Source organism: Pseudomonas yamanorum, from assembly GCF_900105735.1.
In the GTDB taxonomy this organism is placed as follows: Bacteria; Pseudomonadota; Gammaproteobacteria; order Pseudomonadales; family Pseudomonadaceae; genus Aquipseudomonas; species Aquipseudomonas yamanorum.
In genome coordinates this window covers 3348633-3403525 of the sequence record NZ_LT629793.1, presented here as the reverse complement: position 1 = coordinate 3403525, position 54893 = coordinate 3348633, and the positions used below count along the sequence as shown (strand labels likewise).

General features: G+C 61.0%; 58 protein-coding genes and 1 pseudogene (2 of these 59 cut by a window edge). 36 read left to right on the top strand and 23 right to left on the bottom strand.

Translation table 11 applies throughout. The annotated features are described in order from the left end of the window. Nucleotides 1–1934, bottom strand: partial view of a glycine--tRNA ligase subunit beta gene (glyS, locus tag BLU46_RS16005; protein ID WP_093203397.1) — the 5' portion only. Its footprint begins 121 nt before the window's first position; the window shows 1934 of its 2055 coding nt (coding positions 1–1934); its start codon is at nucleotides 1932–1934; the stop codon falls past the left edge of the window. Then, nucleotides 1931–2884, bottom strand: coding sequence for a glycine--tRNA ligase subunit alpha (gene glyQ, locus BLU46_RS16000; protein WP_003213601.1), 954 nt, complete (start codon nucleotides 2882–2884; stop codon nucleotides 1931–1933). Before glyQ ends, glyS begins: the two co-directional genes overlap by 4 nt. A gap of 81 nt (nucleotides 2885–2965) precedes the next feature. Here glyQ and BLU46_RS15995 point away from each other — a divergent pair, with 81 nt between their 5' ends. After that, nucleotides 2966–3523 (top strand): DNA-3-methyladenine glycosylase I, encoded by a 558-nt coding sequence (locus BLU46_RS15995; RefSeq protein ID WP_093203392.1) that lies wholly within the window; start codon nucleotides 2966–2968, stop codon nucleotides 3521–3523. Between the two features lie 40 nt (nucleotides 3524–3563). Further along, nucleotides 3564–4451, top strand: coding sequence for a lysophospholipid acyltransferase (locus BLU46_RS15990; protein ID WP_003213605.1), 888 nt, complete (start codon nucleotides 3564–3566; stop codon nucleotides 4449–4451). Between the two features lie 129 nt (nucleotides 4452–4580). Here BLU46_RS15990 and BLU46_RS15985 read toward each other — a convergent pair whose 3' ends face one another. From BLU46_RS15985 to def, 5 genes are read right to left on the bottom strand one after another with little or no spacing between them, the layout of a single operon-like run. Further along, entirely contained in the window at nucleotides 4581–4892 is a 312-nt protein-coding gene (locus tag BLU46_RS15985) for a tetratricopeptide repeat protein (RefSeq protein ID WP_063033739.1), read from the bottom strand. An 18-nt stretch (nucleotides 4893–4910) separates the two neighbouring features. After that, nucleotides 4911–6284 carry a Trk system potassium transporter TrkA gene (gene trkA / locus BLU46_RS15980; protein WP_003213611.1) on the bottom strand — a complete coding sequence of 458 codons (1374 nt, stop codon included), beginning with the start codon at nucleotides 6282–6284 and terminating at the stop codon, nucleotides 4911–4913. Between the two features lie 22 nt (nucleotides 6285–6306). Further along, nucleotides 6307–7617 carry a 16S rRNA (cytosine(967)-C(5))-methyltransferase RsmB gene (gene rsmB, locus BLU46_RS15975; protein ID WP_063033738.1) on the bottom strand — a complete coding sequence of 437 codons (1311 nt, stop codon included), beginning with the start codon at nucleotides 7615–7617 and terminating at the stop codon, nucleotides 6307–6309. Then, entirely contained in the window at nucleotides 7614–8594 is a 981-nt protein-coding gene (fmt, locus tag BLU46_RS15970; RefSeq protein WP_093203387.1) for a methionyl-tRNA formyltransferase, read from the bottom strand. Before fmt ends, rsmB begins: the two co-directional genes overlap by 4 nt. 57 nt (nucleotides 8595–8651) lie before the next feature. Continuing rightward, on the bottom strand, nucleotides 8652–9158 hold the full coding sequence (def, locus tag BLU46_RS15965) for a peptide deformylase (RefSeq protein WP_003213617.1): 507 nt from the start codon (nucleotides 9156–9158) through the stop codon (nucleotides 8652–8654). A 150-nt stretch (nucleotides 9159–9308) separates the two neighbouring features. Here def and BLU46_RS15960 point away from each other — a divergent pair, with 150 nt between their 5' ends. The 3 genes from BLU46_RS15960 to BLU46_RS15950 all read left to right on the top strand — a co-directional run bounded on the left by BLU46_RS15960 (nucleotide 9309) and on the right by BLU46_RS15950 (nucleotide 11867). Further along, nucleotides 9309–10097 carry a peptidoglycan-binding protein gene (locus BLU46_RS15960; RefSeq protein WP_093203382.1) on the top strand — a complete coding sequence of 263 codons (789 nt, stop codon included), beginning with the start codon at nucleotides 9309–9311 and terminating at the stop codon, nucleotides 10095–10097. Nucleotides 10098–10160: 63 nt separating this feature from the next. Beyond that, on the top strand, nucleotides 10161–11255 hold the full coding sequence (dprA, locus tag BLU46_RS15955; protein WP_063033735.1) for a DNA-processing protein DprA: 1095 nt from the start codon (nucleotides 10161–10163) through the stop codon (nucleotides 11253–11255). 54 nt (nucleotides 11256–11309) lie between these two features. Next, nucleotides 11310–11867 (top strand): L-threonylcarbamoyladenylate synthase, encoded by a 558-nt coding sequence (locus BLU46_RS15950; RefSeq protein ID WP_003213622.1) that lies wholly within the window; start codon nucleotides 11310–11312, stop codon nucleotides 11865–11867. 140 nt (nucleotides 11868–12007) lie between these two features. Here the strand turns inward: BLU46_RS15950 and BLU46_RS15945 are convergent, their stop codons facing one another. After that, nucleotides 12008–12985 (bottom strand): NADPH:quinone reductase, encoded by a 978-nt coding sequence (locus BLU46_RS15945; RefSeq protein ID WP_076013283.1) that lies wholly within the window; start codon nucleotides 12983–12985, stop codon nucleotides 12008–12010. Between the two features lie 158 nt (nucleotides 12986–13143). On the opposite strand from BLU46_RS15945, the gene hemF reads away from it, so the two are divergent. Together hemF and aroE are read left to right on the top strand one after the other, a co-directional pair. Next, a complete protein-coding gene (hemF, locus tag BLU46_RS15940) occupies nucleotides 13144–14073 on the top strand; it encodes an oxygen-dependent coproporphyrinogen oxidase (protein ID WP_093203377.1) in 930 nt (309 codons plus the stop codon). Continuing rightward, on the top strand, nucleotides 14073–14891 hold the full coding sequence (gene aroE / locus BLU46_RS15935) for a shikimate dehydrogenase (protein WP_093203372.1): 819 nt from the start codon (nucleotides 14073–14075) through the stop codon (nucleotides 14889–14891). Before hemF ends, aroE begins: the two co-directional genes overlap by 1 nt. Nucleotides 14892–15004: 113 nt before the next feature. On the opposite strand, the gene BLU46_RS15930 is transcribed toward aroE, so the two are convergent. The 3 genes from BLU46_RS15930 to betC form a co-directional block, all read right to left on the bottom strand. Further along, entirely contained in the window at nucleotides 15005–16573 is a 1569-nt protein-coding gene (locus BLU46_RS15930) for a SulP family inorganic anion transporter (protein WP_093203367.1), read from the bottom strand. Nucleotides 16574–16737: 164 nt separating this feature from the next. Continuing rightward, nucleotides 16738–17658 (bottom strand): choline ABC transporter substrate-binding protein, encoded by a 921-nt coding sequence (gene choX, locus BLU46_RS15925; protein ID WP_093203363.1) that lies wholly within the window; start codon nucleotides 17656–17658, stop codon nucleotides 16738–16740. Between the two features lie 16 nt (nucleotides 17659–17674). Then, nucleotides 17675–19189 carry a choline-sulfatase gene (gene betC / locus BLU46_RS15920; RefSeq protein WP_093203359.1) on the bottom strand — a complete coding sequence of 505 codons (1515 nt, stop codon included), beginning with the start codon at nucleotides 19187–19189 and terminating at the stop codon, nucleotides 17675–17677. A gap of 103 nt (nucleotides 19190–19292) precedes the next feature. Here betC and BLU46_RS15915 point away from each other — a divergent pair, with 103 nt between their 5' ends. From BLU46_RS15915 to BLU46_RS15890, 6 genes are all read left to right on the top strand, one after another. Continuing rightward, nucleotides 19293–20243, top strand: a complete 951-nt coding sequence (locus BLU46_RS15915) for a choline sulfate utilization transcriptional regulator (RefSeq protein ID WP_093203354.1) — start codon at nucleotides 19293–19295, stop codon at nucleotides 20241–20243. 31 nt (nucleotides 20244–20274) lie between these two features. Further along, the gene (locus BLU46_RS15910; RefSeq protein WP_093203349.1) at nucleotides 20275–20601 is read left to right on the top strand and encodes a DOPA 4,5-dioxygenase family protein; all 327 of its coding nucleotides are present in this window, start codon (nucleotides 20275–20277) and stop codon (nucleotides 20599–20601) included. Between the two features lie 102 nt (nucleotides 20602–20703). Next, complete coding sequence (locus BLU46_RS15905; protein ID WP_093203344.1) at nucleotides 20704–21672, top strand: 2-dehydro-3-deoxygalactonokinase; 969 nt, start codon at nucleotides 20704–20706, stop codon at nucleotides 21670–21672. A gap of 13 nt (nucleotides 21673–21685) precedes the next feature. After that, nucleotides 21686–22306, top strand: coding sequence for a 2-dehydro-3-deoxy-6-phosphogalactonate aldolase (locus tag BLU46_RS15900; protein WP_003213643.1), 621 nt, complete (start codon nucleotides 21686–21688; stop codon nucleotides 22304–22306). A 33-nt stretch (nucleotides 22307–22339) separates the two neighbouring features. Beyond that, nucleotides 22340–23488: a galactonate dehydratase gene (gene dgoD / locus BLU46_RS15895; RefSeq protein ID WP_003213645.1), complete on the top strand. Its 1149-nt coding sequence runs from the start codon at nucleotides 22340–22342 to the stop codon at nucleotides 23486–23488. 172 nt (nucleotides 23489–23660) lie between these two features. Then, nucleotides 23661–24965 carry an MFS transporter gene (locus BLU46_RS15890; protein WP_063033727.1) on the top strand — a complete coding sequence of 435 codons (1305 nt, stop codon included), beginning with the start codon at nucleotides 23661–23663 and terminating at the stop codon, nucleotides 24963–24965. On the opposite strand, the pseudogene BLU46_RS33210 reads toward BLU46_RS15890, so the two are convergent. The 4 genes and pseudogenes from BLU46_RS33210 to trpB all read right to left on the bottom strand — a co-directional run. Beyond that, nucleotides 24958–25048: pseudogene (locus BLU46_RS33210) on the bottom strand (outer membrane lipoprotein carrier protein LolA); the annotation flags it as partial. The gene BLU46_RS15890 and the pseudogene BLU46_RS33210 overlap by 8 nt on opposite strands. Before the next feature lie 21 nt (nucleotides 25049–25069). Then, nucleotides 25070–25516, bottom strand: a complete 447-nt coding sequence (locus BLU46_RS15885) for an anti-virulence regulator CigR family protein (RefSeq protein ID WP_063033726.1) — start codon at nucleotides 25514–25516, stop codon at nucleotides 25070–25072. A 139-nt stretch (nucleotides 25517–25655) separates the two neighbouring features. Next, a complete protein-coding gene (gene trpA / locus BLU46_RS15880; protein WP_008439583.1) occupies nucleotides 25656–26465 on the bottom strand; it encodes a tryptophan synthase subunit alpha in 810 nt (269 codons plus the stop codon). Continuing rightward, nucleotides 26465–27706 (bottom strand): tryptophan synthase subunit beta, encoded by a 1242-nt coding sequence (gene trpB / locus BLU46_RS15875; protein WP_063033725.1) that lies wholly within the window; start codon nucleotides 27704–27706, stop codon nucleotides 26465–26467. Before trpB ends, trpA begins: the two co-directional genes overlap by 1 nt. A 109-nt stretch (nucleotides 27707–27815) precedes the next feature. Here trpB and BLU46_RS15870 point away from each other — a divergent pair, with 109 nt between their 5' ends. After that, nucleotides 27816–28712 (top strand): LysR family transcriptional regulator, encoded by an 897-nt coding sequence (locus BLU46_RS15870; RefSeq protein ID WP_093203339.1) that lies wholly within the window; start codon nucleotides 27816–27818, stop codon nucleotides 28710–28712. Here the strand turns inward: BLU46_RS15870 and BLU46_RS15865 are convergent. Further along, complete coding sequence (locus BLU46_RS15865; RefSeq protein ID WP_003170746.1) at nucleotides 28709–29035, bottom strand: DUF883 family protein; 327 nt, start codon at nucleotides 29033–29035, stop codon at nucleotides 28709–28711. The genes BLU46_RS15870 and BLU46_RS15865 overlap by 4 nt on opposite strands. A gap of 156 nt (nucleotides 29036–29191) precedes the next feature. Between BLU46_RS15865 and BLU46_RS15860 the strand changes: the two genes are divergently transcribed. Continuing rightward, nucleotides 29192–29407 carry a dodecin gene (locus tag BLU46_RS15860; RefSeq protein ID WP_093203334.1) on the top strand — a complete coding sequence of 72 codons (216 nt, stop codon included), beginning with the start codon at nucleotides 29192–29194 and terminating at the stop codon, nucleotides 29405–29407. Nucleotides 29408–29524: 117 nt separating this feature from the next. Next, entirely contained in the window at nucleotides 29525–29752 is a 228-nt protein-coding gene (locus BLU46_RS15855) for a DUF1161 domain-containing protein (protein WP_003214893.1), read from the top strand. Nucleotides 29753–29811: 59 nt separating this feature from the next. On the opposite strand, the gene BLU46_RS15850 is transcribed toward BLU46_RS15855, so the two are convergent. Then, the gene (locus BLU46_RS15850; protein ID WP_093203330.1) at nucleotides 29812–30813 is read right to left on the bottom strand and encodes an LLM class flavin-dependent oxidoreductase; all 1002 of its coding nucleotides are present in this window, start codon (nucleotides 30811–30813) and stop codon (nucleotides 29812–29814) included. Nucleotides 30814–31029: 216 nt separating this feature from the next. Here BLU46_RS15850 and BLU46_RS15845 point away from each other — a divergent pair, with 216 nt between their 5' ends. Both BLU46_RS15845 and BLU46_RS15840 read left to right on the top strand, forming a co-directional pair. Continuing rightward, a complete protein-coding gene (locus BLU46_RS15845) occupies nucleotides 31030–31461 on the top strand; it encodes an OsmC family protein (protein WP_017477943.1) in 432 nt (143 codons plus the stop codon). 112 nt (nucleotides 31462–31573) lie between these two features. Continuing rightward, entirely contained in the window at nucleotides 31574–31813 is a 240-nt protein-coding gene (locus BLU46_RS15840; RefSeq protein ID WP_063033723.1) for a DUF1161 domain-containing protein, read from the top strand. Here BLU46_RS15840 and BLU46_RS15835 read toward each other — a convergent pair whose 3' ends face one another. Beyond that, the gene (locus tag BLU46_RS15835; protein WP_063033722.1) at nucleotides 31814–32236 is read right to left on the bottom strand and encodes a PA0061/PA0062 family lipoprotein; all 423 of its coding nucleotides are present in this window, start codon (nucleotides 32234–32236) and stop codon (nucleotides 31814–31816) included. A gap of 141 nt (nucleotides 32237–32377) precedes the next feature. Here BLU46_RS15835 and BLU46_RS15830 point away from each other — a divergent pair, with 141 nt between their 5' ends. Continuing rightward, on the top strand, nucleotides 32378–33433 hold the full coding sequence (locus BLU46_RS15830; RefSeq protein ID WP_093203325.1) for an aminopeptidase: 1056 nt from the start codon (nucleotides 32378–32380) through the stop codon (nucleotides 33431–33433). Nucleotides 33434–33529: 96 nt separating this feature from the next. Here the strand turns inward: BLU46_RS15830 and BLU46_RS15825 are convergent, their stop codons facing one another. Then, complete coding sequence (locus BLU46_RS15825; protein WP_093203321.1) at nucleotides 33530–34183, bottom strand: HAD family hydrolase; 654 nt, start codon at nucleotides 34181–34183, stop codon at nucleotides 33530–33532. Between the two features lie 11 nt (nucleotides 34184–34194). Then, nucleotides 34195–34737, bottom strand: a complete 543-nt coding sequence (locus BLU46_RS15820) for a gamma carbonic anhydrase family protein (RefSeq protein ID WP_063033719.1) — start codon at nucleotides 34735–34737, stop codon at nucleotides 34195–34197. Between the two features lie 102 nt (nucleotides 34738–34839). Here BLU46_RS15820 and prlC point away from each other — a divergent pair, with 102 nt between their 5' ends. Then, nucleotides 34840–36891: an oligopeptidase A gene (prlC, locus tag BLU46_RS15815; protein WP_093203316.1), complete on the top strand. Its 2052-nt coding sequence runs from the start codon at nucleotides 34840–34842 to the stop codon at nucleotides 36889–36891. Continuing rightward, nucleotides 36888–37160, top strand: a complete 273-nt coding sequence (locus BLU46_RS15810; RefSeq protein ID WP_003214872.1) for a YheV family putative zinc ribbon protein — start codon at nucleotides 36888–36890, stop codon at nucleotides 37158–37160. The genes prlC and BLU46_RS15810 overlap by 4 nt, the downstream gene beginning before the upstream one ends. 27 nt (nucleotides 37161–37187) lie before the next feature. Here the strand turns inward: BLU46_RS15810 and BLU46_RS15805 are convergent, their stop codons facing one another. Continuing rightward, entirely contained in the window at nucleotides 37188–37874 is a 687-nt protein-coding gene (locus tag BLU46_RS15805) for a dual specificity protein phosphatase family protein (protein ID WP_093203311.1), read from the bottom strand. 275 nt (nucleotides 37875–38149) lie between these two features. On the opposite strand from BLU46_RS15805, the gene BLU46_RS15800 reads away from it, so the two are divergent. The 6 genes from BLU46_RS15800 to BLU46_RS15775 all read left to right on the top strand — a co-directional run bounded on the left by BLU46_RS15800 (nucleotide 38150) and on the right by BLU46_RS15775 (nucleotide 45690). Continuing rightward, nucleotides 38150–38890, top strand: a complete 741-nt coding sequence (locus tag BLU46_RS15800) for a gluconate 2-dehydrogenase subunit 3 family protein (protein ID WP_093203306.1) — start codon at nucleotides 38150–38152, stop codon at nucleotides 38888–38890. 2 nt (nucleotides 38891–38892) lie between these two features. Beyond that, nucleotides 38893–40677: a GMC family oxidoreductase gene (locus BLU46_RS15795; protein ID WP_093203302.1), complete on the top strand. Its 1785-nt coding sequence runs from the start codon at nucleotides 38893–38895 to the stop codon at nucleotides 40675–40677. A 12-nt stretch (nucleotides 40678–40689) separates the two neighbouring features. Then, entirely contained in the window at nucleotides 40690–41988 is a 1299-nt protein-coding gene (locus BLU46_RS15790) for a cytochrome c (protein WP_093203297.1), read from the top strand. Between the two features lie 81 nt (nucleotides 41989–42069). After that, nucleotides 42070–43128: a PA0069 family radical SAM protein gene (locus BLU46_RS15785; protein WP_093203293.1), complete on the top strand. Its 1059-nt coding sequence runs from the start codon at nucleotides 42070–42072 to the stop codon at nucleotides 43126–43128. A gap of 197 nt (nucleotides 43129–43325) precedes the next feature. Beyond that, entirely contained in the window at nucleotides 43326–44057 is a 732-nt protein-coding gene (locus BLU46_RS15780) for a carbonic anhydrase (RefSeq protein WP_017477955.1), read from the top strand. Nucleotides 44058–44142: 85 nt separating this feature from the next. Beyond that, a complete protein-coding gene (locus tag BLU46_RS15775; protein WP_017477956.1) occupies nucleotides 44143–45690 on the top strand; it encodes a SulP family inorganic anion transporter in 1548 nt (515 codons plus the stop codon). A 129-nt stretch (nucleotides 45691–45819) separates the two neighbouring features. On the opposite strand, the gene BLU46_RS15770 is transcribed toward BLU46_RS15775, so the two are convergent. Beyond that, the gene (locus BLU46_RS15770) at nucleotides 45820–46467 is read right to left on the bottom strand and encodes a hypothetical protein (RefSeq protein ID WP_063033714.1); all 648 of its coding nucleotides are present in this window, start codon (nucleotides 46465–46467) and stop codon (nucleotides 45820–45822) included. A 368-nt stretch (nucleotides 46468–46835) separates the two neighbouring features. Between BLU46_RS15770 and coxB the strand changes: the two genes are divergently transcribed. The 4 genes from coxB (at nucleotide 46836) to BLU46_RS15750 (ending at nucleotide 51227) form a co-directional block, all read left to right on the top strand. Further along, nucleotides 46836–47963: a cytochrome c oxidase subunit II gene (gene coxB, locus BLU46_RS15765; protein ID WP_063033713.1), complete on the top strand. Its 1128-nt coding sequence runs from the start codon at nucleotides 46836–46838 to the stop codon at nucleotides 47961–47963. 58 nt (nucleotides 47964–48021) lie between these two features. Further along, nucleotides 48022–49611, top strand: coding sequence for a cytochrome c oxidase subunit I (ctaD, locus tag BLU46_RS15760; protein WP_063033712.1), 1590 nt, complete (start codon nucleotides 48022–48024; stop codon nucleotides 49609–49611). Between the two features lie 141 nt (nucleotides 49612–49752). Next, nucleotides 49753–50304, top strand: coding sequence for a cytochrome c oxidase assembly protein (locus BLU46_RS15755; RefSeq protein ID WP_008439615.1), 552 nt, complete (start codon nucleotides 49753–49755; stop codon nucleotides 50302–50304). Between the two features lie 35 nt (nucleotides 50305–50339). Continuing rightward, on the top strand, nucleotides 50340–51227 hold the full coding sequence (locus BLU46_RS15750; RefSeq protein ID WP_093203288.1) for a cytochrome c oxidase subunit 3: 888 nt from the start codon (nucleotides 50340–50342) through the stop codon (nucleotides 51225–51227). Between the two features lie 6 nt (nucleotides 51228–51233). Here the strand turns inward: BLU46_RS15750 and BLU46_RS15745 are convergent, their stop codons facing one another. Further along, nucleotides 51234–51437 (bottom strand): twin transmembrane helix small protein, encoded by a 204-nt coding sequence (locus BLU46_RS15745; protein WP_010168612.1) that lies wholly within the window; start codon nucleotides 51435–51437, stop codon nucleotides 51234–51236. An 84-nt stretch (nucleotides 51438–51521) separates the two neighbouring features. Here BLU46_RS15745 and BLU46_RS15740 point away from each other — a divergent pair, with 84 nt between their 5' ends. The 5 genes in view from BLU46_RS15740 to BLU46_RS15720 are tightly spaced (at most 10 nt apart) and all read left to right on the top strand, a layout consistent with a single transcriptional unit that may run on beyond the window. After that, nucleotides 51522–52262, top strand: a complete 741-nt coding sequence (locus BLU46_RS15740) for an SURF1 family protein (RefSeq protein WP_093210161.1) — start codon at nucleotides 51522–51524, stop codon at nucleotides 52260–52262. After that, nucleotides 52228–52827, top strand: a complete 600-nt coding sequence (locus BLU46_RS15735; protein ID WP_093203283.1) for a hypothetical protein — start codon at nucleotides 52228–52230, stop codon at nucleotides 52825–52827. Before BLU46_RS15740 ends, BLU46_RS15735 begins: the two co-directional genes overlap by 35 nt. Before the next feature lie 10 nt (nucleotides 52828–52837). After that, complete coding sequence (locus tag BLU46_RS15730) at nucleotides 52838–53917, top strand: COX15/CtaA family protein (RefSeq protein ID WP_093203278.1); 1080 nt, start codon at nucleotides 52838–52840, stop codon at nucleotides 53915–53917. Next, nucleotides 53905–54804, top strand: coding sequence for a heme o synthase (gene cyoE, locus BLU46_RS15725; RefSeq protein WP_063033709.1), 900 nt, complete (start codon nucleotides 53905–53907; stop codon nucleotides 54802–54804). The genes BLU46_RS15730 and cyoE overlap by 13 nt, the downstream gene beginning before the upstream one ends. Further along, on the top strand, nucleotides 54801–54893 hold the beginning of the coding sequence (locus BLU46_RS15720) for an SCO family protein (RefSeq protein ID WP_003214837.1). It continues 543 nt past the right edge of the window; the window shows 93 of its 636 coding nt (coding positions 1–93); the start codon lies at nucleotides 54801–54803; the stop codon falls past the right edge of the window. The genes cyoE and BLU46_RS15720 overlap by 4 nt, the downstream gene beginning before the upstream one ends.

Here is a 54893-nt window from a genome sequence, read left to right as displayed (position 1 = left end):
GCATCCACCGGCTCACGCAAGGTGGCCAGGCGCGCCAGTGCTTCGGCGTAGTTACGTTCGGCGATCAGCGGCTTCACTGCGTTTTCTGCCTTGGCGATGGCCGAGTTCAGCGAGAACTCCTTGGCATCGGCAAACAGGCCTGGGTCGACTTCGGCATTGCCGAGGTTGTCGGCCTTGCTCAGCAGGTTCGACACGCGCTTGTTCACCGCGGCCAGGGCACCGGCTTCCGGCAGCTTGCGGAAGGCCTGAACGGCTTGTACGCGCTGGTCGAAGTCCAGCGCCGAACCCGGTTGCAGGGCACGTACCGACAGGTACACCGAAACGTCCACGCCTTCGTCTTCGTAACGCGCACGCAGGCGGTCGAACACGAACTCCAGCACTTGCTCGGCCAGGCCCGCTTGCTTGACCTTGGCACCGAACTGGCCGACAGCGAACACCACGGCCTGGGTCAGGTCGAGGTCGAGCTTCTTGTCGATCAGGATCCGCAGCACACCCAGGGCCGCACGGCGCAGGGCATACGGGTCTTTGCTGCCGGTAGGCAACATGCCGATACCGAAGATACCAACGAGGGTATCCAGCTTGTCAGCGATGGCCACGGCCGCACCGGTGAGGGTGGTCGGCAGCTCGGCGCCAGCACCGCGCGGCATGTACTGCTCGTTCAGCGCCAGGGCGACGTCTTCCGGCTCGCCGTCATTCAGGGCGTAGTAGTAACCGGCAACACCTTGCATCTCCGGGAACTCGCCGACCATCTCGGTGGCCAGGTCGCACTTGGACAGCAGGCCGGCACGCGCAGCCCAGGCAGCATCGCCACCAATGCGTGGCGCGATGTAGGCGGCCAGCTTGGAAACGCGCACGGCCTTGTCGTAGACGCTGCCGAGTTTTTCCTGGAACACCACGTTTTGCAGGCGCAGGTTGAAGTCTTCGAGCTTCTGCTTTTTGTCTTGCTTGAAGAAGAACTCGGCGTCAGTCAGGCGCGGGCGAACGACTTTCTCGTTACCGGCGATGATCTGCTGCGGGTCCTTGCTTTCGATGTTGGCCACGGTGATGAACCGAGGCAGCAACTTGCCGTCGACGTCCAGCAGGCAGAAGTACTTCTGGTTGTCCTGCATGGTGGTGATCAGTGCTTCCTGCGGCACGTCGAGGAAACGTTCTTCGAACGAGCACACCAGCGGCACTGGCCATTCAACCAAAGCGGTCACTTCGTCCAGGAGACTTGGCGGAACGATGGCGGTGCCTTCCTGCTGGCGGGCCAGCTCTTCGGTGCGCTTGCTGATCAGCTCGCGACGCTCATCGGCATCGGCCAGCACGTACGCGGCACGCAGGTCAGCGGCGTAGTTGGCCGGCGAGGTGATGCGCACGGCTTCAGGATGGTGGAAGCGGTGACCACGGGAATCACGGCCGGCCTTCTGGGCGAGGATGGTGCAGTCGATGACTTGGTCACCGAGCAGCATCACCAGCCATTGGGTTGGGCGCACGAACTCTTCCTTGCGCGCACCCCAGCGCATGCGCTTCGGGATAGGCAGGTCGTTCAGGGAATCTTCAACGATGGTCGGCAACAGGCTGGCAGTTGGCTTACCGGTGATGACCTGGCTGAAGCGCAGTTTCGGGCCGCTCTGGTCGATCTCGCTCAGCTCGACGCCACATTTCTTGGCAAAACCAAGGGCGGCTTGAGTCGGGTTGCCTTCAGCATCGAAAGCGGCCTGGCGTGGCGGGCCGTCGAGGTTGATGCTGCGGTCCGGCTGCTGGGTTTCCAGCGCGGTGAGCAACACCGCCAGGCGACGCGGTGCGGCGTAGACCTTCTTCGCTGCGAACTTCAGGCCAGCGGTTTGCAGGCCTTTTTCGATACCGGCCAGAAACGCGTCGGCCAGGGTGTTCAGTGCCTTGGGTGGCAGCTCTTCGGTGCCCAGTTCAACCAGGAAATCTTGAGCACTCATTGTGCAGCCTCCAGCTTAGCCAACACTTCATCACGCAGATCCGGGGTTGCCATCGGGAAGCCCAGCTTGGCGCGAGCCAGCAGGTAGGCTTGGGCGACGGAACGCGCCAGGGTGCGTACACGCAGGATGTATTGCTGGCGCGCGGTGACCGAGATGGCACGGCGAGCATCCAGCAGGTTGAAGGTGTGGGATGCCTTCAGAACCATTTCATAGCTTGGCAACGGCAACGGCTGATCCAGTTCGATCAGGCGCTTGGCTTCGCTTTCGTAGAAGTCGAACAGCTCGAACAGTTTCTCGACGTTGGCGTGTTCGAAGTTGTAGGTCGACTGCTCCACTTCGTTCTGGTGGAACACATCGCCATAGGTCACCTTGCCGAACGGGCCGTCAGCCCACACCAGGTCGTAGACCGAATCCACGCCTTGCAGGTACATGGCCAGGCGCTCGAGACCGTAGGTGATCTCGCCGGTCACCGGGTAGCACTCGATGCCACCGGCTTGCTGGAAGTAAGTGAATTGCGTCACTTCCATGCCATTGAGCCAGACTTCCCAGCCCAGGCCCCAGGCGCCCAGGGTTGGCGATTCCCAGTTGTCTTCGACGAAACGGATGTCGTGGACCAGCGGGTCCAGGCCGACATGTTTCAGCGAACCCAGGTACAGCTCCTGGAAGTTGTCCGGGTTCGGCTTCAGTACCACCTGGAACTGGTAGTAGTGCTGAAGGCGGTTCGGGTTTTCGCCGTAGCGGCCGTCAGTCGGGCGACGACTGGGCTGCACATAAGCGGCGTTCCAGGTTTCCGGGCCAATGGCCCGCAGGAAGGTAGCGGTGTGGAAAGTGCCGGCGCCTACTTCCATATCGTAGGGCTGAAGTACCACACAACCTTGCTCGGCCCAGTATTGCTGGAGGGCGAGGATCAAGTCTTGGAAGGTACGCACGGCTGGCGTAGGCTGGCTCACGAAATTCACCTGTTACTTGGGCTGCGATTTAAAGAGCGGGAGTATACCCGATTCGGCCGCGCCACCATCCCCTGGAGCCTTATGCCACGCTGCTTTTGGTGTTCTGAAGATCCGCTGTACATGGCTTATCACGATCAGGAGTGGGGAACGCCGCTGCGCGATGCGCAGGGACTGTTCGAGTTGCTTTTGCTCGAAGGGTTCCAGGCGGGCCTGTCCTGGATCACCGTTTTACGCAAACGCGAGCACTATCGAAAGGTCTTGTTTGGATTTGATGCACAGCGTTTGGCCCAACTGAGCGATGCCGAGATTGAAGCGCTGATGCTCGATCCGGGCATCGTGCGTAACCGCCTGAAACTCAATGCCACCCGGCGCAATGCCGCCGCCTGGCTGGCGCTGGAGGATCCTGTGGGGTGGCTCTGGTCGTTTGTCGGCGGCGTGCCCAAGGTCAATCATTTCAAGGATCGCAGCCAGGTTCCGGCGATTACGCCTGAAGCGGAAGCGATGAGCAAAGCCCTGAAAAAAGCCGGCTTTACGTTCGTCGGACCCACCATCTGCTACGCGTTCATGCAGGCCTCGGGCATGGTCATGGACCACACTCAGGACTGCGACCGTTACGCGGACCTGGCCAACGCCGGTTAGAATGGCGGTTTTGCGCACCACACACGATCAGGAGTGACCTGTGGAAAAGTTTAAAGGCGCCTTGCTGGTAGGCGCTCTTCGGTTGTTTGCCCTGCTGCCTTGGCGCGCGGTGCAAGCGGTCGGTTCGGCGATTGGCTGGATCATGTGGAAAACCCCCAACCGCTCCCGCGAAACGGTGCGGATCAACCTGTCCAAATGCTTCCCCGACATGGACCCGGCCGAGCGCGAGCGCCTGGTGGGACGCAGCCTGATGGACATCGGCAAGTCCCTGACCGAAAGCGCCTGCGCCTGGATCTGGCCGGCCCAGCGTTCCATTGACCTGGTGCGTGAAGTCGAAGGCCTGGAAGTGCTGCACGAAGCCCTGGCCTCGGGTAAAGGCGTGGTTGGCATCACCAGCCACCTTGGCAACTGGGAAGTGTTGAACCACTTCTATTGCAGCCAGTGCAAACCGATCATTTTCTACCGCCCGCCGAAGCTCAAGGCGGTGGATGACTTGCTGCGCAAACAGCGGGTGCAACTGGGTAACCGCGTGGCGGCGTCCACCAAGGAAGGCATCCTCAGTGTCATCAAGGAAGTGCGCAAAGGCGGCCAGGTGGGGATTCCTGCGGATCCGGAGCCGGCAGAGTCCGCCGGGATCTTCGTGCCGTTCTTCGCCACCCAGGCGCTGACCAGCAAGTTCGTGCCGAACATGTTGGCGGGGCACAAGGCGGTCGGAGTGTTCCTGCATGCCCTGCGGCTGCCGGATGGCTCGGGCTACAAAGTGATCCTGGAAGCGGCGCCGGAAGATATGTACAGCACCGACACAGCCACTTCATGTGCGGCGATGAGCAAGGTGGTTGAGCGGTATGTGGGGGCTTACCCAAGCCAGTACATGTGGAGCATGAAGCGCTTCAAGAAACGCCCGCCGGGTGAGGCGCGGTGGTACTGATGCACGTCGATCTGTAGACCCCTGCAGATCCAGTGTGGGAGCTGGCTTGCCTGCGATGGCATCACCTCGGTGTAACTGATGGACCGAGTTGCCTGCATCGCAGGCAAGCCAGCTCCCACAGGAATCTCTTCAGGCTTGGCGGTCGAGTTTCTTCAGGAATACGGTCATTTCTTTTTCGGCCTGCTTGTCGCCATGGGCCTGGGCCGCTGTAATCCCCTGCTCCCACGCCAACCGCGCCGCAGCACTATCACCCTGCCCCAACTGCGCCTTGCCCAACAGCTTCCACGCCGCCGAATACTTCGGATCAAACTCGACGCACTTCTGCAAATGCTCCGCCGCCTTCGCGTTGTCCTTCAGATCCAGATAACCCTTGCCCAAACCAAACCGCAGCAGTGAGTTATCCACACCCTTGGCGAGCATTTTTTCCAGGGATTCGAGCATGTCGGTCACTCCGTTTGATCAGAAAAAGCTCAGGCCCACGTGGAACAGTTTCTCCACATCGCGGATATGTTTTTTATCCACAAGGAACAGAATCACATGGTCGCCGGTGGCGATCACCGTGTCGTCGTGGGCGATGATCACTTCTTCATCGCGAATGATTGCGCCAATGGTTGTACCCGGTGGCAGGCCGATATCGCGGATCGCCTTGCCAATCACCTTGCTCGACTTCGAGTCGCCGTGGGCAATCGCCTCGATGGCTTCCGCCGCGCCTCGGCGCAACGAGTGCACACTGACGATATCGCCGCGCCGCACGTGGGCCAGCAAGGTGCCGATGGTTGCCAGTTGCGGGCTGATGGCGATGTCGATATCGCCGCCCTGGATCAGGTCGACATAGGCCGGGTTGTTGATGATGGTCATCACCTTCTTCGCCCCCAGCCGCTTGGCCAGCAACGACGACATGATGTTGGCTTCGTCATCGTTGGTCAGCGCCAGGAAGATGTCGGCGTCGGCGATGTTTTCTTCCAGCAGCAGGTCACGGTCCGAGGCACTGCCTTGCAGGACCACGGTGCTGTCGAGGGTGTCGGACAAATACCGGCAGCGTGCCGGATTCATCTCGATAATCTTCACCTGATAGCGGCTTTCGATGGCCTCGGCCAAGCGCTCGCCGATCTGCCCGCCACCCGCGATGACGATGCGTTTGTAGGTCTCATCCAGACGGCGCATTTCACTCATCACCGCGCGAATATTCGCCTTGGCGGCGATGAAAAATACTTCGTCGTCGGCTTCGATCACCGTATCGCCCTGAGGCAGGATCGGCCGGTCGCGACGGAAGATCGCCGCCACCCGTGTCTCGACGTTGGGCATGTGCTCGCGCAACTGGCGCAGTTGCTGGCCCACCAACGGCCCGCCGTAGTAGGCCTTGACCGCCACCAGTTGCGCCTTGCCTTCGGCAAAGTCGATCACCTGCAAGGCGCCTGGGTGTTCGATCAGGCGCTTGATGTAGTGGGTCACCACCTGTTCCGGACTGATGAGCACGTCCACCGGGATCGCGTCGTTGTCGAACAGCCCGGCGCGGGTCAGGTAGGCCGCCTCACGTACCCGGGCGATTTTGGTCGGGGTGTGGAACAGGGTGTGGGCGACCTGGCAGGCGACCATGTTGGTCTCGTCACTGTTGGTGACCGCCACCAGCATGTCGGCATCGTCGGCACCGGCCTGGCGCAGCACCGTAGGAAACGAGGCACGGCCTTGTACGGTTCGGATATCCAGGCGGTCGCCCAAATCCCGCAGGCGCTCCGCGTCGGTGTCGACCACGGTGATGTCGTTGGCTTCGCTGGCCAAATGCTCGGCCAGCGTACCGCCGACCTGCCCTGCGCCGAGGATGATGATTTTCATCCGGTCACTCCCTTAAAACCATTCAGCCGCGAGCGGCGGCAATCTTGATCAGCTTGGCGTAATAGAACCCGTCGTGGCCGCCTTCCTGGGCCAGCAACTGGCGGCCATGAGGCTGCTTGATCCCGGCCTGGATGTCGAGGTCCAGTTCTCGTGCACCGCTGGTGCGGGCCAGGAAGGCTTCGATGACTTCGGTGTTTTCGGTGGGCAGCGTCGAGCAGGTGGCGTACAGCAGGATGCCGCCGACTTCGAGGGTCGGCCACAACGCGTCCAGCAATTCACCTTGCAGCACGGCCAGGGCGGCGATGTCGTCGGGTTGGCGGGTCAGCTTGATGTCCGGGTGGCGGCGGATCACGCCGGTGGCGGAGCACGGCGCGTCCAGCAGGATGCGCTGGAAGGGCTTGCCGTCCCACCAGGTGGCGGTGTCGCGGCCATCGGCGGCGATCAGCTCGGCGCTGAGGCCCAGGCGGGCGAGGTTTTCCCGCACACGCACCAGGCGCTTGGCTTCCAGGTCGACGGCGACGACACCGGCCAGGTCTGCTTGTACTTCCATGATGTGGCAGGTCTTGCCGCCGGGGGCGCAACAGGCGTCCAGTACGCGTTGATCCGGGGCCAGGTCCAGCAGGTCGGCGGCCAGTTGCGCGGCTTCGTCCTGCACGCTGATCCAGCCTTCGGCGAACCCGGGCAGATTACGGACATCGCCCGGTTCTGTAAGAACGATGCCGTCCTGGCTGTAGACACAGGCCGTAGCTGCTACGCCGGCTTCGCCAAGCAGCGCGAGATACGCATCGCGAGTGTGATGACGGCGGTTCACCCGCAGGATCATCGGCGGGTGCGCGTTGTTGGCGGCGCAGATGGCTTCCCATTGCTCGGGCCAGAATGCCTTCAGGGATTTTTGCAGCCAGCGCGGGTGGGCGGTGCGCACCACGGGGTCATGTTCGAGCTCGGCCAGCAGCGCTTCGCTTTCACGCTGGGCGCGGCGCAGCACGGCGTTGAGCAAGGCCTTAGCCCAGGGCTTTTTCAGCTTGTCGGCGCAACCGACGGTTTCGCCGATGGCGGCATGCGCCGGCACGCGGGTGTAGAGCAGTTGATAGAGACCCACCAGCAGCAGCGCCTCGACATCGGCATCTGCGGCCTTGAACGGCTTTTGCAGCAGCTTGGCCGCCAGCGCCGACAAACGTGGCTGCCAGCGGGCGGTGCCGAAAGCCAGGTCCTGGGTGAAGCCGCGATCGCGGTCTTCGACTTTATCCAGCTGGGTCGGCAACGAACTGTTGAGAGAAGCCTTGCCGTTGAGTACAGCGGCCAGGGCCTTGGCGGCGGCCAGACGTGGGTTCATTGAGCGTCCACCGCTTGGCCGAGGACGATGCCGACGGCAAATTTCTCACGACGGCTGTTGAACAAATCGCTGAAGTTCAGCGCCTTGCCGCCGGGCAGTTGCAGACGGGTCAGGCACAGGTGTCCGCTGCCACACGCGACAACAAGGCCTTCTTTGCTGACGTGAGTAATGGCGCCGTTTACGTAGATCATGGACTCTGAGTAAGAAACCTCATGATCAAGTTTGACTTCTAGCACCTTTAGAGTTTCACCGTGAAGGGTACTGTGGCAGATCGGCCATGGATTAAATGCTCGTATTTGGCGTTCCAGCTCCACAGCCGGGCGGCTCCAGTCGATGCGGGCTTCATCCTTGTTCAGTTTGTGGGCGTAGGTGGCGAGGCTGTCGTCCTGTACTTCGCCTTCCAAGGTGCCGGCGGCCAGGCCGGCGATGGCTTGGATTACAGCCGGCGGGCCCATTTCGGCGAGGCGGTCGTGCAGGCTGCCGCCGGTGTCTTGACCGGTGATCGGGGTGGTGACTTTCAACAGCATCGGGCCCGTGTCCAGGCCCGCTTCCATGCGCATCACGGTCACACCACTTTCGGCGTCACCGGCTTCAACGGCGCGCTGGATCGGTGCCGCGCCGCGCCAGCGAGGCAGCAGCGAGGCGTGGCTGTTGATGCAGCCCAGGCGCGGGATATCCAGCACGGCCTGGGGCAGGATCAAACCATAAGCCACCACCACCAGCAGGTCGGGCTTCAGCGCAGCCAGTTCGGCCTGGGCGTCCGCGTTGCGCAGGGTTGGCGGCTGCAGCACGACAATGTTGTTCTCAAGTGCAAGCTGCTTGACCGGGCTGGGCATCAGCTTTTGCCCACGACCGGCCGGGCGATCGGGCTGGGTGTAGACCGCCACGATTTCATACGGGCTGGCGAGCAGGGCCTTGAGGTGTTCGGCGGCGAATTCGGGGGTGCCGGCAAAAACGATGCGCAGTGGCTCGGTCATGGGAAACGTCTCACAAAAGAAAAAGGCTTGCCGGAGCAAGCCTTTGAAAGAAGGGAATCAAGCTTGCTGGCGATGCTTCTTTTCCAGCTTCTTCTTGATCCGGTCGCGTTTAAGCGTGGACAGGTAATCGACAAACAGCTTGCCGTTGAGGTGGTCGCATTCGTGTTGGATGCACACCGCCAGCAGGCCTTCGGCAATCATCTCGAACGGCTTGCCGTCACGGTCCAGGGCCTTGATCTTGACGCGCTGGGGACGGTCGACGTTCTCATAGAAGTCAGGTACCGACAGGCAGCCTTCCTGATACTGGCCCATCTCGTCGGTCAGGGTTTCGAACTCAGGGTTGATAAACACCAGAGGCTCGCTGCGGTCTTCGGACAGGTCCATGACCACGACGCGCTGATGCACGTCGACCTGGGTCGCGGCGAGGCCGATACCCGGGGCTTCATACATTGTTTCAAACATGTCATCGACCAACTGACGAACCTTGGCGTCCACTACGGCCACTGGCTTGGCAATGGTGCGCAGGCGTGAGTCCGGAAATTCGAGGATGTTCAAAATAGCCATAAGCGTAATTGCTGCACATGTGAGGTAAAGGCAAGTCGGCGCCGGGGATGGACCCTTGATGTGCCGGAATAAGTGCCGTGGGAAAACGTCCGAAAGCCACGAAGGCCAAGGCGTTTCACGCGAATGCACATAATAAAGGAGATTCACCCCATGAGGAAATCGCTACTCGTCTTGCTGCTGTGGGCCCAGGCCGTTGTTGGCCAGGTTCCCGCGAGCTTTCCACAGGCGGGTCAACCGCTGCCGCGTCATACGCAACAAGCCATTCAGCGCTTTTTACTGCACAACCGCATTCTCGATACGCCCCAGGAACTGGACCACGCTCCCTATATTGTTGCAGCAGATGCCGGCCGAGTATTGGGCGCCAATGGCGAACGTGTTTATGCGCGTGGGGCCTTGGACCCTGCCGTGCAAAGCTACGGGATCTTCCGCCCGGGCAAGGCTTATACCGACCCCGATAGCCAGGAATGGCTGGGCATCAACGCTGATGACATAGGCACCGCACGTTTTGTGACAGCGGGCGACGTCAGCACATTGGGTGTGCAGCGGGTGACCCAGGAGGTGCGTCCCGGGGACCGGTTGCTCAGCCAGCAAGCACCCACGGACCTGGCCAGCCTGGTGATTCAGTGGCCTGCCCGCGCCATTGCCGGGCAAATCATCGACGTGCCCCGGGGCGTGACGCAGATCGGCGTGCTGGATGCCGTGACGTTGAACACGGGCCGCCGTGACGGGCTGATGGAAGGTCATTTGCTGGCCGTGGTGAAAGCCGGTGAAACCGTTCGGGACAGAGTGACCGGCGTTCCGATGAAGATGCCTGATGAGCCTGCCGGGACGCTGGTGGTGTTCCGCACCTACGAAAAGCTCAGCTACGGCCTGGTGCTCGGCGCATCGCGTTCGCTGGCGGTAATGGACCGTTTTGAGGCGCCTGATCAAAGGCAATAATTAGGTTGCTAAATAAGTTACCAACAGAGTTATCCACAGCTTGTTCCGATCAAGGACGATCAAATGTTACCGACGAATGACCGTGAAATTTCCCCAGCAGAACTGGAAGCCCGACTACGCTTGCACAGGCTGCCGGAACTGGGTCCCAAGGGCTTTAAAAAACTTATCGAGGCCTTTGGTTCTGCGTCAAAAGCCATCAGCGCACCGGCCAGTGCCTGGCGTTCTCTAGGCCTCAAGGTGGCCAGCGCCGATGCCAGGCGTTGCGAGGAAGTACGTGATGGCGCCAGTGCGGCATTGGCCTGGCTGGAGCGTCCGGCCCAGCATTTGCTGATGTGGGACCAACCCGACTACCCGGCATTGCTCGCAGAACTGGATGACGCGCCCCCGCTATTATTCGTCGCTGGCAACCCGGCGATTCTGGAAAAACCGCAATTGGCGATGGTCGGCAGCCGTCGTGCCTCCAGGCCAGGAATGGACACCGCCGCCGCGTTTTCCCGCAGCCTGGCCAGTGCCGGTTTTGTCATCACCAGCGGCCTCGCCCTGGGTATCGATGGCGCTGCTCACCAGGCGGCGTTGGATGTTGGTGGACATACAATCGGCGTGCTGGGCACCGGGCTCGAAAACTTTTATCCACAGCGCCACCGACGCTTGGCCGAAGCGATGATTGCCCAAGGCAGCGCCGTGGTTTCCGAGTTTCCGTTGGACGCCCCGCCCCAGGCCGGCAATTTCCCACGCCGCAACCGTATTATCAGTGGCCTGTCCCTTGGGGTGCTGGTGGTGGAGGCCAGCATGGCCAGCGGTTCGCTGATCACCGCACGCCTGGCGGCGGAGCAAGGCCGCGAGGTATACGCCATCCCCGGGTCGATCCATCACCCTGGAGCCAAAGGCTGCCATCAATTGATTCGAGATGGTGCGGTGCTGGTGGAAACCATTGAACACATCCTCGAAAACCTGCGCGGCTGGCAGGCACTGTCCCGCCCGGCACCGATTGCGGTCACTCACCCACTGGTGGCGCTGTTGCACGCGGCGCCCCACACCAGTGAAGCCCTGGCGATTGCCAGCGGAAGGGCCTTGTCCGAGGTGCTGGCCAGCCTGACGGAACTCGAGCTGGAAGGCCGGGTAATCTGCGAAAGCGGGCGCTGGCTTGCGCGCGGCTAGGTTTTGTAACGAAGATCGGTAAACTGCGCAGAGCTTTAGTCCGGAGAGTGAGCAATGGTCAACAGGTGGCGTGTGCGAGAAGCCGCACGAGAAATTCGCGCAGGCGCGGTGATTGCCTATCCAACCGAGGCGGTCTGGGGCCTGGGCTGTGACCCTTGGAACGAAGAGGCCGTGGATCGGTTGCTGGCGATCAAGGGCCGGTCTGTGGATAAGGGGCTGATCCTGATTGCCGACAATATCCGTCAGTTCGATTTTCTCTTCGAAGACTTTCCTGATGAGTGGATGGACCGCATGGCCAGTACCTGGCCTGGCCCGAATACGTGGCTGGTGCCCCATCAGGACTTGTTGCCCGAGTGGATTACCGGGGTGCATGACACGGTGGCGTTGCGGGTGACTGATCATCCGCAAGTGCGGGATCTGTGCTCGCTGGTCGGGCCATTGATTTCCACCTCGGCCAACCCACAGGGCCGCCCGGCGGCGCGCACGCGGATTCGTGTGGAGCAGTACTTCCGCGGGCAGGTGGATCTGGTGTTGGGCGGGAATCTGGGGGGGCGGAAGAATCCGAGTCTGATTCGGGATCTGGCAACGGGTGAGGTTGTGCGGCCGTCTTAAGACCGAGTCGCGGCCATCGCGGGCAAGCCCGGCTCCCACACTGATCTGCAGCGAACACAAAATTTATGTTCACCGCAGACTCCAGTGGGAGCCGGGCTTGCCCGCGATGAGGCCCTTACAGGCCCCAGAGACCTAAAGCCCTAAGGCAGCAGAATGGTCGACCCGGTAGTGCGCCGCGCCGACAACTCAATCTGCGCCTTCGCCGCATCCCCCAGCGAAAACCGCTGATTAATATCAATCTGCAACTTGCCACTGATGATCATCGAAAACAGATCATCCGCCATCGCCTGCAGGTTTTCCGGGTTGTTGGCATAGGTCGCCAAAGTCGGCCGGGTGACATACAGCGAGCCCTTGGCCGCCAGAATCCCCAGGTTAACCCCATCCACAGCGCCCGAAGCATTCCCAAAACTCACCACCAACCCGCGTGGCGCCACGCTGTCCAGCGAGGTGAGCCAGGTGTCCTTGCCTACGCCGTCGTACACCACTGGGCACTTCTTGCCGTCAGTCAGTTCCAGCACGCGTTGTGCGACATTTTCCTTGCTGTAGTCGATGGTTTCCCAGGCACCGAGAGATTTGGCCAGCGCCGCTTTTTCCGGCGAGCTGACGGTACCGATCAACTTCACGCCCAGGGCCTTGGCCCATTGGCACGCCAGCGAGCCCACGCCACCGGCAGCGGCGTGGAACAGAATGGTTTCGCCGCCCTTCAACTCATAGGTCTGGCGCAGCAGGTACTGCACGGTCAGGCCCTTGAGCATCGCCCCGGCAGCCTGTTCGAAGCTGATGTCGTCCGGCAGGTGCACCAGGTTGGCAGCCGGCAGCACATGCAATTCGCTGTAGGCACCCAGCGGGCCGCTGCCATAAGCCACGCGATCACCGACCTTGAATTGAGTGACTTCGCTACCCACCGCATCAACCACGCCAGCGCCTTCAGCGCCCAGACCCGACGGCAAGGCCGGTGGTGCGTACAGGCCGCTGCGGAAATACGTGTCGATGAAGTTCAGGCCAATGGCCTTGTTCTGCACGCGAACCTGCTGCGGGCCGGGTTCTGCGGGGGTGTAGTCCACATACTCAAGTACTTCGGGGCCGCCATGGGCACGGAACTGGATACGTTTGGCCATCTGCACTCTCCTTAAGTCATTTCGCGTAGCCCCCTATCGGACTCCTAAGCTTGATCTTCGTCAACTGTGGCAGTAGTGGGTGCAGTGGTATCCTGTGCGCCCATTTGCCGCCGACGCCCAATGGCCTCGCGTAGCTTTGCCCGATTCAAGGTGATGTCATGACTACCCGCACCGAGGCTGTCAAAGCCTACCTGCTCGACCTGCAAGACCGCATTTGCAGCGCCCTGGAAACCTTTGAGACGGACACTCGCTTTATCGAAGACGCCTGGACCCGGCCTGCCGGCGGCGGTGGTCGTACCCGTGTGATCGAAAACGGTTCGGTAATCGAAAAAGGCGGCGTTAATTTTTCCCACGTGTTTGGCAGCGGCCTCCCACCGTCCGCCAGCGCGCATCGCCCGGAATTGGCCGGTCGCGGTTTTGAAGCCCTAGGCGTGTCGCTGGTCATCCACCCGCACAACCCGCATGTGCCGACTTCCCACGCCAACGTACGTTTTTTCATCGCTGAAAAAGAAGGCGAAGAGCCGGTATGGTGGTTCGGTGGCGGCTTCGACCTGACGCCCTACTACGGCAACGAAGAAGACTGCATCCACTGGCACCGCGTCGCCGAGCAGGCCTGCGCGCCGTTTGGCCCGGACGTTTATTCGCGCTACAAGGCCTGGTGCGACACCTACTTCCACATCAAGCACCGCAACGAACCCCGGGGCATCGGCGGTTTGTTCTTCGATGATTTGAACGAGTGGGACTTCGACACCAGCTTCGCCTTCATGCGCGCCATCGGCGATGCCTACATCGATGGCTACCTGCCAATCGTCCAGCGCCGCAAGGCCATGGCCTATACCGAGCAGCAGCGTGAGTTCCAGGAATTCCGCCGTGGCCGCTACGTCGAGTTCAACCTGGTCTACGACCGTGGCACTTTGTTTGGCCTGCAATCGGGCGGACGCACCGAGTCGATCCTGATGTCGCTGCCGCCGCAAGTGCGCTGGAGCTATGACTGGAAAGCTGCGCCTGACAGTGAAGAAGCGCGCCTTACCGACTACTTCCTGCAAGATCGCGACTGGCTGGGCGTGCTGCCCAAGGCGGCGGTGTGATGGATCGTTATGTCGTCTTCGGCAACCCCATTGGCCACAGCAAGTCGCCTCTGATTCACCGTCTGTTCGCTGAACAAACGGGTGAGCAACTGGACTACAGCACCTTGCTCGCACCACTGGATGATTTCACCGGCTGTGCGAAAGCATTTTTCGCACAAGGCCGCGGTGCCAACGTCACCGTCCCGTTCAAGGAAGAGGCCTATCGACTGGCCAGCACCCTGACCGAACGCGCCCAACGGGCCGGCGCGGTGAATACCCTGAGCAAGCTTGCCGATGGCAGCCTGTTGGGAGACAACACCGACGGCGCCGGCCTGGTGCGGGATTTGACGGTGAATGCCGGGATCGGCCTGCAAGGCAAACGCATCCTGCTGCTGGGCGCCGGTGGTGCGGTGCGCGGTGCGTTGGAGCCGTTGCTGGCTGAGCAGCCGGCTTCGCTGATCATCGCCAACCGCACTGTGGAAAAGGCCGAAATGCTCGCCGAACTGTTCGACGACCTCGGCCCGGTGTCCGCCAGCGGTTTCGACTGGCTGCGTGAGCCGGTGGACCTGATCATAAACGCCACCTCCGCCAGCCTGTCAGGCGATGTACCGCCGATTGCGGGCAGCCTGATCGAACCCGGAAAGACTTTTTGCTACGACATGATGTACGGCAAAGAGCCTACGGCTTTCTGCCGCTGGGCCAGTGAACAAGGCGCCGCGGTGGCGATGGATGGCCTGGGGATGCTGGTGGAACAGGCCGCGGAAGCGTTCTTCCTGTGGCGCGGCGTTCGACCGGACTCCGCGCCGGTATTAGCTGAGCTGCGCAGGCAACTGGCCTGACGCAAATCCAAATGTGGGAGCTGGCTTGCCTGCGATAGCGGTGGGTCAGCTACACACCTGGCACTGATACACCGCTATCGCAGGCAAGCCAGCTCCCACATTTTCAACCGTGTTCAGTCTTCGAAATGGATGGGGCATTTATCGCCCCCTTCCAGTTTCTTCAATTCCTCCACCACCTGTTGCCGGGCCTTGCGCAAAGCCAGGCTGCGCCCCAATCCGTTCAATCGGCGCGCTTCCTGGTGCAGCATCTCCACTCCGGAATAGTCGATAAAGTTGATCTGCTGTGCCTCGATCACCACCCGCTGACCGTGCAGGCTTTGCAGCCGTACTTGCAGGTAATGGCTGGCGCCGAAAAAGATCGACCCGCCGACCCGCAGCACATCGTCCTCACCGTCACGCCATTGCTGGACTCGCGGTTGCGAGGTGCGCTTGAGGTAGAAAAACAGCGACGCCAGCACCCCGGCGTAAATCGCCGTCTGCAACTCCAGCAACAGCGTGGCAATGCAGGTCAGGCTCATCACCGCAAACTCTGCGCGGCTGACCCGGAACAGCGCCCGAATGCCGCGATGGTCCACCAACCCCCAGCAAATCAGCAGGATGCTGGCGGCCATGCTCGGGATCGGGATATGCGCGATCAATGCCGCGCCGAACAACGCAAACAGCGCCACCCACAGTGCGGAAAACACCCCCGCCAGCGGCGAACAGGCGCCTGCCTCATAACTCAGACCCGACCGGGTGAAGGAGCCCGCCGACAAGTACCCGGAAAAAAATCCGCCGACGATGTTGGATAAACCCTGGGCGCGCACTTCCTGATTTGCATCGAGCAATTGCTGGGAGCGGGCCGACAGTGAGCGCGCAATCGACAGGCTGGTCACCAGCCCCAGCATGCCCACCGCCACGGCACTCGGCAGCAGGCGCAGGACCAAGTCCAAGTCCATCGGCAGCGGGCTGAACGGCGGCAGTTTGCCAACAAATGAACTGACCAACGCCACCTGCCCGAACATCGCCGGCCATAGCCATGGGGTGAGGCTACCCAAGGCCAGCGCGATCAACAGTGTGGGCCAGCGCGGCACCCACAATTTCAGCAGCACCCCCACCAGCAAGGTGCCGAGCCCGAGCACCAGTGAAGGATGATTCCATTCCCCGGCATGGTTGATCAGCGCCAGCAGGCTGTTGATCGCCGTGGCCTGGCTGGGCAGGTCCAGCCCCAGCAGATTGGGCAGTTGCCCCAGGGCGATTACCACCGCAGCGCCGAGGGTGAAGCCGAGCACCACTGAATGTGAAACGAAGTTCACCAGGGCACCGAAGCGCAGCATCCCCAGCAGCCATTGGAAGACGCCGGCCAGGAAGGTCAGCAACAGGATGAGCGTGATGTAGTCCTGGGACCCGGGCACGGCCAGCGGGCTGACACTGGCGTAGAGCACGATGGAAATCGCGGCGGTAGGACCGCAGATCAGGTGCCAGGAAGAGCCCCACAAGCAGGCGATCAATACCGGGATGATCGCGGCGTACAGGCCGTACTCCGGTGGGAGACCGGCGATCAGCGCGTAGGCAATGGATTGCGGTAATGCCAGGACTGCACCGCTCAGCCCAACGATTGCATCTCGCCCGACGCTGGCGCGGGTTTGGCGCGGGAGCCAGCTGAGGAAGGGGAAGAGTTTGTGGCGGTTGGGCCAGGGCATTGAGGGCTCGGATTGATAGGTTTGGATCAGGGTATCAGGACAAACGCCGCACTGTGGGAGTCCGCTTACTGTGGGAGCCGGGCTTGCCCGCGATCCAGGCGCCGCAGTCTCACAGAGACACCGCGGTGATGCCATCGCAGGCAAGCCAGCTCCCACATGAAGCGTTAGAGTTTGGCTTTTACGGCGGCCAGCGCATCTTGGCCGTCGACGGTTTTAACCCCGTCCAGCCACTTGTCCAGCACCGCCGGATTCGCCTTGATCCAGGCCTTCGCCGCATCAGCGTTGCTCACCTTGTTGTTCACCACCTCAGCCATGATGGCGTTCTCCATCTCCTGGGTGAAACTCAGGTTGGTCAGCAATTTCCCGACATTCGGGCAGGCTTGCGCATACCCCTTGCGGGTCAAGGTATACACGCTGCCGGTGTCACCAAAGTACTTTTCCCCACCCTTGAGGTAATGCATCTTCAACTGCACGTTCATCGGGTGCGGGGTCCAGCCGAGGAACGTCACGAACTTCTGCTTCTTCACCGCCCGGGACACTTCGGCCAGCATCGCTTGTTCACTGGACTCGATCAGCTTCCACTGGCCCAGGTCGAAGTCGTTTTTCTTGATGATTTCCTGCAACGAGATATTCGCCGGCGCACCCGAACCGATGCCGTAGATCTTCTTGTCGAACTTGTCGGCAAACGTGTTCAGGTCGGCAAAATCATGCACCCCGGCGTCCCACACGTAGTCCGGCACGGCGAGGGTGAACTCGGTGCCTTCGAGGTTTTTCGCCAGTTGCACCACATCGCCATTGGCCACGAACTTGTCGTAGAAGCCCTGCTGCGCCGGCATCCAGTTACCCATGAACACATCCACCTGGCCGTCCTTGAGCCCGCCAAAGGTGATCGGCACCGCAAGGGTGTCGACCTTGGCCTTGTAGCCCATGCCGTTCAACAGGAAACCGGTAATGGCATTGGTGGCGGCGATATCGCTCCAGCCCGGATCGGCCATCTTCACGGTGTCGCAGCTTGAGTCCGCGTAGGCGCCGGCACTGCTCAATGCCAACAGCGCAACGCTCAACACGGTGGATAACTTTCGCATGGCCTTCCCCTCAGTTTTATTGGTTTTGGCAGGGTTGTGGAAAACGTGCCTTGCGCTCCAGATCGTCGAGGTCGATATGGTTGCGCATGTATTGCTGACTGGCGTCTACCAGTGGCTGGTGGTCCCAACTCTTCAGCTTGCCTTGGGTCAGCGCCTCGAACACCAGGCGGCGACGGCGTTGGCTGGCGAGCACCTGCTGGTGGATCGCCGGGATGTCCCACTTGGCCCGCGCCTCACTCAAAAACGCCTCGAACAGCGGCCGGTGTTCCGGTGACTGGCTGAGTTCTTCCCGCTCGTGCGGGTCGTTGTGCACATCGAACAATAGGCAAGGATCGTCCTCGCTGTAGATGAACTTGTAGGCGCCACGGCGAATCATCATCAGCGGGCCGATGGTGCCTTCGGCCATGTATTCGCCGAACACTTCGTCGTGCCCGCCCTGCCCTTGCAAGTGCGAGACCAGCGAGCGGCCGTCCAGTGGCAGGTTGGCGTCGAGTTGGCCGCCGGCCAGTTCCACCAGGGTCGGCAGCAGGTCGGCGGTGGACACGGCAGCCGTCACCCGGCCCGCCGCGAACTGCCCTGGCGCGCTGATCAGCAGCGGCACCCGGGCGGCCATTTCAAACCAGTGCATTTTGTACCAGAGCCCGCGTTCGCCAAGCATGTCGCCGTGGTCACCGGAGAAGATGATGATGGTGTCGTCGGCCAGGCCCGTGTCTTCCAGGGTTTGCAGCAGCTTGCCGACGTTGCTGTCGATGTAGCTGCACGCACCGAAGTAGGCGCGGCGCGCATCGCGGATCTTGTTCACCGGCAGCGGCTTGTCCCACAGGTCATAGACCTTGAGCAGGCGTTGGGAGTGAGGGTCGAGATCTGCTTGTGGCGGTGTTGTGGGCAATGGGATGTCGTTGTCGTCGTACAGGTCCCAGAACGGTTTGGGAATGGTGTACGGGTCGTGTGGGTGGGTCATCGACACGGTCAGGCAGAACGGCTGGTCGCCATCCTCGCGGATATGGTCGAACAGGTACTGCTGGGCCTTGAACACCACCTCTTCGTCGAAATCCAGCTGGTTGGTGCGCACGCAGGGCCCGGCTTGCAGCACCGACGCCATGTTGTGGTACCAGGTAGGGCGCACGTCCGGCTCATCCCAGTTCACCGCCCAGCCATAGTCGGCGGGGTAGATGTCACTGGTCAGGCGTTCTTCATAACCGTGGAGCTGGTCGGGGCCGCAAAAATGCATCTTGCCCGACAGCGCGGTGCGGTAGCCGAGGCGGCGTAGGTAGTGGGCATAAGTCGGCACGTCGGCGGGGAAATCGGCAGCGTTGTCGTAGGCGCCGATCTTGCTCGGCAACTGCCCACTCACTAGGGTAAAGCGTGATGGTGCACACAGCGGGCTGTTGCAGTAAGCGGCGTCGAACACCACGCCCTCAGCGGCGAGGCGGCTCAAGTTCGGCAGTTTGATAGGCGAAGGACCGTAGAACGGAAGCATCGGCGCGGCCATTTGATCGGCCATGATAAAAAGAATGTTCTTGCGCTTCATGGTTTCGCGGCATTCCATAGTCAACGTTTATGCGAATGAGCATGCAGGCCATGGAAATCGTGGTAAAGCCCATGAGAAGCAATGTCTAGGATAAGCACAGCTTATGTATGAATCCCTCGGTCACCTGTCACTCGACCTGCTGCGCGCGTTTGAAGCGGCGGCTCGCCAACGCAGCTTTACGGCAGCGGCGATGGAGTTGGGCACTACCCAGCCGGCCATCAGCCAACAGATCAAGCGCCTGGAAGAACAGCTGAAGGTGCGCCTGTTTGATCGCATTTACCGGGGTATCGAACTGACCGACGCGGGCGCCCTGTTGTTCGAGCAGGTGCAGGCCGGTTTGCAGAGCATCAACCAGGGCCTGAGCGCGATTGCCGAGCAGGACCAGCACGAAGTCCTGCAGGTGGCGACCGACTTTGCGTTCGCCGCTTATTGGCTGATGCCGCGCCTGCATCGTTTCCATGAAGCGAACCCGCAGGTGGACGTGAGTCTGGTCACCAGCGAGCGCAATCACGCCGCGTTGCGCAGCGATATCGATGTGGCGGTGTTGTTCGGCGACGGCCGTTTCAAACAGGGCGACAGCCTCTGGCTGTTCAACGAGGAAGTGTTCCCGGTGTGCAGCCCGCAGTTGCTCCAGGACCGCAGCGCGCCGCTGCCGGTGCAGAGCCTGCTGGAGTTTCCCTTGCTGCACCTGCGCCAGCAAAACAACAACCAGTGGTTCGACTGGAGCGGCGTGTTTCGTGAGCTGGGCATCACCACGTCGCCCACCCCGGGCCAACTGCGTTTCGACAATTACACGCTGTTGATCCAGGCCGCGATCGCCGGCCAGGGCGTGGCCATCGGCTGGCGCCACCTTGTGGATAACTTGCTCGAGCAAAAGTGGCTGTGCCGGCCGATTGGCGACACCGTGATCTCACGCTTCGGCTATTACGTGGTGCTGCCCCAGCGCAAACGTCGCAGCCAGTTGATCGAACGTTTCGTCGGCTGGCTGATGGCCGAACAAGCCAGCAGCGCACAATCACTGACCGGCCTGGCCCTGCCGTCCATTGCGGTCTAGGATTTGCCGATCATTGAGCCCGGAGCCTGTCATGCAACGTATCAAGGGCTACCACGCCCACATCTACTTCGACGCCAACACCATCGACCAGGCGCGCAAGCTCTGCGAGGACGCCGCGCAAATGTTCCCGCTGCGCATGGGCCGCGTGCATGAACGCCCGGTGGGCCCGCACCCGGACTGGAGCTGCCAGCTGGCGTTCGACCCGGAATATATAGGCGTCGTACTGCCGTGGCTTGCGCTCAACCGCAACGGCCTGGTGGTGTTCCTGCACCCGACCACCGGCGATGACCTCAAGGACCACACCGACCACGCGATCTGGATGGGGGCGATGCGCACGTTGGACCTGTCGATATTCTAAGCTCGTAAATTCCCTATATATGGGACTCATATTTATATATTGAGACTTTGCCGGTCTTGGGTTTATATTTGCCTCATCCGCTCAGAACACTCAGGTGAAGCGATGCAGGCGCAATTGATCGCGCTCGATTGGGGAACCAGTTCCCTTCGTGCTTACAAGCTCGGCCCGGCAGGCGTCGTCATCGAACGACGCGCCCTGGCGTCGGGGATCATGCACTTGCCCACCGAACCCCGGGACATTGCCGGGGTTCGCAGCAGCAACGGGTTCGAGCTGGCATTCGACGCAGCCTGCGGTGACTGGCTCGACACCCAGCCCGACCTTCCCGTTATCGCCTGCGGCATGGTCGGCAGCGCCCAGGGCTGGAGCGAAGCGGCTTACCGCGACACCCCGGCCGACGTCTCTACCCTCGGCCAGGCGCTGCATGTGGTGCGCAGCCTGCGGGGCGCAGCGGTGCACATCGTTCCCGGCGTGATTCAACGCGGCGCCTTGCCCAATGTGATGCGCGGTGAAGAAACCCAGGTGCTTGGCGTGCTGCAAAGCCTGTCTGCCCATACCGGGCGCGACGTATTGATCGGCCTGCCGGGCAGCCATTCCAAGTGGGTGGAGGTGGTGGAAGGCTGCATCACCCACTTTGACACCTTCATGACCGGCGAGCTGTTTGCCGTGCTCAGCCAACACAGCATTTTGGGGCGCACCCAGCGCCCTTCCGAAGCGTTCCAGGCGGCCGCTTTTGATCGCGGCGTGCAGGTGGCGCTGTCGGTGGACGGTCAGGCCGGGCTGTTGTCGAACTTGTTCAGCACCCGCACCCTGGGATTGACCGGCGAGCTGGCGCCCGAGGAGCAGCCCGACTATTTGTCCGGCTTGATGATCGGCCACGAACTCATGGGCCTGCGCACCCGCCAGCCTGCCCAGCAACGCGACATCGTTCTGGTGGGCACCACCCAACTCTGCACCCGCTACCAGCGTGCACTCCAACTTTGTGGCTTCCCCCACGTGACCCTGGCACAGGAGGCTACCGAGCGTGGCCTTTGGCAGCTGGCCATGGCGGCGGGGCTGCTGCCTGCAACCTGACGAGAGGCCCGACATGCTCAAGCAAGCACTCACACACAACGGTTTGATCGCGATCCTGCGCGGCCTGCGACCGGAGGAGGCGTTGGCGATCGGCGAGGTGTTGTACACCGCAGGCTTCAGGGTCATCGAAGTGCCGCTCAATTCACCGGACCCTTATTCCAGCATCCGCATCCTGCGGGACAGCCTGCCCGCCGATTGCCTGATCGGCGCCGGCACCGTGCTGACCCCGGAACAGGTTGATCAAGTCAAAGCCGCCGGCGGCCAGGTGATCGTCATGCCCCACAGCGATGCCAAGGTGCTGCGTGCCGCCAAGGCCGCGGGTCTGTACCTCTCGCCGGGTGTGGCCACGCCCACCGAAGCTTTTGCCGCGCTGGCCGAAGGCGCCGACGTGCTGAAGCTTTTCCCCGCCGAGCAAATGGGCCCGGCGGTGGTCAAGGCCTGGCTCGCGGTACTGCCTGCGGGCACGGTGCTGCTGCCGGTGGGCGGCATCACTCCGGACAACATGCAGGTATTTTTCGACGCGGGCGTCAAAGGCTTCGGCCTGGGCTCCGGGTTATTCAAGCCGGGCATGAGCGTCGCCCAAGTGGCGAGCAACGCCCAGGCCTACGTCGCGGCCTGGCACGCCTTGGGCTGATCAGCGTTCTCCATCTACAAGAGAGATAAGAAGATGAAAATCACCAAACTGACCACCTTCATCGTCCCGCCCCGCTGGTGCTTCCTCAAGGTTGAAACCGACCAGGGCGTGACCGGTTGGGGCGAACCTGTGGTCGAGGGCCGCGCCCACACCGTAGCCGCCGCCGTCGAAGAACTGTCCGACTACTTGATCGGCAAAGACCCACGCAATATCGAAGACATCTGGACGGTGCTCTACCGCGGCGGTTTCTACCGTGGCGGCGCGATCCATATGAGCGCCCTCGCCGGCATCGACCAGGCGCTGTGGGACATCAAGGGCAAGGCTCTCGGTGTGTCGGTCAGCGACCTGCTGGGTGGCCAGGTGCGCGACAAAATCCGCGTGTATTCATGGATTGGTGGCGACCGCCCGGCCGACACTGCCCGCGCCGCCAAGGAAGCCGTGGCCCGTGGTTTTACTGCGGTGAAAATGAACGGCACCGAAGAGCTGCAATTTCTCGACAGCTTCGAAAAAGTCGACCAGGCCCTGGCCAACGTCGCCGCCGTGCGTGATGCGGTAGGCCCCAACGTCGGCATCGGCGTCGACTTCCATGGCCGGGTGCACAAGCCCATGGCCAAGGTGCTGATGAAGGAGCTCGATCCCTACAAACTGATGTTCATCGAAGAGCCGGTGCTCAGCGAAAACTACGAAGCGCTGAAAGAGCTGGCGCCGCTCACCAGCACCCCGATTGCCCTTGGCGAGCGGCTGTTCTCGCGCTGGGACTTCAAGCGCGTGCTCAGCGAAGGCTATGTCGACATCATCCAGCCGGATGCCTCCCACGCCGGCGGTATCACCGAAACCCGCAAGATCGCCAACATGGCCGAAGCCTACGACGTGGCCCTCGCCCTGCACTGCCCGCTCGGCCCGATTGCCCTGGCGGCGTGCCTGCAACTGGATGCGGTTTGCTACAACGCGTTCATCCAGGAACAGAGCCTGGGCATTCACTACAACGAGAGCAATGACCTGCTGGATTACGTACGTGATCCGGGCGTTTTCGACTACGACCAGGGCTTTGTGAAAATCCCCAATGGGCCAGGCCTGGGCATCGAGATCAACGAGGAATACGTGATCGAGCGCGCGGCCATCGGGCATCGCTGGCGCAACCCGATCTGGCGTCATGCCGATGGCAGTTTTGCGGAGTGGTGATTTCCTCCTGAAGAAACACCGTCAGTGTGGGAGCTGGCTTGCCTGCGATAGCGGTGAGTCAGCTTGCATCTGCGGCACTGACACTCCGCTATCGCAGGCAAGCCAGCTCCCACAGGGATCGCGTTTCTTCAGTAAGACCTGTCCTCAATAACCATAAGAAGAGGCAACCCCCATGCAATCCGAGTCCTTCACCGGGCAGGCTTCTTTAGTCACGCCCAGCCGAAAGCGTTTCTTCATCATGGTGCTGCTGTTCATCACCGTGGTGATCAATTACCTGGACCGCAGCAACCTGTCGATTGCCGCCCCGGCCCTGACGAGCGAGTTGGGGATCGACCCGGTGCATGTCGGGCTGATTTTCTCCGCGTTCGGCTGGACCTACGCGGCCATGCAAATCCCCGGCGGCTGGCTGGTGGACCGGGTACCGCCGCGCATTCTCTACAGTGTCGCCCTGCTGCTGTGGTCGATCGCCACCGTGATGCTCGGCTTTGCCGCCAGCTTCATCGCGCTGTTCGTATTGCGCATGGCGGTCGGTGCCCTGGAAGCCCCGGCTTACCCGATCAACAGCCGCGTGGTGACCACCTGGTTCCCTGAGCGTGAGCGGGCCACGGCGATTGGTGTTTATACGTCCGGGCAGTTTGTCGGACTGGCGTTTCTCACGCCGGTATTGGCCTGGCTGCAACACACCTTTGGCTGGCACATGGTGTTTGTCGCCACCGGTGGCGTGGGCATTGTGTGGGCGCTGATCTGGTACGCCGTGTACCGCGAGCCACGTGATTTCAAAGGTGCCAATGCGGCGGAAATCGAGCTGATCCGCGAAGGTGGCGGGTTGGTGGACATCCAGGCGCAGGCGGCCAAGGCGCCATTCAGTTGGGTCGACCTCGGCATCGTGCTGAGCAAGCGCAAGCTGTGGGGTATCTACCTGGGGCAGTTCTGCCTGAACTCCACGCTGTGGTTTTTCCTGACGTGGTTCCCGACCTACCTGGTGAAATATCGCGGCATGGACTTCATCAAGTCCGGCCTGCTGGCGTCGCTGCCGTTTCTGGCGGCGTTTGTCGGGGTGCTGTGTTCGGGGCTGTTTTCCGACTGGCTGATTCGCCGGGGAGCGTCGGTGGGGTTTGCGCGCAAGTTGCCGATCATTGGCGGGCTGTTGATTTCCACGGCAATCATCGGCGCCAACTTTGTTGACTCCACGGCGTGGGTGATTGCGTTTCTGGCGGTGGCGTTTTTCGGCAACGGCCTGGCGTCCATTACCTGGTCGCTGGTGTCGACCCTGGCGCCGGCAAGATTGCTGGGGCTGACGGGTGGGGTGTTTAACTTCATCGGCAATCTGTCGGCGATTACCACGCCGATTGTGATTGGCTTTCTGGCGACAGGGGATTCGTTTGCACCGGCGATTACCTATATCGCGGTGCTGGCGTTGCTGGGGGCGTTGTCCTACATCTTGCTGGTCGGCAAGGTCGAGCGTATAGAACTGTAGGAGCGAGCTTGCTCGCGAAAAACCTGAGAGCGCCGCGGGGTGTCAGATGCCCCCGCGTTATCGTTAACGTTTTTCGCGAGCAAGCTCGCTCCTACAGGGAGTTACTAGTACAGCGCGCCATCCAGAATCTGGTAGACGATGCTGGTGCCAATCGCGATCAGCACGATGTCCCCGCCCGAGCGGCGCCATTCGTAGCCAGGATATTGCGGCAGATGCGACAGAGCCCGAGGGTCCAGACGCTCGCCGTAGTAGTTCGGCGGCAGGCGCTGGCCGCGCACCAGGTGGATGCCGGGAGGCGGCGGAGCACCACGGCGGAAGTCGCCATGGTTATCGCGGATCACTTGCCGAACAGGGCCGAAGTCCTGAGGAGGCCCGCCACGGTGATTGTCCTGGGGCCCGCGGCGGTCATCGCCACGGTGATCGTTCTGTTGGCCTTGAGGGCCGCCACGGTCAGGTCCGCCACCTTGGTCGTACGGTGCGGCTTGCACCAGGGCGCTGGCGCCGAGCAACAGCACACCCAGACCGGCTATCACACGTTTAGGCATCTTCATCAGGGGTTTCCTCAACTGCACAAACAACAAAAAGGGATTTCGAACCGGGTCCGAAATCCCTTGGTCTTGTCAGTTTAGGTGCTGATTTGCCAGCATGATTCCTCTGTATCAGGAACTTTACCTACCGCTTACGAGCCGCTTACTTACGGGCGTTGCGCACACCTTCCGAAAGCGCCGAGCACAGGGTCAATACACCGTCGATGGCCTGCTGATCATTGCTGGCGTTGGCGATGTGATCGATCAGTGCCGAACCCACCACCACACCGTCTGCCAGGCGGGCAATTGCAGCGGCCTGCTCCGGGGTGCGGATACCAAAACCGATGCTGATCGGCAGGTCGGTATGCCGACGCAGGCGGGTCACGGCTTCTTCGACGTGTTCCAGGGTCGCGGCGCCGGCACCGGTCACACCGGCCACCGAGACGTAGTACACAAACCCGGAGCTGCCGTTGAGCACGGTCGGCAGGCGCACGTCGTCGGTGGTCGGGGTGGTCAGGCGGATAAAGTCGATACCGGCAGCCTGGGCCGGGTCGCACAGCTCGCCGTTATGTTCCGGAGGCATGTCGACCACGATCAGGCCGTCGACGCCGGCTTCTTTCGCATCGCTGATGAAGCGTGGCACGCCGTACATGTGGATCGGGTTGAAGTAGCCCATCAGCACCAGCGGCGTGTCGCTGTTGCCCTCGCGGAACTCGCGAACCATTTGCAGGGTTTTCGTGAGGTTCTGCTTGGCGGTCAGCGCCCGGATGTTGGCCAGTTGAATCGCCGGGCCGTCGGCCATCGGGTCGGTGAACGGCATGCCCAGCTCGATCACGTCGGCGCCGGCCGCAGGCAAGCCCTTGAGAATCGCCAGCGAGGTGTCATAACCCGGGTCGCCGGCGGTGACGAAGGTCACCAGGGCGGCGCGGTTTTGTTCTTTCAGTTGCGCAAAACGTGTTTGCAGGCGGCTCATCAGTGTTTCTCCTGCTGGGATGGCTCTTGTGAAGAGTGTTCCATGTGGTGCATCACGGTTTGCATGTCTTTGTCGCCACGGCCGGACAGGTTGACCACCATCAGGTGATCCTTCGGCAAGGTCGGTGCGCGTTTGAACACTTCAGCCAGGGCGTGGGCGCTTTCCAGTGCAGGAATAATCCCTTCCAGGCGGCAGCATTTGTGAAAGGCGTCGAGGGCTTCGTCGTCGGTCACCGAGGTGTACTGGACGCGCCCGATGTCGTGCAACCAGGCGTGTTCAGGGCCGATGCCCGGGTAGTCCAGGCCGGCGGAAATCGAGTGGGCGTCGATGATCTGGCCATCGTCGTCCTGCAACAGGAAGGTGCGGTTGCCGTGGAGCACACCCGGTACGCCGCCGTTGAGGCTGGCCGCGTGTTTGCCGGTTTCGATGCCGTAGCCGGCCGCTTCAACGCCGATGATTTCGACGCTGGTGTCATCCAGGAACGGGTGGAACAGGCCCATGGCGTTGGAACCGCCGCCGATGCACGCCACCAGGCTGTCGGGCAGACGGCCTTCCTGGGCCTGCAGTTGGGTACGGGTTTCCTTGCCGATCACGGCCTGGAAGTCGCGAACCATGGCTGGGTACGGGTGCGGACCGGCCACGGTGCCGATCAGGTAGAAGGTGCTGTCGACGTTGGTCACCCAGTCGCGCAGGGCTTCGTTCATCGCGTCTTTCAGGGTGCCGGTGCCTGCGACTACCGGGATCACTTCAGCGCCCAGCAGCTTCATGCGGAATACGTTGGCCTGCTGGCGCTCGATGTCGGTGGTGCCCATGTAGATCACGCATTGCAGGCCAAAACGCGCGGCCACGGTGGCGGTGGCCACACCGTGCATGCCGGCGCCGGTCTCGGCGATGATGCGCTTTTTACCCATGCGCCGCGCCAGCAGGATCTGGCCGATGCAGTTGTTGATCTTGTGGGCGCCGGTGTGATTCAGCTCTTCGCGCTTGAGGTAGATCTTGGCGCCGCCGCAGAACTCGGTCAGGCGTTCGGCGAAGTACAGCGGGCTTGGGCGTCCAACGTAGTCGCGCTGGAAGTAGGCCAGTTCTTCGTTGAAGGCCGGATCGATTTTGGCCGCTTCGTATTCGCGGGCCAGGTCAAGGATCAACGGCATCAGGGTTTCCGCCACGTAGCGGCCGCCGAACGAACCAAACAGGCCATTGGCGTCTGGGCCGTTGCGTAAATCGGTCTGGGTCTGAGTCATGGGACGCTCCAGGTAGAAAATGTGTAAGAGGCAATGACGGTCACTCTACCCCTGACGCTTGCACGTGAAAACCGATAAGATCGCCACAACCTGTCAGGAAAACTCACAGATGAGCCGAGACCTCCCACCCCTGAACGCCTTGCGCGCTTTCGAGGCGGCTGCACGCCTGAACAGCGTCAGCCAGGCCGCTGAGCAACTGCACGTGACCCATGGCGCGGTCAGCCGGCAGCTCAAGGTGTTGGAAGAACACCTCGGCGTCAGCCTGTTCGTCAAGGACGGGCGCGGCCTCAAACTCACAGATGCCGGCATCCGCCTGCGAGATGCGAGTTTTGAGGCGTTCGAGCGTCTGAGGGACACCTGCGCAGAACTCACACAAAGCAGCGCAGACGCACCGTTTGTGCTCGGCTGCTCCGGCAGTCTGCTGGCGCGCTGGTTTATTCCGCGTTTGGGGCGCCTGAACGCGGATCTGCCGGATTTGCGCCTGCACCTGTCGGCGGGCGAAGGCGACCTCGACCCGCGCCGCCCCGGGTTGGACGCGCTGCTGGTGTTCGCTGAGCCGCCATGGCCGGCGGATATGCAGGTGTACGAATTGGCCAGCGAGCGCATCGGCCCGGTCATGAGCCCGCGATTTGCCCATTACGAGCGTTTGCGCCAGGCACCTGCCGAAGCGCTGCTGAATGAAGCCCTTTTGCACACCACATCACGCCCGCAAGCCTGGCCCAGTTGGGCGCAGCACCATGGGATCGACGCTGGCGCGTTGAAGTACGGTCAGGGGTTCGAGCATTTGTATTATTTGCTGGAGGCGGCGGTGGCGGGGCTGGGGGTGGCGATTGCGCCAGAACCGCTGGTGGCAGAGGACCTGCGAGCGGGTCGCCTGGTCGCGCCGTGGGGTTTCAGTGAAACCCCGGCGCAACTGGCGTTGTGGCTACCCAAGCGCGCCGCGGATGGGCGCGCCCGGCAACTGGCGCAGTGGCTCAAGGCTGAGCTTGTGCGCCAGGTTGTTTAGTCGCCGCGTTTGCACAGCAAGTAAGCCGCCAGCAGGCCCAGCGCGCCAACGGCGACGCCAGCGGTAGTCCATGGGTGCTCTTGCGCGTAGTCCCGTGTCGCAACACCGGTTTCGCGGATTTTGACTTTGCTTTCTTCATAGGCATCGCTGATCAGGTGACGGGAATGCTTGAGGGCATTCTCGGCATTGCTTTTCAGGGCCTTCAAGGTTTTGCGCGACTCGTCAGAGGCATCGTCCTTGAGGCTTTCCAAAGATTTGAGCAGGCTCGAAATCTCGGCTTCCATGCTTTCCAATGACGCTTTGCGTAAAGAGGTGTTGGCCATGTGGGCTCTCCTGGAGTGATTGAGTGGCGTGTGTTGTTTCCGACTGCGGCGGTTTCAGAAAGTGCAGTAAATCTGAACTTTCGTATGGGAATAGTCGCCAGAAGCAGTACGAGAATTCACTGCTAGGCTTCATTAACGACCCCAGGAGAAAACCTTATGAGTGATCATCACACCTACAAGAAAGTCGAACTGGTGGGCTCTTCCACCACCAGCATCGAGGACGCCATCAACAATGCCTTGGCTGAAGCCTACAAGAGCATCAAGCACTTGGAGTGGTTTGAAGTGACCGAAACCCGCGGTCATATCAAGGACGGCAAGGCCGCGCATTTCCAGGTCACCCTCAAAGTGGGGTTCCGAATTGCCAGTAGTTGACTGAGCCGGTTGAACTTGCGCGCTGGCCGATTGCCATAAACTCCGCTACAACCTTTAGGCACGTCGGCGTGACGAGCGGCGACGTGCTTCCTTTCGATCAACCCAAGGAAGTGACGGATGAAGAACTTTTTGTTGGCGGTAGGTTTGTTGAGCATTGCGGGCACAGCCCTGGCGGCGGGCAAGCCTTGTGAAGAGCTGAAAAGCGAGATTGCGGCAAAAATCGACGCTAAAGGCGCTTCAGGCTACTCCCTGGAAATCGTGGACAAAGGTGCTGCACCTAGTGACCACACGGTTGTCGGCAGCTGTGAAGCCGGTACCAAGGAAATCGCCTACAAGCGCGGGTGATCCCGTGTTGCAGACGTAAAAAACCGACGCAAGTGCGTCGGTTTTTTTACGCCTGCGATTCAGCCCTTCATGATCTGGGCCAGCAGCTCGTAGGAATGGATCCGGTCGGCATGTTCGTACAGGTCACAGGTGAAGATCAGCTCATCAGCGCCAGTTTGCTCCACCAGCACCTCCAGTTTGGCGCGGATCTTCTGCGGGCTGCCCACCATGGCCAGGCCAAGGAAACTGCCTACAGCGTCTTTCTCATGGGGCAGCCACAAGCCGTCCATGGTCTTGACCGGCGGGCGCTGCACCAGGCTTTGCCCGCGCATCAACGCGAGGATTCGCTGGTACACCGACGTAGCCAGGTAATCAGCCTGTTCATCCGTATCGGCGGCCACCAGGGGGATGCCGAGCATCACGTAGGGCTTGTCCAGCACGGCCGAAGGCTTGAAGTGGTTGCGGTAGACGCGAATCGCTTCATGCATCAGGCGCGGCGCGAAATGTGAGGCAAAGGCGTAAGGCAAACCGCGCTCACCTGCCAGTTGCGCACTGAACAGGCTGGAACCCAATAGCCATACAGGGACGTTGGTGCCGGTGCCGGGTACGGCGATCACTCGCTGGTCCGGAGTGCGCGGGCCGAGGTAGGCCATCAGTTCAGCCACGTCTTCCGGGAAATCATCGGCGCTGCCGGAGCGTTCACGGCGCAGGGCGCGGGCGGTAATCTGGTCGGAGCCGGGCGCGCGGCCCAGGCCCAAATCGATACGGCCCGGGTACAGGCTTTCCAGGGTGCCGAATTGCTCGGCGATCACCAACGGCGCGTGGTTGGGCAGCATCACGCCACCGGAACCGACACGAATCGTCGAGGTGCCGCCCGCCAGATAACCCAGCAATACTGAGGTCGCCGAGCTGGCGATACCGTCCATATTGTGGTGTTCGGCCACCCAGAAACGGTTGTAGCCGAATTTTTCCACGTGCTGGGCCAGGTCCAGGGAATTGCGCAGCGACTGCGCCGGACTGCCGTTGGCGCGCACTGGCACGAGGTCGAGGGTCGAGAACTTTACGTCGGACAGCGATTTCATAAGCCTGCTTCTCCAATGGGGGCGCAGGCTTCTAAGACGAACCAAAACCTGCCGCTTCATGTGCATGTCTATGCAATGAGGGCATATACCCGAGATTCAATAGCGATGGTGAAATTTCCTACTTAATTGCTAGGTTTCTCCGACAAGATGAACTTTGCCGTGGCGTCTATCCTCAGAACCCTTACTGACGCAAAACCACCGTTCGAGGAGACCGCTATGAGTATCGTTAAAAAAGCATCCGCGCATTGGGAAGGCGACCTGAAGACTGGCCTGGGTTCCATTTCCACGGAAACTGGCGTGCTGCGCGAAGCGCCCTACGGCTTCAAGGCCCGTTTCGAAGGTGGCAAGGGCACCAACCCTGAAGAACTGATCGGCGCGGCCCATGCCGGTTGTTTCTCCATGGCCTTTTCCATGATTCTCGGCGACGCCGGGCTCAAGGCCGACAGCATCGACACCCAGGCCGAAGTGACCCTGGACCAAGTGGACGGTGGCTTTGCGATTACTGCCGTGCACCTGACCCTCAAGGCAAAGATCCCGGGCGCCAGTCAGGCGCAGTTTGATGAACTGAGCAAAAAGGCCAAGGAAGGATGCCCGGTGTCCAAGGTACTGAATGCAACCATTACCCTGGATGGCACGCTGATTAGTTGATGCAACCCTCTTGCAGGGGCGAGCTTGCTCGCTCCTGCAGGTGCAAATGTGGTCGAATAGCCGATGCAGACTTAGCGCACACCCGTGCGCGTGCATTCAGGGAGCTTCACACATGAAACGTATTGCCTTGGCGGTTATCTGCGGTGCACTGGCCACGTCGGCGCTGGCCGCGCCGAAAGACTGTGAAGAGCTCAGGAAAGAGATCGAGGTCAAAATCCAGGCGAATGCCGTTCCGTCCTACACCCTCGAAATCGTCAGCAAGGAAGAAGCCGACAAGCACGACAGCGCCATGGTTGTCGGCAGCTGTGAGAACGGCACGAAGGCCATCGTCTACCAGAAGAACAACGACTGATCAGATGCAGTTGACGCTACGTTCTTCCGCCAGTAACTGACCCGCTTTGTTGTACAGCCGGATATTCGGGTTGTAGCCCAGTGAGCGCCCTTCCAGGCGATAGCGCTGGCCTGCCTCGAAACGGTCGTATTGCAGGGTCATGAAGCAGGTTCGGTCGGTGGTTTGGCCCATCCCGCCGAAGCTGCCACCGGTAGGCACCTCGAAATCAAAACGCACCATCAGCTCATGGCTGCCAGGCGGCACCTGGAAGAAGCGCCCGTCGTTCAGGTTTTTTCCGTCCAGGCGTTGCGCCATCACCAGCTTGGCGCCGGGTGTCGGGGTGGCGAAGTCAACCCAGGCTTGCTGCGGATCAACCGCCGGTAGCGGCGTCGACGTACAGGCACTGAGAAGGACTGCAGCGATGGGAAGCAGTAGCTGACGCATGTTAAGCACTCAACGGTAGGAATGGTTTTTAAGCGGCTGCGTTCGGCGGCACGCTCCCTATGAGTATAAACACGCCACGCCATGGAAAAATTCCCCACAGGCGAGATAGTCTGGCGGGATAGTCACCTGCGAGAGGTTTTAATGGTCAGGCGTTTACTTCCCGGGTTGATGCTGCTGTTGCTCAGTGGCTGCTCCAGCGTCAGTTATTACAGCCAACTGGCAGACGGCCAATGGCAATTGCTGCGGGCCCGGGAGCCGGTCTCCGAGGTCATCGCCGACCCGTCCCGGCCACAGGTGCTGCGGGACCACTTGGCGCAGTCGCAGAAAGCCCGCACCTTTGCCAGCGAGCACCTGCACCTGCCGGACAACCAGAGTTACCGTCTGTATGCGGACATTGGCCGCCCTTATGTGGTCTGGAACGTCTTCGCCACGCCTGAATTTTCCCTGTCGCCGCAAACCCACTGCTTCCCGATTGCCGGGTGCGTGGCCTATCGCGGTTACTACAACCAGGGCGCCGCACGCGGCCAGGCGGCGTTGCTGAAGCAGCAAGGCATGGACGTGTCGATTGGTGGCGTGGAGGCCTACTCCACCCTCGGCTGGTTCAATGACCCGATCATGAGTTCGATGATGAGCTGGGGCGATGAGCGCCTGGCCACGCTGATTTTTCATGAGTTGGCGCATCAGCGGTTTTATGTGAAGGACGACACCGAGTTCAACGAGTCGTACGCCACCTTCGTCGAGCAGGAAGGCACCCGGCAATGGCGCGCGGCCCGTGGCTTGCCGCCAGCCAGCGAGTCGTCGTTGAAACAGCGCGACCAGTTCACCCGGCTGGTGCTCGACACCCGCAAACGCCTCGAGCAGCTGTATACCCAGCCGCTGGCGGCAGGTGCCATGCGCCAGACCAAGGCGGCTGAATTCGAACGCCTGCGCCGTGACTACCGGCACATGCGCGATAGCCAGTGGGGTGGCGACAAGCGTTATGACGCCTGGATCAACCTGCCGATGAACAACGCAAGGTTGCTGCCGTTTGGGCTGTATGACCAGTGGGTACCGGCGTTCGCCGCGTTGTTCCGGCAGGAAGGCGGCGATTGGCCGAAGTTTTTTGCGGCGGTGGAGAAGCTGGGCGGGTTGCCGGTGGATCAGCGCAAGGCGGCCCTGAGGGCGTTGGAGGGATCCGGGCAAGTGGTTGGCCGGTAGGGCCTCATCGCGGGCAAGCCCGGCTCCCACATTTGACTGAGTTGTCTTGGCCGACCGTGATCAAATGTGGGAGCTGGCTTGCCTGCGATAGCGCATTCAAGGCCGTTGCAAAAACGCCTGATGCATCTCGGCCAATGTTTCAAAATGCCAGGTCGGCGCCTCGGCACTCAGCTCCTCACGGCTGCCAAACCCGTAACCCACCGCCGCCGCATCCATCCCATTGCTGCGGGCCCCGATCAGGTCGTGCTTGCGGTCGCCAATCATCAAGGTACTGGCCGGGTCCAGGCCTTCTTCGGCCATCAGGTGGGCGATCAGCTCGACCTTATTGGTGCGGGTGCCGTCCAGCTCGCTGCCGTAGATCACCTTGAAGTGTTTGGCGAAATCAAAATGCCGGGCGATTTCACGGGCGAACACCCAAGGCTTGGACGTGGCCACATACAGCTGGCGACCCTGGCCATTCAAGTCCTCAAGCAGCGGCATCACGCCGTCGAATACGCGGTTTTCGTACAGGCCGGTGACCTTGAAGCGCTCGCGGTAAAAATTCACCGCCTCCCACGCCTTGGCTTCGTCGAAGCCATAGAACTGCATGAATGCTTGCAGCAGCGGCGGGCCGATGAAGTGCTCAAGCTTGGTCAGGTCCGGCTCGTCGATCCCCAGTTTGGCGAGGGCGTACTGGATCGAGCGGGTGATGCCTTCGCGCGGATCGGTGAGGGTGCCATCGAGGTCGAACAGAACGGTTTGGTAATGCATGGGTGTCCTTGTCATTGGTCGAAGCCTTCGGCCAGGTGCAGGTCTTTGAGCTTCACGTAGTTCGCGGCGCTGTAGGTGAAAAACGCCCGCTCCTTGTCAGTCAGCGGGCGGATTTGTTTAACCGGGCTGCCGACATACAAAAAACCGCTCTCGAGTTTCTTGCCTGGCGGCACCAGGCTGCCGGCGCCGATGATCACATCGTCTTCCACCACGGCGCCGTCCATCACAATGCTGCCCATGCCGATCAGAATCCGATTGCCCACCGTGCAGCCATGCAGCATGACTTTGTGGGCAATGGTCACATCGTCGCCGATCAACAGCGGGAAACCATCAGGATTGAAGGGCCCGGCGTGGGTAATGTGCAGCACGCAGCCATCCTGCACGCTGGTGCGCGCACCGATGCGGATGCGGTGCATGTCGCCGCGGATTACCGTCAGCGGCCATACCGAGCTGTCGGCGCCGATTTCGACGTCGCCGATCACCACCGCCGATGCATCGACGAAAGCCCCGGCGGCCAAGGCCGGCGTGTGATTCTGGTAGGTGCGAAGGGTCACGATAGGCTCTCTCTCTTCTGCTGATAGCTGCGGTGGGCGTTGATTGTAATTAAGATGGCCCCATCTTTGTTCTTACATGTTTCTTCAGCCAAGGTGCCAACCGTGAGCGCGAACAACCCTCTTCTGCAGCCCTACGACCTGCCGCCGTTCTCGGCGATCCGTGCCGAGCACGTACAGCCGGCCATCGAACAGATCCTCGCCGACAACCGCGTCGCCATCGAAGGCATCCTGCAAAGCCAGGGTAAAAATCCGACCTGGGCCGGCCTGGTCCTGGCCATGGACGAACTCAATGACCGCCTGGGCGCTGCCTGGAGCCCGGTCAGCCACCTGAACGCCGTGTGCAACAGCACCGAACTGCGCGAAGCCTACGAGGCTTGCCTGCCGGCATTGAGTGCCTACTCCACCGAGATGGGCCAGAACCGCGAGCTGTTCCAGGCCTTCGAAGCCCTGGCCAACAGCCCGGAAGCCGCCGGCTTCGACGTGGCGCAAAAAACCATTCTGGAACACTCCCTGCGGGACTTCCGCCTGTCGGGTATCGATTTGCCGCCTGAGCAGCAAAAACGTTATGCCGAAGTGCAGAGCAAACTCTCCGAACTGGGCAGCAAGTTCTCCAACCAATTGCTCGACGCCACCCAGGCCTGGACCAAGCACGTCACCGACGAAGCGACCCTCGCCGGCCTGACCGATTCGTCCAAGGCGCAAATGGCTGCGGCTGCCCAGGCCAAAGGCCTGGACGGCTGGCTGATCACCCTGGAATTCCCCTGCTACTACGCGGTGATGACCTACGCCCACGACCGCGCCCTGCGTGAAGAAATCTACGCCGCCTACTGCACTCGTGCGTCGGACCAAGGCCCGAATGCCGGTCAGAACGATAACGGCCCGGTCATGGAACAGCTCCTCGACCTGCGTCAGGAGCTCGCTCAACTGCTGGGCTTCGCCTCGTTCTCCGAACTGAGCCTGGCCACCAAAATGGCCGAGTCCAGCGACCAGGTGCTGAGCTTCCTGCGAGACCTGGCCAAGCGCAGCAAGCCGTTCGCCACCCAGGACCTGCAACAGCTCAAGACCTACGCCGCCGAACAAGGCTGCCCGGACCTGCAAAGCTGGGACAGCGGCTTCTATGGCGAAAAACTGCGCGAACAGCGTTACAGCGTTTCCCAGGAAGCCCTGCGCGCCTACTTCCCGATCGACAAGGTGCTCGGCGGCCTGTTCGCTATCGTGCAGCGCCTGTACGGCATCGAAATCGCCGAGCAGAAAGGCTTCGACACCTGGCACCCGGACGTTCGCCTGTTCGAAATCAAGGAAAACGGCCAGCACGTCGGCCGCTTCTTCTTCGACCTGTACGCCCGCGCCAACAAGCGCGGCGGGGCCTGGATGGACGGCGCCCGTGATCGTCGCCGCACCCTTGATGGCGTGCTGCAAAGCCCGGTGGCCAACCTGGTGTGCAACTTCACCCCGGCCGACAGCGGCAAGCCTGCCCTGCTGACCCACAATGAAGTGACCACGCTGTTCCACGAATTCGGCCACGGCCTGCATCACCTGTTGACCCGTGTCGAGCACGCTGGCGTGTCCGGCATCAACGGCGTGGCCTGGGATGCGGTGGAGTTGCCAAGCCAGTTCATGGAGAACTGGTGCTGGGAACCGGAAGGCCTGGCGCTGATTTCCGGCCACTATGAAACCGGTGAGCCGCTGCCTCAGGATCTGCTGGAAAAAATGCTCGCCGCGAAGAATTTCCAGTCCGGCCTGATGATGGTTCGCCAGTTGGAGTTCTCGCTGTTCGACTTCGAGCTGCACGCTACCCACGGTGATGGCCGCAGTGTGCTGCAGGTGCTGGAAGGCGTGCGTGATGAGGTGTCGGTGATGCGTCCGCCCGCCTACAACCGCTTCCCCAACAGCTTCGCGCATATCTTCGCGGGCGGTTACGCTGCGGGTTACTACAGCTACAAGTGGGCGGAAGTGCTGTCGGCGGATGCCTTCTCCAAGTTCGAAGAAGACGGCGTGCTCAATGCCGAGACTGGCCGGGCGTTCCGCGAAGCGATCCTGGCCCGTGGCGGTTCACAGGCACCGATGGTGCTGTTCGTCGACTTCCGCGGACGTGCGCCCTCGATTGACGCACTCTTGCGCCACAGCGGCCTGAGTGAGGACGCGGCAGCATGAGTGAAGCGCCTGTGAAAACCAAAAAACGCTTTATCGCCGGGGCAGTCTGCCCGGCGTGCAGCGAGCCGGACAAGTTGATGATGTGGAGCGAAGACGATGTGCCACATCGCGAGTGTGTGGCTTGCGGCTATTCCGACACGCTGAATGAACAAGGTCTGTCAGTGCCCAAGGAATTGGGCACGCGGGTCAATACGTCGGCATTGAAAGCACCGGATCCCAAGGTGCAGGCGGTGCAGTTCTTCCCCAATCCGAAGCTGAAAAAAGACTGACCGGCATGTGCCCCCTGAGCTGATGGCTCAGGGGGTGATCACCAGGGCGGTTTTTTCTGCCGCCACGTCCTTGGCGTTGTCCGCGGTGTTCAGCCAGCTTTTCATCGAGCACAGTGCAAAGGCGCTGGTGCTGCAATCGCCATTGGCCAACGCTGTGCGTAGCTTGTCGATATCAGCCTTCATCATGTAGCGAACGCCGTCCTTGAAGCCTTTGCTGGCTCCAAAGCCACCGAGCGTCATTTCGTTCAGCGCTTCCTCTTTACTCCACCCCTGAACCACCACTCGATACATCGCCGCCATCAACCCGGTGCGATCCGAGCCGTGCTTGCAATGCATCAACACCGGGCCGTTGGCTTGTGCGTCCTGAATGGCGCGCAGGGCTTCCAGTACATCGGTGTCGTCGACATGGTTGGTTCGGTAGGTCAGTTGCACTTGCTTGATATCAGACGACTTCAGCCAGTTGGCATCAGATTCGGGCAGGAAGTTGATGACCGTACCGATCTTGAGTTTTTCCAGGACAGGAACGGCGCTGCTATCCGGTAGCGCGCTGCGATAGAGGGTGGGCGACATCTGATACAGGTTGTATTGGCTTCCCACTGGCTGGGCCCATTCCAGTGAGCGAATGGAAGCAGTGTCGTCGGCGTGCGCTTGGACGGTGGTAAACAGCGCCATGAATGCCAGGCTGATGGCAGGCAGCAATTGGTGATTGAACATGGGCGATGTAACCGAATAGGGAAATGGCTGATGGGGCACAGATTCGCCTACAGCGGATCAATGCCTCGTGAGGCACTCGTCAAAGAATCGTGAACGCCCGCTATTTTTTTCCCGCTGAATCGATTCCCCTCGATCCTTAGCCTGCTATCCTTTGTAACTATTGATTTCTGCCGTGTTCTATCCTTTTGGGTCCTTTGGATCCCATTTGCTGCCAAAACTATAAGCCGCTCCCCGAAGCGGCTGATAAATCCGTGACCACATGATGAGGTGCCACCATGTCTGATCAAGATCAAGACAACCCCCGGCGTGAGTTTTTGCGCAAATCCTTGACCTTGATCCCCGTGGTCACTGTCGCCAGCACGGGCCTGGGCGGTTCGATGCTGATGGCGGTTCCCGAGCCGGCTCAAGCCAGCCCTGAAAAGGCGCCTGTCAGCAGCAAGGCCTATGAGCCGAGCTATTTCACTGCCGAGGAATGGGCTTTTATCAACGCGGCCGTTGCCCGCCTGATCCCGGCGGACGACCAAGGCCCAGGCGCCCAGGAAGCCGGCGCGCCGGAATACATTGATCGTCAGATGAACACGCCGTACGCGGCGGGTGCCCTGTGGTTCATGCAAGGCCCGTTCAATGCCGACGCGCCGCCTGAAATGGGCTGGCAGAGCAAATTGGTGCCCAAGGAGATCTATCGCCTGGGCATTGCTGCCACGGATGCCTGGTCGAAAGCGATGAACGGTAAGCTATTTGCCGAGCAAGACAGCGCTACCCAGGACAAATTGTTGCAGCGCCTGGAGGCTGGCGACGCGCAATTCGACAGCGTACCGCCGAAGATTTTTTTCAATCTGTTGCTGCAAAACACCAAGGAAGGGTTCTTCTGCGACCCGGTCCACGGTGGCAACAAAGGGATGGTCGGCTGGACCATGATCGGCTTCCCCGGCGCCCGCGCCGATTTCATGGATTGGGTTGAACGCAACGAGCAATACCCCTTCCCGGCTGTATCGATCCGTGGCGAGAGGGCATAAACGTGGCGACCATCATGAAGAAAGTGGATGCGGTGATCGTCGGCTTCGGCTGGACTGGCGCGATCATGGCCAAGGAGCTGACGGAAGCGGGCCTCAACGTGGTAGCGCTGGAGCGCGGCCCGATGCAGGATACCTACCCGGACGGCAACTATCCCCAGGTCATCGACGAACTGACCTACAGCGTGCGTAAAAAGCTCTTTCAGGACATCTCCAAGGAAACCGTGACCATTCGCCATAGTGTGAATGACGTCGCCATGCCCAACCGCCAACTCGGCGCCTTCCTGCCCGGTAACGGTGTTGGCGGTGCCGGTCTGCACTGGTCCGGCGTGCACTTCCGGGTGGACCCGATCGAGTTGCGCATGCGTAGCCATTACGAAGAGCGCTACGGGAAAAACTTCATTCCCAAGGACATGACCATCCAGGATTTCGGCGTCAGCTATGAGGAGCTGGAGCCGTTCTTCGACTATGCCGAGAAAGTCTTCGGCACCTCCGGGCAGGCCTGGACGGTGAAGGGGCAGTTGGTAGGCGAAGGCAAGGGTGGCAACCCTTACGCGCCGGATCGCTCCAATCACTTCCCGCTGGAATCGCAGAAGAACACAGTCTCCGCACAGCTGTTCCAGAAGGCCGCCACGGCCGTGGGCTACAAACCCTATAACCTGCCTTCCGCGAATACGTCGGGTCCTTACACCAATCCCTACGGTGCGCAGATGGGGCCGTGCAACTTCTGCGGCTTTTGCAGCGGTTATGTCTGCTACATGTATTCCAAGGCTTCTCCGAACGTGAATATCCTGCCGGCATTGCGGCTGGAGCCCAAGTTCGAGCTGCGGCCCAATTCCCACGTGCTGAAGGTCAATCTCGACAGCTCCAAGCGCAAGGCGACCGGCGTGACGTATGTCGACGCTCAAGGGCGGGAATGCGAGCAGCCAGCGGACCTGGTGATCCTCGGTTCCTTCCAGTTCAACAACGTGCGCCTGATGCTGCTGTCGGGCATTGGCAAACCCTACGACCCGATCTCCGGCGAGGGCGTGGTGGGCCGGAACTTCGCCTACCAGAACATGGCCACCATCAAGGCGTTCTTCGATAAGGACGTGCACACCAACAACTTCATCGGTGCCGGCGGCAATGGCGTGGCGATCGATGACTTCAACGCGGACAACTTCGACCACGGGCCTCACGGCTTTGTGGGCGGCTCGCCAATGTGGGTCAACCAGGCAGGCAGCCGGCCGATTGCTGGCACCTCAAACCCGCCGGGCACGCCGGCCTGGGGCAGCGCGTGGAAGCGCGCCACGGCTGATTACTACACCCACCAGGTGTCGATGGATGCTCACGGCGCCCATCAATCCTACCGTGGCAACTACCTCGATCTTGACCCGGTTTACCGCGATGCCTATGGCATGCCGCTGCTGCGCATGACCTTCGACTGGCAGGAAAACGACATCAAGATGAACCGCTTCATGGTCGACAAAATGAGCAAGATCGCCGAAGCGATGAACCCCAAGGCGATCGCCTTGCTGGGCAAAAAGGTGGGCGAGCATTTCAACACCGCGTCCTATCAGACTACCCACCTCAATGGTGGCGCGATCATGGGCACCGACCCGAAAACCAGTGCCTTGAACCGCTACTTGCAGTGCTGGGACGTACACAACGTGTTTGTCCCGGGCGCTTCCGCGTTCCCACAAGGCCTGGGCTACAACCCTACGGGTCTGGTGGCGGCGTTGACCTACTGGTCGGCGCGGGCGATTCGCGAGCAGTATCTGAAAAACCCCGGCCCACTGGTTCAGGCATAAGGAGCGATGACCATGAAAGCATTTGTTATTGCCTCCCTCGCCTTGATCAGCAGCTGCTCGGTAAGTGCGGCTGAAACCGACCTGGTCAAACAGGGCGAATACCTGGCGCGCGCCGGTGACTGCGTGGCCTGTCACACCGCCAAGGGCGGCAAGCCGTTCGCCGGTGGCCTGCCGATGGAAACCCCGATTGGCACTATTTACTCCACCAACATCACCCCGGATAAAACCGGCCTGGGCGACTACAGCTTCGAGGACTTCGACCAGGCCGTGCGCCATGGCGTCGCCAAGAACGGTAGTACCCTTTACCCGGCGATGCCCTATCCGTCTTATGCGCGGGTCAGCGAAAGCGACATGCAGGCGCTGTACGCGTACTTCATGAAGGGCGTAGAACCGGTGGCGCAAGCTAACAAGGACAGCGACATTCCCTGGCCGTTGAGCATGCGTTGGCCGTTGGCCGGTTGGCGCTGGATGTTCGCGCCCAAGGTCGAGGACTATCAGGCCCAAGCGGGCGCGGACCCGGTGATCAGCCGTGGCGCGTATCTGGTGGAAGGACTTGGCCACTGTGGTGCCTGCCATACGCCACGGGCGCTGACCATGCAGGAAAAATCCCTGAGTGCGTCGGACGGCAGCGCTTTCCTTTCCGGCAGCGCACCGCTGGAAGGCTGGATTGCCAAGAGCCTGCGGGGCGATCACAAGGACGGCCTGGGCGGTTGGAGCGAGGAACAGCTGGTGCAATTCCTCAAGACCGGCCGCAGTGATCGCAGCGCAGTGTTTGGCGGCATGAGCGACGTTGTGGTCCACAGCATGCAGTACATGTCGGAAGATGACCTGACGGCTATCGCCCGCTATCTCAAGAGCCTGCCGGCGGTGGATCCCAAGGATCAGCCGCACCAGTACGACAAGCAGGTCGCCGATGCGCTGTGGAAAGGCGATGACAGCAAGCCGGGGGCATCGGTGTATATCGACAACTGCGCGGCGTGCCACCGCACCGATGGCCATGGCTACACCCGGGTATTCCCGGCGTTGGCGGGCAACCCGGTGTTGCAGACGGCGGATGCCACCTCGTTGATCAACATTGTGTTGAACGGCGGTACGCTGCCGGCGACCCACACCGCCCCTTCGAGCTTCACCATGCCGGCGTTTGCCTGGCGTTTGTCGGATCAGGAAGTGGCGGATGTCGTCAGTTTCGTGCGAGGCAGTTGGGGTAACAAAGGCGAGCCGGTGAAAGCCAGTGACGTCGCGAACCTGCGCAAGAATGATATGCAGACGACCTCCGGCGATGACCTTGGCCAGGTGACCTCCAAGCACTGATTGAAGGTTGACCGCCAAACGGCACTGGTCAGAAACCGTGCGCCCCTATACTGTATAAAAAAACAGTATAGGGGCGCGTTCATGTCCACTCCTCTGCCGCCTCGCGGGCGCGGCACGGCCACCAACCTGCATAACCGTTTTGCGCCCACTGTCAGTGTGGCGGAAGACGACGGCTGGTATCAGGAAGTGCCACAGACCCAGGGCACCGAAGTCCGTATCGAAACCGCGAAAACCATCATCACCCGCAACAGCTCGCCGGATATCCCGTTTGATCGGGCGATCAACCCGTATCGTGGCTGCGAGCATGGCTGTATCTACTGCTATGCGCGGCCCAGCCATGCGTATTGGGACCTGTCGCCGGGGCTGGATTTCGAAACCAAGCTGATCGCCAAGACCAACGCCGCTGACTTGCTGGAGCAGCAATTGTCGAAACCGGGCTACACCTGCGCGCCGATCAACCTGGGCTCCAACACCGACCCGTACCAGCCTATCGAACGCGAGTACAAGATCACCCGGCAGACCCTCGAAGTGCTGCTGCGCTATCGCCACCCGGTGACGATTATTACCAAGGGTTCGCTGATCCTGCGGGACCTCGACCTGCTGACCGAGCTGGCGCAGCAGCGGCTGGTGGCGGTGATGATCAGCCTCACCAGCCTGGACGACGAACTCAAGCGCATCCTGGAACCGCGCACGGCTGCGCCCAAGGCGCGGCTGCGGGCGATTCGGGTGATGCGTGAGGCGGGGATCCCGGTGGGCGTGTTGTGTTCACCGATGATTCCGATGATCAACGACAGTGAGCTGGAAAGTTTGCTGACCGAAGCGCATGCCGCTGGCGCACAAAGTGCGGCGTACATGATGCTGCGCCTGCCCTTGGAGGTGGCGCCGTTGTTTGAGGAATGGCTGGCGGCCCATTACCCGCAGCGCGCGGCCCATGTGATGAGCCTGGTGCGGCAGGTGCGCGGTGGTGAGGTCTATGACAGTCGCTTCGGTGTACGCATGCGCGGCGAAGGGCCGTTTGCCGATCTGTTGGCGCAGCGTTTCGCCAAGGCGATCAAACGGCTGGGGCTGAATCGCCGGGAAGGGTTTAATCTGGATTGCACGGTGTTTTGCCCACCGGGCAGGCAGATGGCATTGTTGTAAACTGCTGTGTAAGGCGCGCGACCGTGTAGGAATAGTCGCGTTTTGATATCACTGAAAGCCCCGATCTAGAGCGGTTCATTCAGTTTGAGTTAAGTTTCGGCGGGTACCTTGTTTATCGAGTGACTAATGAGTCGGCGCTTCGGTTTGGGCGCCAGCCGCACTGGAAAACTCCCCTGCTCCAATCAAGAGGATGAATCATGAGTGACAAGGATAAACAGCCGTTGGCTGCGTCGGCTTCAGCCCCTCACGAGGCGGAGTCCGCCGATGCAGCGCTGCAGCACATCGTTGAAGGCTTTTTGCATTTCCATAACGAGATCTTTCCGCAGCAGGAAGAACTCTTCAAAAAACTCGCCACGGCCCAAAGTCCACGAGCGATGTTCATTACCTGCGCCGATTCGCGCATCGTTCCCGAACTGATCACCCACAGCTCCCCAGGGGATTTGTTCGTGACCCGCAACGTCGGCAACGTCGTGCCGCCTTATGGGCAGATGAACGGCGGTGTTTCCACGGCCATCGAGTACGCGGTACTGGCCCTCGGCGTGCAGCACATCATCATTTGCGGCCACTCCGATTGCGGCGCCATGCGCGCAGTGCTCAACCCCCTGAGCCTGGAAAAAATGCCCACGGTAAAGGCCTGGCTGCGCCACGCCGAGGTCGCCAAGACCATGGTCCAGGACAACTGTGACTGCGCCAACGAACACGAAAGCATGCATGTGCTGACCGAAGAAAACGTGATCGCTCAGTTGCAGCATCTGCGCACGCACCCGTCGGTAGCCTCGCGCATGGCCAATGGGCATCTGTTTATCCATGGCTGGGTCTACGACATCGAGACCAGCGAGATCAGGGCCTACGATGCGGATCAGGCGGCGTTCCTGCCGTTGAACGGTACCCAGCCGATCCCATCCGCGACGCCTAAAGCGCGCTTCTAAAACAATCCCCTGTCGGGTAACGCGATGGCTGCCATTCGAGCAGCCAGGCGTTGCCACGCCCGGCAAATGCCTCGGGAGAGTCATCATGCGTGCTGCTCAATTAAAAGCTGTGCTGCCACGGGAGCTGCTGGCCTCCGTGGTTGTGTTTCTGGTTGCCCTGCCGCTGTGCATGGGGATCGCCATCGCGTCAGGGATGCCACCTGCCAAAGGCCTGATCACCGGGATTATCGGTGGGCTTGTGGTGGGTTGGTTGGCGGGATCGCCGCTGCAAGTCAGCGGCCCGGCTGCCGGCTTGGCGGTGCTGGTGTTCGAACTGGTGCGCCAGCATGGCATGGCCATGCTCGGGCCGATCCTGTTGCTGGCGGGTTTCCTGCAATTGGTGGCCGGGCGCTTGCGCCTGGGCTGCTGGTTCCGTGTTACGGCGCCTGCGGTGGTCTACGGGATGCTGGCGGGTATCGGGGTGCTGATTGTCCTGTCGCAGGTCCATGTGATGCTCGACGGTGTGCCAAAACCCTCCGGGCTGGATAACCTCGCCGGCTTTCCCGCCGCGTTGATTCAGGCGATTCCTACACTGGGCGGCGGGCTTGGCTGGCAGGCTGGCCTGCTCGGGCTGTCGACGATTTTGGTGATGTGGCTGTGGGACAAGTTCCGTCCGCAAAAGCTGCGCTTCGTGCCCGGCGCCTTGCTCGGCGTGGGTTTGGCGACAGTCACCAGCTTGGTGCTGGCGTTGCAGGTCAAGCGTGTGGAGGTGCCGGAAAACCTGGCGGACGCCATCGACTGGCTACGCCCCAGCGACCTGCTGAACCTGGCGGATCCCAACCTGTTGATCGCCGCGTTCGCCGTGGCCTTTATCGCCAGTGCGGAAACGTTGCTTTCGGCAGCGGCGGTTGACCGCATGCACAGTGGCCAGCGTTCCGATTTCGACAAGGAATTGTCGGCGCAAGGCGTGGGCAACATGTTGTGCGGTCTGGTCGGTGCCCTGCCGATGACCGGTGTGATCGTGCGCAGTTCGGCCAACGTCCAGGCCGGTGCCACCACGCGTTTGTCGGCGATGTTCCACGGCTTGTGGCTACTGGCGTTCGTGCTGTTGCTGTCCAGTGTGCTGCAAAGCATTCCGGTGGCGAGCCTGGCGGGTGTGCTGGTGTACACCGGGATCAAGCTGGTGGACATGAAGGCGTTTCGTGGCCTGGCGCGTTACGGGCGGATGCCGATGTTTACCTACGCAGCGACGGCCCTGGCGATCATTTTTACCGACTTGTTGACGGGCGTGTTGGTGGGCTTCGGGCTAACGCTGGTCAAGCTGGCGTTCAAGGCTTCACGCTTGAAAATCAGCCTGGTGGACCTGCCACAGGATGGCGAGATGGAGTTGCGATTGACGGGGGCTGGGACCTTTCTCAAGGTGCCGGCATTGACTCAGGTGTTGTCGACGGTACCTGCCGGGACCACCTTGCATGTGCCACTCAATAACCTGAGTTACATCGACCACTCCTGCCTGGAGTTGCTGGAAGAATGGGGTCGGGCCAATGCGGCCAAGGGCTCGAAGCTGATGATCGAGGCGCGGGGGTTGAAGCGCAGGTTGGAAGGACGGGTAAGAACGACGACCGGAATAGGCTCGGCGCCGTCTGTTGGCTGACGAAACCGGATCAAAATGTGGGAGCGGGCTTGCTCGCGAAGGCGGTGTATCAGAAGCACATTCAGTGACTGATACTCCGACTTCGCGAGCAAGCCCGCTCCCACATTTGATCTACGCAGGCCGGGAAATTCAGGCTGGCTGGTCCAGCTCAAGGCCCACACCCAACTGCCGCGACAGGCACGGCCAGCGCTTCCACGCCGCTTCCGTGTCCGGGCTCTTGAGCTTGTCGCGGTACGTCTCGACCGACTCTAACGCAAAGCTCTCTTCGTTAAGCATCTCATCCACGGCGTGGTGCACGGCTTCATCCAGCTGGTTGGCAAAGGTCTCGCCGATCAATTGGTGGGCAATCACGTTCGCCACCGTGGTATCCAGCGGAATCAACGGCTGGCCGAAGTGCTTGATATACAGATCGTTGACCTCTTCCACCAAGCGATGAGCCAGATAAGCCTCGTCCAGCAAACCGTCCAAACCTTCATGCCCGGCCAGGATCGCTGGCGGTTGCAGGAAGAAATGCTCGGCGATTTTCAGCACCGGTTTGATCTGGCTCTCAATACCGGCTTCTCGGGCGACATCATTGGCTGCGTCCAGCAGATCCGGGACCTGGTCGATGTAGGCACTGACAAAACGCGTCATCACGCCTTTGGCGTCGACGTCAGGCAGGGAAATCGCCGGGTGCAGGTGTGGTAACTGGACTTCCAGCTGCTGAGCAAGCTGGCCAGTGCTGGATTCGTGTTGATGGGCACGGGAAATCTGCTCGCGCAATGCGGCGGTGTTCATGAAAGCTCCAGTGATGCAGGCGTAGGAAATAGGGAGAGGATAAGGTAGCTCGTTTATACGAGCGCCTAAGACGCATTTGTCATAATTATTTCACGGTTATGCGCTGGCGTTATATCAAATCGCCATCGTTCGTCGGATAACGGGCGCCATCGGTCCTGTTGTGTGGTCCATTTCCTCATTTTCGTTCATTTGCCCGATCACATTGCGGGGTGGCGGTCGCTGTCTATACTCGGTTTTGTACGCAATTAGCTGATGACGCCCGACTGCATGAGCAGGCAAGGCTTGGCGGTTGTAAGCAGTATGGAAGCCGCTCCCTTGGCCGCAGGTGCAAACCGGCGGGATAACAAGAATGATAAGGGGAACCCGCAATGACGCGACATCCACATGTTTGGATGGGCCTACTGTTGTGGTCAGTATTCAGCCAGGCGCAAGCCGCCTGGACCACGAATATGGCGCCAGGGGCCACTGAAGTCAGTCACGCCGTGTTTGACCTGCACATGACCATTTTCTGGATATGTGTGGCGATTGGCATTGTCGTGTTTGGCGCGATGTTCTGGTCGATGATCGTTCACCGGCGCTCCACGGGCCAGGTGGCAGCCAAATTTCACGAGAGTACGACGGTAGAAATTCTCTGGACCGTGGTGCCCTTGCTGATCCTGGTGGCGATGGCCATTCCGGCCACCAAGACGCTGATCAACATCTACGACAGCACTGAATCGGATATCGATATCCAGGTCACGGGCTACCAGTGGAAGTGGCATTACAAATACCTGGGTCAGGACGTCGAATTCTTCAGCAACCTGGCTACGCCCGCCGAGCAGATCCATAACCAGGCCGTCAAAGGCGAGCATTACCTTCTGGAAGTCGACCAGCCGCTGGTGCTGCCAGTGGGTGCCAAGGTGCGTTTTCTGGTGACCGCCGCCGACGTGATCCACTCCTGGTGGGTGCCTGCGTTTGCGGTGAAGCGTGATGCGATTCCAGGCTTCGTCAATGAGGCCTGGACCCGGGTCGAGAAGCCCGGCATCTACCGTGGCCAGTGCGCCGAGCTGTGTGGCAAGGACCATGGCTTCATGCCGATCGTGGTGGAGGTCAAGTCCAAGGCCGACTACGACACTTGGCTTGGCGAGCGGAAGGCCGAAGCCGCCAAGCTCAAGGAGCTGACCTCCAAGGAATGGACCCTGGATGAGCTGGTGGCCCGTGGCGACAAGATTTACCACACCACTTGCGTGGCCTGTCACCAGGCTGAAGGCCAGGGCCTGCCGCCGATGTTCCCGGCGCTCAAGGGCTCGCCGATTGCCACCGGGCCCAAGGAAGACCACCTGCACCGCGTTTACTTCGGCAAGCCCGGCACCGCCATGGCGGCGTTCGGCAAGCAGCTGTCGGAAGTCGATATCGCAGCGGTGGTGACCTATGAACGTAACGCCTGGGGCAACAACAAAGGCGACATGGTCACGCCTAAAGACGTGCTGGCTCTGAAACAGGCGGAAAGCAAATGACTTCCTTCATTGCGTATTCCCTGAACCGTCCCGCCCACTCGTTCGCAGGAGAAAAGCCATGAGCGCTGTGATCGATGACCACGGTCATGCCGGTGACCACGCTCACGGCCCCGCCAAGGGCCTGATGCGCTGGGTCCTGACCACCAACCACAAAGACATCGGGACCATGTACCTGTGGTTCAGCTTCGCCATGTTCCTGCTCGGTGGCTCGTTCGCCATGGTGATCCGTGCCGAGCTGTTCCAGCCCGGCTTGCAGATCGTCGAGCCGGCGTTCTTCAACCAGATGACCACCATGCACGGCCTGGTGATGGTGTTCGGTGCGGTGATGCCGGCGTTTGTCGGCCTGGCCAACTGGATGATCCCGTTGATGATCGGCGCGCCCGACATGGCCCTGCCGCGCATGAACAACTTCAGTTTCTGGCTGTTGCCGGCGGCGTTCCTGATGCTGGTGTCCACCCTGTTCATGCCCGGCGGCGGGCCGAACTTCGGCTGGACCTTCTACGCCCCGCTCTCCACCACCTACGCACCGGAAAGCGTGACCTTCTTCATCTTCGCCATCCACCTGATGGGCATCAGTTCGATCATGGGCGCGATCAACGTCATCGCCACCATCCTCAACCTGCGTGCCCCTGGCATGACCCTGATGAAAATGCCGTTGTTCGTCTGGACCTGGCTGATCACCGCGTTCCTGTTGATCGCGGTGATGCCGGTGTTGGCGGGTTGCGTGACCATGATGCTGATGGATATCCACTTCGGCACCAGCTTCTTCAGCGCTGCCGGTGGCGGTGACCCGGTGTTGTTCCAGCATGTGTTCTGGTTCTTCGGCCACCCCGAGGTGTACATCATGATCCTGCCGGCCTTCGGCGCCGTCAGCTCGATCATCCCGACCTTCTCGCGCAAGCCGCTGTTCGGTTACACCTCGATGGTGTACGCCACGGCGAGCATCGCGTTCCTGTCGTTCATCGTGTGGGCGCACCACATGTTCGTGGTGGGCATCCCGCTGGTGGGCGAGCTGTTCTTCATGTACGCCACGCTGCTGATCGCGGTACCTACGGGGGTGAAGGTGTTCAACTGGGTCAGCACCATGTGGCAAGGCTCGCTGACCTTCGAGACGCCGATGCTGTTCGCCGTGGCCTTCGTGATTTTGTTCACCATTGGCGGTTTTTCCGGGCTGATGCTGGCGATCGCCCCGGCGGACTTCCAGTACCACGACACCTACTTTGTGGTGGCGCACTTCCATTACGTACTGGTGCCCGGGGCGATCTTCGGGATCTTCGCCTCGGCCTACTACTGGCTGCCGAAATGGACCGGCCACATGTACGACGAAACCCTGGGCAAGCTGCACTTCTGGCTGTCGTTCGTGGGGATGAACATGGCGTTCTTCCCGATGCATTTCGTGGGACTTGCCGGCATGCCGCGTCGGGTGCCGGACTACAATCTGCAGTTCGCCGATTTCAACATGGTCTCCTCCATCGGCGCCTTCACCTTTGGTGCGACGCAGATTTTCTTCCTGTTCATCGTCATCAAGTGCATCCGTGGCGGTAAGCCTGCGCCCGCCAAGCCGTGGGATGGTGCCGAAGGGCTGGAGTGGAGCATCCCTTCGCCTGCGCCATACCACACCTTCACCACGCCGCCGGAGGTCAAATGAACACCTCCCTATCCTGTGGGAGCTGGCTTGCCTGCGATGGCATCACTTCGGTGTACCTGAAAGACCGAGTTGCCAGCATCGCAGGCAAGCCAGCTCCCACAGAAAGGCCATTCACAGAACATTCATTCGTAGGTGGCCGCCATGCTTGAGTCCGTGCCTATCAAGCGCCTGGTTACACGGCTGCTGATCCTGGTGGTGGCAATGTTCGCCTTCGGCTTCGCCCTGGTGCCGATCTACGATGTGATGTGCAAGGCGTTCGGCATCAACGGCAAGACCGCCGGGCAGTACGAAGGCGAGCAGGTGGTGGACCCTACGCGCCAGGTGCGGGTGCAGTTCCTGTCCACCAATGCCATCGACATGGTCTGGGAGTTCCACTCCAAGGCCGACGAGGTGGTGGTCAATCCCGGCGCGGTCACCGAGATGCTGTTCGTGGCCTACAACCCCACTGACAAGCCGATGACCGCCCAGGCGGTGCCGAGCATTTCGCCCGCCGAGGCGGCGATGTACTTCCACAAGACCGAGTGTTTTTGCTTCACCCAGCAAGTGCTACAGCCAGGTCAGCGCATAGAAATGCCGGTGCGCTTCATTGTCGATCGCGACATGCCGAAGGATGTGAAGCATTTGACCCTGGCGTACACGCTGTTCGATATCACCGCGCGCCAACCGCCCGTGGCTGTCCATACCGGCGGCTAGGCGTTGCTTGCGGGCTCGATTAGGAGAACGAATACATGTCGACTCATGATACGTACTACGTACCAGCGCAAAGCAAATGGCCAATAATTGCCACGTTGGGCATGCTGATTACGGTGTTCGGATTGGCTACCTGGTTCAACGACCTGAAGGCCGCACGCCCGGAATCCCACGGCCCGCTGATCTTTTTCGTCGGCGGCCTGCTGCTGGCCTACATGATGTTTGGCTGGTTCGGCGCGGTGATCAAGGAAAGCCGCGCCGGTTTGTACAGCTCGCAGATGGACCGCTCCTTTCGCTGGGGCATGACCTGGTTCATCTTCTCCGAGGTGATGTTCTTCATCGCGTTCTTCGGCGCACTGTTTTATGTGCGGCATATGTCGGCGCCGTGGCTGGCGGGTGAAGGCCATAAGGGCATCGCCCACATGCTGTGGCCGAACTTCGAATTCGCCTGGCCGCTGCTGAACAATCCTGACCCGAAACTATTCCCTGCGCCCAAGGGCACCATCAGCCCCTGGGGCTTGCCGCTGATCAACACGATCTTGCTGGTCAGCTCCAGCGTGACCATCACTATCGCCCACCACGCCTTGCGCAAAGGTCATCGCGGCGCGCTGAAGATCTGGCTGGCGATCACCGTGTTGCTGGGTTGGGCGTTCCTCGGGTTCCAGGCCGAGGAATACATCCATGCCTATAAAGAGTTGGGCCTGACCCTCGGTTCCGGCGTATACGGCGCGACCTTCTTCATGCTCACCGGCTTCCACGGCGCCCACGTGACCATCGGCACCATCATTTTGTTTGTGATGCTGATACGCATCCTGAAAGGGCATTTCAACAACGAGCACCAGTTCGGGTTCGAGGCGGCCAGTTGGTATTGGCACTTTGTGGACGTGGTGTGGATCGGGCTGTTTTTCTTCGTTTACGTGCTTTGAGGCCGTTCACCAAGGCGCATGAGACACCAGCTGGCCGCTGAAGAAACCCCAGGTGATCAGCCCTAAGGTGATCACGGCCAGCACCACACGCACGGTCAAGGCAGTGACGAGGCGATTGGAGTTGCCCTCGTCCTTGACCAGGAAGAACAAGCCACTGAACAGGCTCACGACGGTAGCAATCAGCATCAGGGCAATGGCTGCTTTGAGCATGGTGGGCTCCGGGGCTCTTTTTTGGAGGGGGCGAGCAATGAGATTCAGTATAGCCAGCGCAGCACCGACCTCTGCGGCAATGCCATGAAACCCTTTCGCCCCGGTATTGCGCCGACGCTGGTGGTGCTTGCGCTGCTGCCGTTGCTGGTATTTCTCGGTTTCTGGCAGCTGTCTCGTGGCCACGAAAAACAGGCGCTGCTGGAAACCTACGCCGAGCGTCGCGCTGCCGAGCCCATGAGCAGTACGCAATTACAAGCCACCGAAGATCCGGCGTTCCGTCGCGTGCATTTGCGCGGCCAATTTGATGCCGAGCACAGCGTGCTGCTGGATAACCGCTTTCGTGACGGCAAGGTCGGTGTGGAAGTGCTGCAACCGTTCCACGATCAGGCCAGCGGTCAGTGGCTGCTGCTCAATCGCGGCTGGTTGCCCTGGCCAGACCGTCGCACACCACCGGCTTTCACCACCCCCGAACAACTGCTGAATCTTGACGCCTGGGTCTATGTGGCTCCGGGCGAGACCTTCCAGCTGCACGCCGATCCGGCGGGCGCACAGTGGCCGCGATTGCTGACTGCACTGCATCCCGAAGCGTTGTGGGCCGAGTTGGGCCGTAGCGGATTCGCCTATGAAATGCGAGCCGAAGCCGGCCCCGGCACTTACGAAACCAACTGGCCTGTGGTCGCCATGGGCCCTGAAAAGCACCTGGGCTATGCCGTGCAATGGTTCGCCATGGCGCTGGCGCTGTTCGGCCTTTATCTCTACCTCGGATGGCACAACACAAAGGAGAAGCGCCATGGGAGCGGCCATGAATCCACTCAACATGTCTGACGCGCCAGCAGCGCCCAACCGGCGCAAGGGTCGCTGGCAACTGATCCTGATTTTGCTGATGGTGATCGGCCCGATGGTGCTCGCCACCTTCATGTACAAGTTGCAGTTCTGGGTGCCGGACAGCCGCAGCTACCACGGTGAGATGATCGGCAATGGCCAGACCCGTGCCGACATTGGTGTGCAGGCCGACGAAGACCGCTGGCAACTGCTGGTGACTGCGCCCACCGCCTGCACTGCCGATTGCCAGCAGCTGGTGTACCTCGCACGCCAACTTCAGATCGGACTGGGCCGCGATGCCTCTCGCGCCAGCCATGCCCTGGCCAGCGCGCAGCCCGTCAGCACCGCCTATGACGCCAAGCTCAAGGCCGAATACCCCCAACTGCAGCGCTACTCCCTCGACCTGTCGACCTTCAATAAAGACGCTGCCGCCCGAGGCACTGGCGATGCCCAGCTGTGGATCGTCGACCCCCACGGCAACCTGGTGCTGCGCTACGACGCCCGGGTCAAGGGCAAGGACCTGCTCAACGACCTGCGCCTGCTGCTGAAACTGTCGAACATCGGATAAGGACACCGTCATGGCCAAACCTGGATTTCGCCTCGCGCTGTTTGCCACCCTGCTGGCCCTGATCGTGGTGCTGCTGGGCGCCTACACCCGGCTGACCCACGCGGGCCTTGGTTGCCCGGATTGGCCGGGGTGCTATGGCTTTATCAGCGTGCCAAAAAGCGAAGCCCAGCTGGCCCATGCCGAACTGCATTACCCGGATACGCCGGTGGAGTCGGACAAGGGATGGAACGAGATGACCCATCGTTATTTTGCCGGCACCCTCGGGCTGCTGATTGTGCTGTTGGCAGCGCGCGCCTGGACCCATCGGCATCACCCGGGCCAGCCGTTAAAGTTGCCGTTGTTCCTGTTGGCTGTAGTGTTTGCCCAGGCGGCGTTTGGCATGTGGACGGTGACGCTGAAGCTCTGGCCGCAAGTGGTCACCGGGCATTTATTGGGCGGGTTTGCGACGTTGAGCCTGCTGTTTTTGCTGACGCTGCGGCTGTCCGGTGTATTGCCGGCGCTGATCGTGCCCAGGCGTTTGCAGTATTGGGCGACGGCTGGCCTGGTGCTGGTGATCGGCCAGATTGCCCTGGGTGGATGGGTCAGCTCCAACTACGCGGCCGTGGCCTGTATCGACCTGCCGACCTGTCACGGGCAGTGGTGGCCGGCGGCGGATTTCGCCAATGGCTTTCACCTGACCCAGCATATCGGCCCCAATTACCTCGGTGGGCAACTGGACAGTGATGCACGCACGGCGATTCACCTGACCCATCGGATTGGTGCGCTGCTGGTCACCATCGTACTGCTGGGCCTGGCCTGGCAACTCAAGGTGGTCGGCATGACTCGCTTGGCCGGCCTGTTGCTGATCGCCCTGGCGGCGCAAATTTGCCTGGGCTTGAGCAACGTGTATTTCCACCTGCCGCTGCCGGTTGCGGTCGCTCATAACGCCGGCGGCGCGGCGTTGCTGCTGACGCTGGTGCTGGTCAATTACCACGCTCGCACCAGTCTGGTTCGGGTGCGGCACCAGTTGCCGTTCGGCTGGCGCTTCAGCCCGCGTAAACATGTGTCGGGCCTCATGACCCTAAAAGGAGAGATGCCATGGCGACCTTGATCGGCGAGCGTCATAGCCAGGCGATCTGGCGTGACTATCTTGAGCTGACCAAGCCAAAAGTGGTGGTGCTGATGCTCATCACCTCGCTGGTGGGCATGTTCCTCGCCACCCGCGCCGGGGTGCCTTGGCCGGTGCTGATTTTCGGCAACCTGGGGATCGCGCTGTGTGCCGGTGGCGCGGCGGCGGTGAACCATGTGGTGGATCGGCGCATCGATGCGCTGATGGCGCGCACCCATAAACGTCCGCTGGCGGAAGGGCGCGTATCGCCCGTGGCGGCGCTTGTTTTTGCGCTGTTGCTGGCGGTTGTCGGGCTGGCGCTGTTGCTGGCGTTTACCAATCCACTGGCCGCCTGGCTGACCCTGGCCTCGCTGTTGGGCTACGCGGTGATCTACACCGGTTTCCTCAAACGTGCGACGCCGCAGAACATCGTCATCGGCGGCCTGGCCGGCGCCGCGCCGCCTTTGCTGGGTTGGGTTGCCGTCACTGGCCACGTCAGCGCCGAGCCGCTGCTGCTGGTGCTGATCATCTTCGCCTGGACCCCGCCGCACTTCTGGGCCCTGGCGATTCACCGCAAGGAGGAATACGCCAAGGCCGACATCCCGATGCTGCCGGTGACCCACGGCGAGCACTACACCAAGGTGCATATCCTGCTCTACACCTTCGCCCTGCTGGCGGTCAGCCTGATGCCGTATGTCATCCACATGAGCGGCATGCTGTACCTGGTGTGCGCACTGGTTCTGGGCGGGCGCTTTCTGCAATGGGCCTGGGTGCTGTACCGTGGCAGTCGGCCGCACGCGGCGATCAACACCTTCAAGTACTCTATCTGGTACCTGTTCGCGCTGTTTATCGCCCTGCTCGTAGACCACTACCTATTGTTGAACCTATGACTCGAACTCAAAAAACTGTCTTCATTCTGGTGGCCATTGTCGCGTTGATCATGGGCCTGACCGTCAACAAAGTCCTGAGCGGCAAAGGC

Excerpts from the sequence above, each read along its gene's own strand:
- BLU46_RS15805 (WP_093203311.1), bottom strand. The coding sequence starts at position 37,874 with ATGTTCAATCACCAATTGCTGCCTGCCATCAGCCTGGCATTCATGGCG.
- BLU46_RS15885 (WP_063033726.1), bottom strand. The coding sequence starts at position 25,516 with ATGAAGATGCCTAAACGTGTGATAGCCGGTCTGGGTGTGCTGTTGCTC.
- trkA (WP_003213611.1), bottom strand. The coding sequence starts at position 6,284 with ATGAAAATCATCATCCTCGGCGCAGGGCAGGTCGGCGGTACGCTGGCC.
- BLU46_RS15810 (WP_003214872.1), top strand. The coding sequence starts at position 36,888 with ATGAGTGAAGCGCCTGTGAAAACCAAAAAACGCTTTATCGCCGGGGCA.
- BLU46_RS15850 (WP_093203330.1), bottom strand. The coding sequence starts at position 30,813 with ATGAAATCGCTGTCCGACGTAAAGTTCTCGACCCTCGACCTCGTGCCA.
- trpA (WP_008439583.1), bottom strand. The coding sequence starts at position 26,465 with ATGAGCCGCCTGCAAACACGTTTTGCGCAACTGAAAGAACAAAACCGC.
- BLU46_RS15945 (WP_076013283.1), bottom strand. The coding sequence starts at position 12,985 with ATGGCCAAACGTATCCAGTTCCGTGCCCATGGCGGCCCCGAAGTACTT.
- BLU46_RS15755 (WP_008439615.1), top strand. The coding sequence starts at position 49,753 with ATGCTTGAGTCCGTGCCTATCAAGCGCCTGGTTACACGGCTGCTGATC.
- BLU46_RS15790 (WP_093203297.1), top strand. The coding sequence starts at position 40,690 with ATGAAAGCATTTGTTATTGCCTCCCTCGCCTTGATCAGCAGCTGCTCG.
- BLU46_RS15785 (WP_093203293.1), top strand. The coding sequence starts at position 42,070 with ATGTCCACTCCTCTGCCGCCTCGCGGGCGCGGCACGGCCACCAACCTG.
- BLU46_RS15900 (WP_003213643.1), top strand. The coding sequence starts at position 21,686 with ATGCTCAAGCAAGCACTCACACACAACGGTTTGATCGCGATCCTGCGC.
- BLU46_RS15830 (WP_093203325.1), top strand. The coding sequence starts at position 32,378 with ATGGTCAGGCGTTTACTTCCCGGGTTGATGCTGCTGTTGCTCAGTGGC.
- BLU46_RS15770 (WP_063033714.1), bottom strand. The coding sequence starts at position 46,467 with ATGAACACCGCCGCATTGCGCGAGCAGATTTCCCGTGCCCATCAACAC.
- BLU46_RS15740 (WP_093210161.1), top strand. The coding sequence starts at position 51,522 with ATGAAACCCTTTCGCCCCGGTATTGCGCCGACGCTGGTGGTGCTTGCG.
- BLU46_RS15930 (WP_093203367.1), bottom strand. The coding sequence starts at position 16,573 with ATGCCCTGGCCCAACCGCCACAAACTCTTCCCCTTCCTCAGCTGGCTC.
- BLU46_RS15835 (WP_063033722.1), bottom strand. The coding sequence starts at position 32,236 with ATGCGTCAGCTACTGCTTCCCATCGCTGCAGTCCTTCTCAGTGCCTGT.
- BLU46_RS15840 (WP_063033723.1), top strand. The coding sequence starts at position 31,574 with ATGAAACGTATTGCCTTGGCGGTTATCTGCGGTGCACTGGCCACGTCG.
- hemF (WP_093203377.1), top strand. The coding sequence starts at position 13,144 with ATGACTACCCGCACCGAGGCTGTCAAAGCCTACCTGCTCGACCTGCAA.
- BLU46_RS15950 (WP_003213622.1), top strand. The coding sequence starts at position 11,310 with ATGGTCAACAGGTGGCGTGTGCGAGAAGCCGCACGAGAAATTCGCGCA.
- BLU46_RS15985 (WP_063033739.1), bottom strand. The coding sequence starts at position 4,892 with ATGCTCGAATCCCTGGAAAAAATGCTCGCCAAGGGTGTGGATAACTCA.
- BLU46_RS15860 (WP_093203334.1), top strand. The coding sequence starts at position 29,192 with ATGAGTGATCATCACACCTACAAGAAAGTCGAACTGGTGGGCTCTTCC.
- BLU46_RS15780 (WP_017477955.1), top strand. The coding sequence starts at position 43,326 with ATGAGTGACAAGGATAAACAGCCGTTGGCTGCGTCGGCTTCAGCCCCT.
- cyoE (WP_063033709.1), top strand. The coding sequence starts at position 53,905 with ATGGCGACCTTGATCGGCGAGCGTCATAGCCAGGCGATCTGGCGTGAC.
- BLU46_RS15775 (WP_017477956.1), top strand. The coding sequence starts at position 44,143 with ATGCGTGCTGCTCAATTAAAAGCTGTGCTGCCACGGGAGCTGCTGGCC.
- BLU46_RS15905 (WP_093203344.1), top strand. The coding sequence starts at position 20,704 with ATGCAGGCGCAATTGATCGCGCTCGATTGGGGAACCAGTTCCCTTCGT.
- BLU46_RS15910 (WP_093203349.1), top strand. The coding sequence starts at position 20,275 with ATGCAACGTATCAAGGGCTACCACGCCCACATCTACTTCGACGCCAAC.
- dprA (WP_063033735.1), top strand. The coding sequence starts at position 10,161 with ATGTTACCGACGAATGACCGTGAAATTTCCCCAGCAGAACTGGAAGCC.
- BLU46_RS15870 (WP_093203339.1), top strand. The coding sequence starts at position 27,816 with ATGAGCCGAGACCTCCCACCCCTGAACGCCTTGCGCGCTTTCGAGGCG.
- ctaD (WP_063033712.1), top strand. The coding sequence starts at position 48,022 with ATGAGCGCTGTGATCGATGACCACGGTCATGCCGGTGACCACGCTCAC.
- fmt (WP_093203387.1), bottom strand. The coding sequence starts at position 8,594 with ATGACCGAGCCACTGCGCATCGTTTTTGCCGGCACCCCCGAATTCGCC.
- BLU46_RS15855 (WP_003214893.1), top strand. The coding sequence starts at position 29,525 with ATGAAGAACTTTTTGTTGGCGGTAGGTTTGTTGAGCATTGCGGGCACA.
- BLU46_RS15735 (WP_093203283.1), top strand. The coding sequence starts at position 52,228 with ATGGGAGCGGCCATGAATCCACTCAACATGTCTGACGCGCCAGCAGCG.
- aroE (WP_093203372.1), top strand. The coding sequence starts at position 14,073 with ATGGATCGTTATGTCGTCTTCGGCAACCCCATTGGCCACAGCAAGTCG.
- trpB (WP_063033725.1), bottom strand. The coding sequence starts at position 27,706 with ATGACTCAGACCCAGACCGATTTACGCAACGGCCCAGACGCCAATGGC.
- rsmB (WP_063033738.1), bottom strand. The coding sequence starts at position 7,617 with ATGAACCCACGTCTGGCCGCCGCCAAGGCCCTGGCCGCTGTACTCAAC.
- BLU46_RS15845 (WP_017477943.1), top strand. The coding sequence starts at position 31,030 with ATGAGTATCGTTAAAAAAGCATCCGCGCATTGGGAAGGCGACCTGAAG.
- BLU46_RS15800 (WP_093203306.1), top strand. The coding sequence starts at position 38,150 with ATGTCTGATCAAGATCAAGACAACCCCCGGCGTGAGTTTTTGCGCAAA.
- dgoD (WP_003213645.1), top strand. The coding sequence starts at position 22,340 with ATGAAAATCACCAAACTGACCACCTTCATCGTCCCGCCCCGCTGGTGC.
- BLU46_RS15890 (WP_063033727.1), top strand. The coding sequence starts at position 23,661 with ATGCAATCCGAGTCCTTCACCGGGCAGGCTTCTTTAGTCACGCCCAGC.
- betC (WP_093203359.1), bottom strand. The coding sequence starts at position 19,189 with ATGAAGCGCAAGAACATTCTTTTTATCATGGCCGATCAAATGGCCGCG.
- coxB (WP_063033713.1), top strand. The coding sequence starts at position 46,836 with ATGACGCGACATCCACATGTTTGGATGGGCCTACTGTTGTGGTCAGTA.
- BLU46_RS15745 (WP_010168612.1), bottom strand. The coding sequence starts at position 51,437 with ATGCTCAAAGCAGCCATTGCCCTGATGCTGATTGCTACCGTCGTGAGC.
- BLU46_RS15750 (WP_093203288.1), top strand. The coding sequence starts at position 50,340 with ATGTCGACTCATGATACGTACTACGTACCAGCGCAAAGCAAATGGCCA.
- BLU46_RS15960 (WP_093203382.1), top strand. The coding sequence starts at position 9,309 with ATGAGGAAATCGCTACTCGTCTTGCTGCTGTGGGCCCAGGCCGTTGTT.
- BLU46_RS15865 (WP_003170746.1), bottom strand. The coding sequence starts at position 29,035 with ATGGCCAACACCTCTTTACGCAAAGCGTCATTGGAAAGCATGGAAGCC.
- choX (WP_093203363.1), bottom strand. The coding sequence starts at position 17,658 with ATGCGAAAGTTATCCACCGTGTTGAGCGTTGCGCTGTTGGCATTGAGC.
- BLU46_RS15825 (WP_093203321.1), bottom strand. The coding sequence starts at position 34,183 with ATGCATTACCAAACCGTTCTGTTCGACCTCGATGGCACCCTCACCGAT.
- BLU46_RS15730 (WP_093203278.1), top strand. The coding sequence starts at position 52,838 with ATGGCCAAACCTGGATTTCGCCTCGCGCTGTTTGCCACCCTGCTGGCC.
- BLU46_RS15995 (WP_093203392.1), top strand. The coding sequence starts at position 2,966 with ATGCCACGCTGCTTTTGGTGTTCTGAAGATCCGCTGTACATGGCTTAT.
- BLU46_RS15915 (WP_093203354.1), top strand. The coding sequence starts at position 19,293 with ATGTATGAATCCCTCGGTCACCTGTCACTCGACCTGCTGCGCGCGTTT.
- def (WP_003213617.1), bottom strand. The coding sequence starts at position 9,158 with ATGGCTATTTTGAACATCCTCGAATTTCCGGACTCACGCCTGCGCACC.